The sequence below is a fragment of the Metabacillus halosaccharovorans genome, from assembly GCF_002019635.1.
GTDB classification, from domain to species: Bacteria; Bacillota; Bacilli; order Bacillales; family Bacillaceae; genus Metabacillus; species Metabacillus halosaccharovorans.
Window position 1 is genome coordinate 2,823,802 of record NZ_KV917371.1, and the last position, 57,671, is coordinate 2,881,472.

A 57,671-nucleotide genomic window follows, 5' to 3' on the forward strand; every position below is an offset into this window, starting at 1 on the left:
TAATGTTATCAGAGCATTCGAAACCGCCGCTAACGTCTGTTGATACATCTACTTATGAGCTGGGATACCATGCAGCAAATTGCTTAATTGAAAAAATTAAGGAACCAAGCATGCTGGCCAAAAGAATCACGATCCCAACTAAGTTTATTGAACGAAAATCTTGTGCGCAAAGAGGAACTCATAATATCTAAATTTTTATCTTGGTTGGTTTCGGGAAGATTATTGCACATGAGTAATATTATTACTCTATAGTGAAATGGAGCGGAAGACACTTGACTCCTGCGGGAAGTAGAGGAAAGGCTGAGACCCCGCAGGCGAAGCTGAGGAGACTCAGCTTCCTCCCCGGCGAATCTTGTGTCTGAAGCGCAATGGAACGAACTAAATTTTCAACTTTAATAGATTAAATAATAACAATGTATGCAAAGATAACTTTAATTTTTAAGTGATAATATTGAAATTTTATATATAAATTTGAAAAAGAGAGGTCAATCATCATGAAGAAACATTGGTGGAAAGAGGCAGTAGCATATCAAATATACCCAAGAAGCTTTATGGATACAAATGGAGATGGAATTGGTGATTTACAAGGAATTATCTCTAAGCTTGACTATATAAAGGACTTAGGAATCGATGTGATTTGGATCTGTCCGATGTACAAATCTCCTAATGATGACAATGGCTATGATATTAGTGATTATCAAGACATAATGGATGAATTTGGGACAATGGCTGATTTTGATCAATTATTAAAAGAAGTTCATAACAGAGGGATGAAACTGATTATCGACTTAGTAATAAATCATACAAGTGATGAACATCCCTGGTTTGTTGAGTCCCGCTCTTCTAAGGACAATCCAAAGCGTGATTGGTATATATGGAGAGATGGAAAAAACGGTAAAGAACCGAATAACTGGGAAAGTATTTTCAGCGGATCTGCATGGGAATTTGATGAGGAAACAAAGCAGTATTATATGCATATTTTCTCAACGAAACAACCTGATCTCAATTGGAAGAATCCAGAGGTCCGTCATGCATTATACGATATGATCAATTGGTGGCTTGATAAAGGTATTGATGGTTTCCGAGTTGATGCCATTAGTCATATTAATAAAGAAGATGGCCTAAAAGATATGCCCAATCCAAAAGGATTAAAATATGTACCGTCTTTCGATAAACATATGAATGTTGAAGGTATCCATACTTACTTAAAGGAATTAAAAGAAGAAACCTTTGCGAAGTACGATATTATGACAGTCGGTGAAGCAAATGGAGTCAAAGTAGAGAATGAGCAAGATTTAGAAGAATGGATTGGAGAAGAAAAAGGAAAGTTTAATATGGTATTCCAATTTGAGCATTTAAGTCTATGGAGTGCAGAAAAAAAGAAAAAGCTCGATATCGTGGGCTTAAAAACAGCCCTTACAAAATGGCAAAAGGCTCTTGAAAATAAAGGGTGGAATGCTTTGTTTATTGAAAACCATGATCAGCCTCGAAGGGTTTCGACTTGGGGAAATGATACAGAATATTGGTATGAAAGTGCAACAGCATTAGCAGCGATGTACTTTTTGATGCAGGGAACACCATTCATCTATCAAGGTCAGGAAATAGGAATGACGAATGTGAAATTTGCTTCTATTGATGAATATAACGATGTTGCAGATAAGAATATGTATCGCTATAAGCGTGAAGAAGGTATAGCACATGAAGACATCATGTCTATTATATGGGCGTCAAGTCGTGATAATTCAAGAACACCGATGCAATGGTCTTCAGCAGAAAATGCTGGTTTCACTTCAGGAACACCATGGCTTGGGTTAAATGATAATTATCAAAAAATCAATGTAGAAGATCAGCTGAAAGATAAAGGATCGATTTTAAATTTTTATAAGAACATGATAAAGCTTAAAAAGAGTCATGATGTTTTTACGTATGGGGTGTATGATTTGCTCTTAGAGAATCATCCTCAAATTTATGCTTATACTCGTACATTGGAGAATGAAAAGATAGTTATTATCTCAAATCTTACAGATGAAATGGCAGAATCAGGAGAGTTTCCAATCTCTGTTTCCAGTGAGAAATTACTGCTGTCAAACTATAAGGTTGAGAATCATGGGGATGTTGGCCAATTCTCGTTAAAGCCTTTTGAAGCGAGAGTATATCGAGCGTAATCTAATGAAATGAATGAAGGAAGGGAAAGGTTCAAGTCAGGAGAATGATGTTAAAGTACTTGTGCCTTTTCTTATTTTTAGGGAGAGATAGGTTGAGAAAGACAGGCATTTCCTAATTCATTCACTAAACGATATACTTGATTAGTAGAATTTTATTAGGAGGAATTTTCTTTGCAATTAAACCCTAAAGCCATATTTTTAGATATGGATGGAACGATATTAAATCATCAAAATAAAGTCAGTATTTTAACAAAAGAAATAATCGATAAATTAAGGGCGAAAGGAATATATGTTTTCATTGCAACCGGTAGAGCACATGATGAAATAGAGGAAATAGTTCCTGAAGGATTTAAAGTTGATGGTGTGATATCCTCGAATGGGATGGCGGGTTATATAGACGGTGAGGCAGTTTTTGAACATTCGTTATCCCGGGAGTTAGTTGATATTCTTATTGAAAGAGCCAGGGTTAACAAGGTATACTATGAGCTTTTTCCTTATCGGGCAGCGCGAATATCTTTAATGCAGGATCAACGATATATGCTTGATGAAATTCAAGATCCAAAGCCTGATAGTGTTGGGATTAATGAATGGTTATCTCGTAAAAAAGCGATTAAGGAAGAAATATCTTGGAAAACAGAAGTGTCGGGGGATAAGTTTTCAAAATTTTATTTTTTTGCTAGAACAAAGGAACATATTCATCATTGGAAAGAAGAGCTTGAACAATTAAAGCGAGAAATCGATTTTACCATGTCAGTTTCATCAGAGCATAATGTAGAAGTTATGGTAGCAAATGTGAATAAAGCAACTGGCATTCAACAGATGATAAAGTCTTTTAATGTAAAGATAGAAGAAGTAATGGCTATTGGTGACAGTGATAATGATATCCAAATGCTTCAATCTGTTGGCTATCCGGTAGCAATGAAAAATGCACCTGATCGGATAAAGAAGATGGTTAGTGATGTGACTGATTTCACTTGTGACGAAGATGGAGTTTATCATTATCTTTGTAAGTGTTTTCCATAATAATCTTTGGCCGGTAGCTTTTTTGCTGGCCCTTTTGTTTGATAAAAAATCAAATTCTTTAAAATATGTAAGTTTTTATTAAAAATTTATATAGATTGAAATCAAACTTTTCTATTATAATAATGGAAGATGAGTAAAGCGCTATCATTTATAAAAAATATTTCAAGATGACGTTTTAGTTGTAGGTCTTAATGATTATTATTTTATTTAAAGTAGAAAAGAAAATATTAATAATAGCCCCTTGACTTTTAAAGGAAAATAGGTAAAAATTAAGTAAAATATTTTACTAAATGAATCTATATCTCATTTTGGTTTTATATAGCATCTTGTTTGTTTTGAAGTGAAAAGGGGTGGTTGGAATGGCGAAAATAAAAGATATTGCTGAAGAAACAGGGTTTTCGATTTCTACAGTTTCCCGTGTGCTGAATAATGATCAAAGCCTTTCTGTACCGGATGAAACACGTGAAAAGATCTTTGAAGCAGCAGAGAAATTAAATTATCGTAAAAAAACAGTAAGACCAATAGTGAAAAATATTGCTTTTTTATACTGGTTAACAGATAAAGAAGAACTTGAAGATGTGTATTTTAAATCGATGAGGCTGGAAATAGAGAAGTATGCGAAAAAACATAATATTGAGCTAACTACTTACAAAATTACAGATGGAATTAATGCGATACCTGAAAATATAGAAGGTTTTCTAGCGGTTGGGACTTTTTCTGATAAAGAGCTGGCACATCTGAGAGGACTGACGCCGAATGGAGTCTTTATTGATACAACGCCGGACCCGAATCACTATGATTCTGTGAGACCTGACTTAGCTCAAATTACGATGAAAACAGTCGACTTCTTAATAGGAAAAGGTCATAAAAATATCGGTTTTGTAGGCGGTACTTACCATAACCCCAATACTGATAAAGATGAAATGGATATACGTGAAAAAACGTTCCGACAATATATGCAGGAAAAGGGTTTACTGCAGGAACATTATATCTATTGTCATCGAGGGTTTTCGGTTGAAAACGGCTATAATTTAATGAGTCAGGCAATTGAAAAACTTGATGGTAAGTTGCCGACGGCGTTTTTTGTTGCTGGTGATCCAATTGCTGTAGGTTGCTTGCAGGCATTGAATGAACAAGGGATTGCGATTCCAAATCGTGTAAGTGTTGTAAGTATTAATAATATTAGCGTTGCGAAGTATTTATCGCCTCCTTTAACTACGTTTGATATCGATATGAAGGAGATATGCAAGAATGCTATTGAGTTTCTATTAGAAAGAGTGTTGGAGAAACGGAAGATTGTAAAAACATTATATATTGGTTCAGAGTTAATCATTAGAAAAAGTACAAACTGATAATATGAAGTTTAAAGGGCAATCTACCATGTGAAAGTGGGGATTGCTCTTTTTGTACTTTTATAGCTTTCGACATTGTGGTTAGTAGAAAAGTAGTGGGTTTTGTTGTTTTCGTAAAATATTTTACCTATTAATAGTAAAATATTTATTTACATATTTTCTAAACGGTGATATATTTATCTTGTGAAACGCTTTCACCTAGAATGTTTGAAACTTACTTGAAAGGATGATTTTCAATGAAGAGTTATAAAAAATATGCTGGTATTTTTAGTACTATCGCACTAAGTTTAGCTTTAGTTGCTTGTGGACCTCAGGAAAGCAGTGAAGAAGGTTCAGGTTCAAACGAAGCAAATACAAACAAAGAATACGATTTACTAGTTTGGGAAGATATTGAAAAAGCAGGCGGGATTGAAGATGCTGTTGCGAAGTTCGAAGAAGAACATGATGTAACAGTAAAAGTTGTAGAAAAAGCATATGCTCAGCAAATCGAGGATCTACGTTTAGATGGTCCAGCCGGAACAGGTCCGGATGTTTTAACAATGCCTGGTGACCAAATTGGTACAGCTGTAACAGAAGGATTAATTAAAGAATTGGACGTTCCTGAGGATGTTCAATCTATTTATACAGAAGTTGCTATGCAATCACAAAAAGTAGACAACAAGGTATATGGATTACCGAAAGCAGTAGAAACAACAATGCTTTATTATAATAAAGATCTTGTATCAGAAGAAGAATTGCCAACAACTTTAGATGAGTGGTACGAGCTGTCTAAAGAAATGACAGATGGAGAAAAATACGGATTCCTGGCATTATTCGATCAAATTTATTATGCCCAGAGTGTTTTGAGCGGATATGGCGGATACATTTTTGGTACTGATGAAAACGGCGGATTTAATGGTTCTGATATTGGTTTAAATAATGAAGGATCTGTTGAAGGTGCTCAGTATATTCAGAAGTTCTACAAAGAAGGTTTATTCCCGGCAGGTATTATCGGTGAGCAGGGAATCAATGTGTTAGAGTCATTGTTTACAGAAGGTAAAGCAGCTGCGATTATCTCTGGTCCATGGAATATCGATCCATTCACAAAGGCTGGAGTAAACTTTGGTGTAGCGAAATTACCTGAGTTAGCAAACGGTGAAAACATGAGTTCATTTGTTGGAGTAAAAAGCTACAATGTAAGCAGTTATTCAAAGAATGCTGAGCTTGCTGAAGAATTTGTAGAGTTCGTTGCAAATGAAGAAAACTCTAAAACAAGATTTGAAGTAACAAAAGAAGTTCCAGCTGTACAAGCTTTAGCTGATGATCCAGTTGTAGCTGAAAGTGAAGCAGCTCAAGCTGTTGCAGAGCAGTCTCAATTTGCAGAATTAACACCAAACATCCCTGAAATGAATGAAGTTTGGACACCTGCAGATGCGGCATTACAAACAATTGCAACAGGCAAAGCTGAGCCAAAAGAAGCGTTAGACCAAGCGGTTGAAACGATTCAAGGACAAATCCAAGCCAAACATGGCGGTAAATAAGTAGAAATGAATAATGGTGTCAAACAATGCTTATGTTTGACACCATTTACTATAAGGACACAGTTTGGTAAAACCAGTTGATGTCCGGTCTTATAAAGAGGTGAAAATAGTGCAACATCGTAGAATAGCCTTACTATTATCAATCATTCCGGGCCTTGGCCAATTCTATAATAAGCAATGGATAAAAGGTCTTATGTTCCTTATTCTTGGGGTGTCGTTCTTTGTTGTATTCGGAGATCTGTTGAATATGGGATTTTGGGGCTTATTTACGTTAGGTAAAGAGGTGCCGCGTGATAACTCTGTGTTTCTTTTAGCAGAGGGGATTATCGCATTGATTGTTACATGCTTTGGTCTAGCTGTTTATTATCTTAACTTACGTGACGCGTTTAGAAATGGTAAATTACGTGATGAAAACAAAGGTTTAAGTTCTTTGAAAGAGCAGTACCATAATCTGATTTCACAAGGATATCCTTATGTGATTAGTGGTCCATCTTTGTTTATCTTAATCTTTGCGGTTATTTTCCCTATTCTATTTAGTTTTGCATTAGCATTTACAAACTACGACTTATATCACTCTCCACCTGCTAATCTAGCTGATTGGGTAGGCTTGCAAACCTTTGCTGAAATTTTCACAGTAGATATTTGGCGTGCAACGTTCTTTGATGTATTAGCTTGGACAGTTATTTGGACGCTGGTAGCTTCTACACTTCAGGTTAGCTTAGGTGTTTTCCTTGCAGTATTAGTGAATCAAAAAGAAATCCGTTTTAAAAGATTCTTCCGTACAATCTTAGTGTTGCCTTGGGCAGTACCTGGATTTGTAACCATCTTAATTTTTGCCGGTTTATTTAATGATAGCTTTGGTGCAGTGAATAACGACATTCTTGCTGCATTTGGAATCGATGCAATTCCATGGTTAACAGATGCAAACTGGTCAAGAGTAGCCCTTATCCTAATGCAGGGATGGTTGGGTTTCCCTTATATTTTTATAGTAACAACTGGCGTCCTTCAATCAATACCTGATGATTTATATGAGGCGGCAACAATTGATGGAGCATCAATGTTCGCGAAATTTAAAAATATTACATTGCCAATGATTTTAATCGCTATGGCACCAATTATTATTACGCAATATACCTTTAACTTTAATAACTTCAATATTATTTATCTATTCAATGGCGGAGGTCCTGCGGTTCCTGGATCAACAGCTGGTGGAACAGATATATTAGTTTCTTGGATTTACAAATTGACGATGCAGTCAAGTCAATATTCTTTAGCAGCAGCATTAACAATTCTTTTATCAGTCTTTGTCATTGCGATCGCACTATGGCAATTCAGAAGAACCAATTCATTTAAAGAGGGGGCTTAAGTGATGCTGACAAACATGAAGAGAAAAAAATCGATCAGTCTCCTAATTTCATATACAATTTTAGCATTTATGGCTGTTATCATCATTTATCCCTTACTTTGGACAATTGGTGCAAGCTTCAATCCTGGGAATAGTTTAATTAGTACATCAATCATACCGAAAAATCCGACTCTGGATCACTATAAAGAATTATTTGCAGGAAAAGAAAGCTTGCAATATGGACAGTGGTATTTAAATTCCTTGAAAATTAGTGTCTTTACAATGATTGGAACGATTCTAAGTGTTTCATTTACTGCATATGCCTTTTCTCGCTTCCGTTTTAAAGGAAGAAAAAATGCATTGACACTATTTTTATTGTTGCAAATGATTCCGCAATTTTCAGCTTTAATTGCGTTATTTGTCCTTGCGCAGATTTTAGGAATGATGAATAGCCATTGGTTATTAATTCTTCTATATATCGGTGGGCAAATCCCAATGAATACGTATTTGATGAAGGGCTATATGGATTCGATTCCAAGGGATTTAGATGAAAGTGCCATGATCGATGGGGCAAGCAATACAAGAATTTTCTGGCAAATTATTATGCCATTATCAAGACCAATGATAGCAGTAGTTGCGATGAATGGATTTACTGGCCCATTAGGAGATTTCGTTCTCTCTTCTACCATTTTGAGATCTCCCGAAGCTTATACATTACCGATCGGTTTATATAACTTAGTTAACGATGTAATGGGAGCAAGCTATACGACGTTTGCGGCAGGAGCAATTTTAATCAGTATTCCAATCGCCATTATCTTTATCCTTTTACAAAAGAACTTTGTATCAGGTTTAACAGCAGGTGGAACAAAAGGATAAGAAATTTCTTTTTAGAGGGAGAGAATTATGTCAAAGGTTGAAAAGACTTATACAACAAAAGCAAACTTTATGCTTCACGGCGGAGATTATAACCCTGATCAATGGTTAGATAGACCTGATATCTTAGCAGATGATATTGAGTTGATGAAGCTTTCACATACAAATACATTTTCTGTCGGTATCTTTGCATGGAGTGCACTCGAACCGGAAGAAGGAGTTTATAACTTTGAATGGTTAGACCAAATTTTTGAAAATATCCTTGGTATTGGAGGTCGGGTCATCTTAGCTACTCCAAGTGGTGCCCGTCCTGCTTGGATGTCTCAGAAATATCCTGAGGTTCTACGTGTGAATGGCAGCAGAGTGAAACAGCTTCATGGCGGAAGACATAATCACTGTTTTACGTCTGAAGTTTATCGTGAGAAAACCGGGCAAATGAATCGTCTGTTAGCTGAAAGGTACGGTAATCATCCAGGCTTGTTAATGTGGCATATCTCAAATGAATATGGTGGCGAATGTCATTGTCATAAGTGTCAACGTGCTTTTCGCAATTGGCTAAAAGAAAAATATAACAATGACCTTAAAGCATTAAACGATGCATGGTGGGGCCCCTTCTGGAGTCATACGTACAGTGATTGGTCACAAATTGAATCACCGTCTCCTATTGGTGAAAGTGCTGTGCATGGCTTGAATTTAGATTGGCGTCGATTTGTAACAGATCAAACAATCGATTTTTATAAAAATGAAATTGTGCCGTTAAGAGAGATCACACCACAAATTCCGATCACAACAAACTTTATGGCTGATACATTTGACCTGATTCCGTTTCAATCACTTGATTATAGTAAGTTTGCTAAACATCTGGATGTCATCAGCTGGGATGCCTATCCTGCTTGGCATAATGACTGGGAAAGCACAGCAGATTTAGCTATGAAAGTAGGCTTTATTAATGATTTATACAGAAGCCTAAAGCAACAGCCGTTCTTATTAATGGAATCAACGCCAAGTGGTGTAAACTGGCATGAAGTGAATAAAGCGAAACGTCCGGGAATGCATTTGCTCTCATCTATGCAAATGATTTCACATGGCTCGGATAGTATATTGTATTTCCAATGGAGAAAGTCACGCGGTTCATCCGAAAAATTCCACGGTGCTGTTGTTGATCATGACAATAGCTCAGAAAACCGTGTATTTAAAGAGGTAGCAAAGGTTGGGCAGACGTTAGAAAAGTTATCTGATATTGTTGGGACAAACCGTCCTGCAGATGTTGCCATTCTTTATGATTGGGAAAGCAATTGGGCTATCAACGATGCTCAAGGATATGGTTTAAAATCAAAGCAGTATCCACAAACATTACAGCAGCATTATCGTCCATTCTGGGAAAAGGATATCCCTGTGGATGTTATTACAAAGGAACAGGATTTTGCTGATTATAAATTGTTAATTGTTCCGATGCTCTATTTAGTAAGTGAAGAAACAATTTCTCGTTTGAAAACATTTGTACAAAATGGCGGAAAATTAGTCATGACCTATATTAGCGGTATTGTGAATGAGCATGATCTCACATACTTAGGTGGATGGCACAAAGACTTACAAGAGATATTCGGAATGAAGCCTGTTGAAACAGACACGCTATATCCAAAGGATCGTAACCGAGTCACATATCGTAATCAGTCATACGAGTTGAAGGATTATGCAACTGTCATTGATGTGAATACAGCAACTGTAGATGGAACATATAAAGATGATTTCTATGCAAAAACACCTGCTGTAACGAGCCACAACTTTGGTGAAGGTGAGTCCTACTATATTGGCGGACGATTAGACCATCAATTCCATCATGACTTTTACCAAGAGCTAATAGATGAGCTTCAGCTTAAACCTGTTCATACAGTAAAACATGGTAAAGGTGTATCTGTACAAGTAAGGCAGGCACCTGAAAGTGATTACCTGTTTGTGATGAACTTTACTGAGGAGAAACAACCTATCAGTCTTGATTATAAAGTTAAGGACTTGGTAAGTGGTGAAGAAGTCACAGGTGATCTGACACTTGATGTATATGAAGTTAGAATCCTGGAAAAATCAAAGTAAAACGAAATAAAACAACAAAAGAGAGCGAGAATGACTTGATCATTCTCGTCCTTCTCTATGCCTTAATTTCATCATTGTTGAGCACATTCAAGGAAGCGCTTACCATTAACTGATAGTTTACTAGGGAGATGAAAATGGATGAAAAGAAAAAGAATGTTGTTATCAATATTGTTAACCATTGTTATGATTGTAAGTACTTTACCCCTTCAAAATCAGAGAGGTTTTGCAGCAACAGAGGAACCAAATCTTTTATTAAATGGGGGATTTGAAACAGATATTTGGGATGGCGACTCATGGACTATAGATAATATAGATTGGGAGCAAGCTGAGGCTATCCATTTTCCGTATTCTGACGATCCCTACATCACTAGTCATGAAGGACAATACGCATTTAAATATTGGATCAAAGACACTGCAACAGGAGATCAAACATTTACAGTGAAACAATCCATTGACTCATTACCGGCAGGAAGTTACATGCTGACTGTTAGTGCGATGGGTGGTGATGGGACTGAAGCAGCCGATATTACATTATTCGCAGGAGAACAAAAGATGGAACCAGTTGCCACGAAAGGCTATAACAATTGGGACACAATTACATATTCTTTTGAATTAACCGAGGAAACAAAGAATGTAGCAATCGGTGCTACGATTAAAGGTGCACAGAATGCATGGGGGTACTTAGATCAATTCCAACTTAGCTCACAGGATGTTTCGAGCCAACCTGTTGAAGCGGATATCTTTGTGGAAAAAGTAGATGGATTAAGTGATGACTTCATAAAAGGAGTAGACATTTCCAGCATTATTTCATTAGAAGAAAGCGGCGTGACGTTCAAAAATGAAGCTGGTGAACAGCAGGACATTTTTCAAACGATGAATGAAGCTGGTGTGAACTATGTTCGTGTACGAATTTGGAATGATCCTTATGATTCTGAAAGCCGAGGTTATGGTGGAGGAAATAATGACTTAGAAAAAGCGATCGAAATTGGAAAAAGAGCGACAGCAAACGGAATGAAGCTGTTAGTTGATTTCCATTACTCTGATTTTTGGGCAGATCCTGCTAAGCAACAGGCACCAAAAGCATGGCAGAACTTAAGCTTTGAAGAGAAAAAGAATGCCGTTTATACCTATACGAAGGATAGTCTTCAGGCCTTACTAGACGCAGGCGTTGATGTTGGTATGGTTCAGGTTGGAAATGAAACAACCGGCGGGTTTGTTGGAGAAACAGATTGGACAAAGATGAGTGAATTGTTCAATCAAGGTAGCAAAGCGATTAGAGAAATTGATTCTAGTATTTTAGTAGCTTTACATTTTACGAATCCTGAGAGTGCAGGGAGATATTCTACGATTTCAAAAACACTTAATCAAAATAATGTGGATTATGATGTTTTCGCGAGTTCCTACTATCCGTTCTGGCATGGAACTTTAGATAATTTAACATCTGTCCTAAAAAACGTAGCAGATACGTATGGGAAAAAAGTGATGGTGGCCGAAACTTCGTATACGTACACAGCTGAAGATGGAGACGGTCATGGAAATACAGCACCAAAGGATTCAGGTCAGACATTAAATTATCCGATTACTGTTCAAGGACAAGCTACTGCTGTTCGGGATGTAATTGAGGCAGTTGCAAATGTAGGGGAAGCTGGTATTGGTGTTTTTTATTGGGAACCTGCTTGGATTCCTGTTGGTACAGATCTGGAAGAAAATAAAGTGAAATGGGAAAGAGATGGTTCAGGTTGGGCTACAAGTTTTGCGGCTGAATATGATCCGGAGGATGCAGGTCACTGGTATGGAGGCAGTGCAGTTGATAATCAGGCATTATTCGATTTCGAAGGAAAACCATTATCATCTTTAAACGTCTTTAAATACGTCAATACAGGAGCAAAAGCACCACTTGAAATCGATGTGATAAAAGACATTTCAGTCCATGCTGTTTTAGGGGAAGAGATTACTCTACCGGATCATGTCACTGTTACCTATAATGATGGAAGTGAAGGAACTGCAGCTGTTACGTGGGATATAACTGCATTAACACAAGCAATCAATAATGGAGTTGGCACATATGTAATAGAAGGTGAAGTAGAAGGGGGAGGAAAAGTAAAAGCGAATCTCCAAATCAACCCTAAAAACTTTGTGTTGAACCCAAGTTTTGAAGATGAGGATCGCAGTATGTGGAAGATTATTCATCAAGATGAATCTGCCCCACATGCTACTTATCAACAAAAAGCTTCAGATGCCAAATCCGGGGAATTCGCTGTTCATTTTTACTCAGATAATGCGGTAGATTTTAAAGTTGAGCAAACGATTACTGGTTTAGAGCCGGGCTACTATAACCTCTCTATGTTCTTACAGGGTGGAGATGCAAAAGAATCGAATATGTTTCTTTATGCTAAGACAAGCAGTGATGAGATAAAGGATGAGACAACGGTAAATGGCTGGGTGAACTGGAGTAATCCTGCGATTGAGGAGATTTTAGTTGTTGATGGAACACTAACAATCGGAGCAAATATTGAAGCAGGTCCAGGGGCATGGGGAACAGTGGATGATTTCTCCTTAACTAAAGTAAAAGATTATGAAGAAGATAAAGAAGAAGATCCTCTTCCAGAAGAAGAGAACTTAACTCCACCCCAACCTAAGCCAGTCGATGATTCTCATAAAGTATCAGAACCGAATCTTGATAAAAAAGAGTCTAAGGATAATAAAGATCTATCAGGTAGCCCTGTAGGTCAAACAGAAAAACAAACTGAAACAAATGAAAATGCTGGCAAGACATTGCCAAAAACAGCAACAAATACGTTTAACATGCTTTTAGCAGGTGTAGTATTGATTGGGGCAGGTGTATTGGCGATTGTATTAGTTAGAAGAAAAGTCTTAGAAAAATAAAAGTGAATATATAAAAGGGATTGTCTGTAAAGACTATCCCTTTTATACTTGTTTTTAATTTAGAGTATTGTGTTTAGCAGGTTTTTAACCCAGCAACAGCATTTTTTTTCTATAGATGAGGATATTGTATTGTATTGTATTGTGTATTTGGCCTAAAGAGTTGGTATGCTAATCATAGACACTTCTCTATATAAAGAAGGAGGTACGAAAAATTGTCATATTTACTGCTATTGTTGGGAATTGTCTTACTGATAAAAGGTGCTGATTACTTCGTTGATGGTGCATCCAGCATTGCACGGACCCTGCATGTTTCACCAATGTTAATTGGGTTAACCATTGTTGCGTTTGGAACTAGCTCACCTGAGGCAACTGTAAGTATAATTGCAGCTGTTGAGGGAAATGCGGGTGTTGCTATTGGAAATGTTGTAGGAAGTAATATATTCAACATTACCTTTGTTGTTGGAATAACAGCACTTTTGAATCCGTTAAAAGTAGAAAATGAAACGATTCGAAAGGAAATACCTTTTACTTTATTAGCAAGCGTGACCTTACTTGTATTAATAAGCGACATGACGCTTCAATTCTTTGTGGTGAATTCTATTACTAGAAGTGATGGTCTTGTTTTTCTACTCATCTTTGCTGTGTTTATGTATTACATTTTTGAGGTAGCTAAAAATAGCCGAGATAAAATCAAAGAAGAAAGTGGTACGGATGAGAGAGCTGTTTCAACTTCATGGATAAAAAAACTCATATTTACTGTGGGAGGATTGTTGGCTATTATATTTGGTGGTGATTTGGTTGTGGATAACGCAACTGTTATTGCCTATTCTTTTGGTATGAGTGAAACGTTAGTGGGACTAACGATAGTAGCTGTCGGTACATCACTCCCGGAGTTAATTACCTCCATAACTGCTGCAGTTAAAAAGGAAAGTGACATTGCCTTAGGAAATATTGTAGGAAGCAATATTTTTAATATATTATTTGTTTTAGGGGTATCTTCAGTTATTTCACCTTTAGCTGTTGATAGTAAGATATTTATTGACGTCATACTAATGATTATCCTTACAATCATTTTGCTCATTTTCTCAAGAACCAGCTTTCAAGTTGGAAGACGGGAAGGTAGCTTTTTAGTTGTTGCTTATCTCATATATATGGCATATATCATTGTGCGAAATTAATGAGTTTTTTTAATTATAGGAAGGCTGTCACAAAATGTGACAGCCTTTTAGTGCTTTTTACATTTAATAAAAAGAAGAAACCGCCAGCAATTTTTAACCTTTATATTTCTGAAAAGCACCTTTAAAAGATTAATAGATAGGTAGATACTCTCACATAGAGTTTATTAAATTTTTCCAATTGGGATATAATTCTAGTTCAAATATGCTATGATGAAAGAAAAATCTAGGTGAAGAGGATAACGGGATGAATCGATCAGGACAAATTATTCTGGTGTTAATATCGGTATTATTTACAGCCTATCAAACAGTTATGGAACAGGAACCATTTTTTACAGTGGATTTTTTTATTTTTACCATTATTGCATTTTTCGTAGGAAGACAGTATGACTTAGCTAGATTTTATGCAAAAAACGCAAAGCTAAAGGATGAAAGCTATAAAAAGCTAATTGATTCATTTCCGGAATCGATTATTATTCATGATAATTTTAAAATTTGTTATGTGAACTATGCAGCTGTGAAGATGATAGGGGCTGGAAGTAGAGAAGATTTGATTTATCGTTCAATCCTGGACTTTATTGTTCCAAAGTACATGGGACGTGCTGAAGAAAGAATTAAAATGATTAAAAAGAAGAATTCTCCATTGAGTTGCATTGAATATGAATTAATGCGAGGTGATGGAACAACATTTTTCTTTGAAGGTTCATCAATGAACATCTCGTACGGAAAAAGTGAAGCAATCTTAACAATTGGTAAGGATATTACAGAAAAGAGGGAACAAACAGAAAAGCTGCTGCTAAAGTCTGAAAAACTGGCGTTGTTAGGTCAAATGGCAGCTGGAATTGCCCATGAAATTCGAAATCCGCTTACATCCATAAAGGGATTTATTCAATTGTTTAAATCAAACCATCTACAAGAAGAATATTATAATATTGTGTTGTCAGAGCTTGATCGTATTAATGCAATAGTCGGGGAATTCCTTGTTCTTTCCAAACCAAGTGCCTCCATATTTGTTGAAAAGGATCTTAATGAGCTAATTAAAGATGTGATTACGTTAATGAGTACACAATCCATATTAAATAATGTGCAAATCTTTTCGGAGGTTGACTCGGATTTACCTATGATTTGTTGTGAGGAAGCACAATTAAAGCAAGTGTTTTTGAATCTGTTTAAAAATGCAATTGAAGCGATGCCTAATGGAGGAAATATCTATCTGAAGATGAAGGGAAATGAAAAGGGTACTATTGTTATTCAGGTAATTGATGAGGGGGTAGGTATTCCTCCTGAGCGAATTCCTACACTAGGTGAACCGTTTTATACCACGAAAGAAAAAGGAACCGGATTAGGACTCATGACCTGTTATAAGATCATTGAATCACATAAGGGACAGTTATCGATACATAGCGAAGTAAACAAAGGAACAACAATAGAAATCGTGATCCCTACAATGACACAACCGCTATTAAAAAGGGAATTTGTATAAAATAACCTCATAGATAAGAATCTATGAGGTTATTTTTGTATCTCCTTCAGTTTTTTAACTAACTCATGGAAAAGCTCTTCGTTTCGATCATCAAGTGCCTTATTAATTTGACTTTTTAGTAAAGCAATTTCAACAACAAGGTCGGTAGCTTTTGCGTCTTTTTCAGATTGCTCAAATTGTTTGATAGAATGAATGCGATGTGTTTCAACAAGTTGTGTATAACGATGATCAGAATGTTTCCCAAAATAGTGAAGAATAATAAATATCTTATCTGTCGGGTTATTCATTAATGATCCAAAAGCTCTTGAAACATCTTCAGTTTTGAAACCATTGGAATAGAAGTGGAAGCCGGGTTCATCAGAACTAATACTGGAGATCATGATGGTGCGTTCTTTAGGGTGTACTGACTCGGTAAAAGATAGGTTCTTGAGGAGATGATGATTCTTTTGAATATATTCTATAAGTCTCCGCGCTTCCTTGTTTTTTAATTGATGATGGTCTAAAAACCATTTTAGAAATTCACCTTTTTTAGTGGTTGATATCCAATTCATTATAGCCCACCTTACTATCAATCTTTTTTTTTAATACTTTAAGAAAGTTTAACTATATTAAAGGATTAAAGGATAAGAAAAGACATCGACTTCCGCCATTCTTAGCGGGAAGTCGTGTTTTTCTAATCATAACACACTGTTGCAAAGGAGAAAAACGAATGGCAGAAAAGACATATGACCGGTTACTTGATATTGATACAGATGATGAACAAAAGGGATTTCATAAATCCTTTCATTATCACCGGTATGAACCTACTCCATATCAAGGACTGGAACAATTATTTCAGCACTATAAGCTGACAGAAAGTGATCGCTTAGTTGATTTTGGTTGTGGCAAGGGGAGGTTGCCAATATTTGTCCATTACTTATTTCACACATCTGTTGTAGGAGTTGAAATGGATCACCTTTTTTATGAAAATGCTGTAAAGAACCGTACCAGTTATATCGCGAAAACAAAGAGGAATGGCAATCAGATCATTTTTCATCATTGTTTAGCAGAGGAATATCCAATAAACCAAGCAGACAATTGTTTTTATTTTTTTAATCCTTTTTCCGTTCAAATCTTTATGAAAGTAGTCCGTAACATTCTAAAATCGGTTGAAAAAAGAAACCGTAATGTCGAATTGATTTTATATTATGCAGCAGAAGACTATCTTTATTATTTGGACAACCAAACTTCTTTCGTATTAAAAGAAGAAGTGAAAATAAATGGACTATATGAGCATAACGCCAATGAGAGGTTTTTAATTTATCAATTGGAAAGGTATGAAGTCTAAGAAATGCCGGTACATGTTTACATATTTAATATGAAATACTAACAAAAAATTTTGTATTAGGGATGTGTTTTTGTGCCTGAATTACCTGAGATGGAAAATTATAAACGGATTTTTGAAAAAAAGCTTGTCGGAAAAACCATTCAGTCAGTAGAAGTGACGAGAGAGAAGTCGATTAATAAAGCGGTTCCTGCTTTTATAGATGAAGTAAAAGGGAGAAAGCTAGTTGCAATTGAGAGACGGGCAAAACATTTGGTGTTTAAATTGGATTCGGGTGGTCATTTATTGCTGCATCTTATGCTGGGAGGACTCATGTATATCGGAAATGAGCAAGACAGTCCTGATAGAACAAAACAGGTCACTCTCACCTTTGACGACTGCCAATTGTTTTTTATTGGGCTAAGATTAGGGTACCTTCATCTTCTTACTGCTCAAGAGGTAGAACAGGAATTTCTTGATTTAGGCCCTGAACCTCTCGATCCGGGCTTTCAATTATCAGAATTTGATGAACAGCTTAAAAAGAAACGCGGGACATTAAAATCGACTCTTGTTAATCAAAAGTTTATTGCTGGTATTGGTAATCATTACTCTGATGAAATCTGTTTTGAAGCAAAATTGTTACCTATGCGAATAGGAGATGAACTTTCATCCCGGGAAAGAGCTTCACTATTCCATGCGATCCAAACGATATTAAATAGAGGTTTGACATATGGTGGATATATTGAAATGCCTGTAATTAAGGGGGACGAGTTAACAGGAAAGTATAATGAATATTGTTATGTTTATGATCGGGAAGGTGAGCCTTGTCCTCGCTGCAAGAATACAATTATAAGAGAAGAGATTTCTTCAAAAAAATCATTCTTCTGTCCTCAATGTCAGATATGATGTAGTGCCAATCAACGTCCCCCTTTAGGATATAAACCATAGGAACCAAGACGGACATTTCCCAATATCCTATAAAGAGGGGGGAAATCCTATGAAAGAAAAGGAGTACCAATTTGCCACAAAGGCAATTCACGCAGGTTATGATCCAAATAAGCATCAAAATAGCTTAACCCCGCCAATCTACCAAACATCCACATTTACTTTTCCCACAGTGGAACATGGAGCAAACAGATTTGCAGGAATAGATGAAGGGTATATTTACTCCAGATTAGGTAATCCAACGGTGACAGTATTAGAAGAACGAATCGCACAATTGGAAGGCGGAGAAGCTGCACTGGCGTTTTCATCAGGAATGGCTGCTATTTCAGCTGTTCTCATCGGCATAACAAAAGCGAATGATCACATTATTTGTTCAAAAGGAATTTACGGCTGTACTTTCGGTTTATTACAGCTCTTAAAGGAAAAGTACAAAATTGACCATACATTTTCTGAGCTATGTTCAGAGGAAGATATTCTTGCACAGATGAAAGAAACGACAAGCTGCATATTTATTGAAACTCCTATGAACCCTACAATGAACTTAATTGATTTAGAAAAGGTTGTCTCGATTGCCAAGGAACGAAACATCAAGGTGGTTGTAGACAATACGTTTTGTTCTCCTTATTTACAAACACCAATTAAGCTGGGATGTGATCTGGTTATCCATAGTGGAACAAAATATATCGGTGGTCACGGAGATGTCATTGCGGGTCTGGTAGTAGGAGACAAAAATACGATTGATTCCTTTAAAAAAACTACACAAAAGGATATAGGTGGAGTTATCTCTCCATTTGATGCATGGTTACTACTTAGAGGTTTGAAAACATTGGCTGTTAGAATGGATCGTCATTGTGAGAATGCAGAAAAAATTGCGATGAAACTAAAAGAGCATCCAAAGGTTAAAGCCATTTATTATCCCAAGGATCCTGATCATTCCCAATATCAAATCATGAAAAAACAAATGAAAAATGGCGGAGGATTAATCTCATTTGAAGTAAAAGGCACATTTGAGGATGCTGTTAAATTTGTGAATCATTTAAAGTTAATACCCATTGCTGTAAGCTTAGGTGATGCAGAAACATTAATTCAACATCCTGCTTCAATGACACATGCTGTTGTTCCCGCACATATAAGGAAGGAAATGGGGATTTCAGATATGTTGATGCGTCTCTCTGTAGGTCTTGAAGCCTGGGAGGATATTTGGGAAGACATACAATCAGCATTAAATCATAAATAGCTAGTGGCATCATGCTACTAGTTTTTCTGGTTTATTAGAAAAAATCAAAAAGATAGAATAGGAAAGATTTTTAGGACTTATAGGTATATTCTTACTTATCCATAAGTAAATAGAAGGACAGGGTGGTTCTTGATTGACTCTTGCTCATAGAGGATCTGTCCTATAAATTAACTACATGACTTTAAAAGTAACTGTGTTTCTAGTATAAGTCTGTCTAATTCTTCGCTGTACTTAATCGTTTCAGGATTGTTCATTCCTTTTGCCTGGGCAGTAGCGATCATTAATCTTCTCACTAAATCTATTTTATGACCCAGATCTTGGTTCACATTATTCATCATTTTTCATTGCTCCCTATACTTAACAGATCGTATATACCTATTATTATTGATTTCTCTCCATTTTGGAATGCCTTCGACAATCATTCTATCAAATAGACAAATTTTTTATTGTTTTAGACATAATTTATCTGTATATGCACGGTCGTTTTGAGTGTTCAAAAATAAACACAGAAAGATTTTGGTTCTTTCATACTAAAAAAACCACATTTGTCCATAATAAACCATATATTAGAAGGAATTAGTTTGTTTTATCATTTCAAATATGGTTAAGGTGTGTAGCCAATGAGAGCTGTTATGTTTCTTACAATTTTTATCCTGCTTAGCTTATTGATTGCTCAGATTGATGCGTATCTTTATAGCAGTAATTTAATTAACCAATATAAAACACTTTTAGCGATGGATCCGGGATCTAATAAATGGATGATATACGTTTTTCTATTGTTTGGGTTTCTTTATTCTGTAGGGAAAAGTGTGAAAGAAAAATTACAAAAAATAAAAAACATAGGAAGTAAGTAGAGTAATGAAGCAACTTGTAGAGAAAATTTCACTCTGGCAGCTTTATATCCTAATTGTTTGTTTTCAAATTGGTAGCGCTGCTTTAGTAGGAATAGGAAATGAAGCAAAGCAGGATGCCTGGATTGCTGTCATCATCGGAACTTTTTTTGGAATGGCTATTATGCTGTATTATTTGTTTCTCCTCTCAAAAGTACCTGGTAAGAACTTATTTGAGCTATTTGTCTTTTGTTTTGGAAAGTGGATCGGTAAATTTTTTACACTATTATATGTTATCTACTTCTTTTATGTATCTGCCAGGGTGTTGCGGGATTTCTGTGAGCTCTTAGTTTCTACAATTTTTGAGATAACACCATTAGAGGTAATTTCTATCACGATGATGCTTGTAATCGTCTATATATTTCAGCATGGCTTAGAGGTACTGGGGAGAACAAGTGAGGTTTTCTTTCCGTATGTTGTAGCATTTATTGTTATGACAGGTTTAGGTATATGGTTCTCGGGTGAGTTTGAAATAAGTAATATCCAGCCGATCTTAGCTGATGGATTTAAACCTATTGTAAATGCACTTTTTCCACAGTTACTGACCTTTCCTTTCGGAGAAGCAGTGACCTTCATGGTGATAAGCGCCTATATTGGCACAAAGAAACATATAAAAAAGGTGAGTGCTGCGGGTGTTTTTACCAGTGGTGTTTTGCTTGCATATGGGGCTCTCATTCAAATTTCTACTTTAGGAGTTGATTTAAAGGAAAGAGCAAACTTTCCTTTATTAAGTGCTTCACGTGAAATATCCCTATTGAATTTTATCGAACGAGTAGATTTAATTATTGTGTTTTTCGTTATGTTCGGAATCATCGTAAAGGTGGGAATCTTTTTTTACGGAGGTTTAAAGGGTCTTGAACTAATTACGAATAAACCATATCGAAGTATGACACTTCCAATGGGATCACTCATTGCCTTTTTCTCAGCTGGTATTAGTCATAACTTTGTTGAACATCTTAAGGAAGGGTTAGTGTTCGTGCCATTCTTTATGCATATCCCTTTTCAATTCGGTATTCCTTTGCTTCTACTGCCCTTTATTTTATGGAAAACAAGGAAAAGAAAAAAGGAGTCTAGCTCATGAGTAGTTTTTCATCTTTGTTTACAAGAAGAAAAAACAAAAATAGGGGAAAAACCTCTGAAAAAGAGATATATGACCAAGAGGGGATACCAAAGCATTATGACAGAAAGCTGGATCGAAATTTATGTAGTATTCAAGAGTTATTTAAACAGACTACTGATTATGAAGAAATCCATATTAAAGTTGGAGATTTAAAAGGGTGTGTTTGTTATTTAGGAACGACATTAAATAAAAGCGAGCTAAATATGCAGGTTTTAGAACCGCTAAGAGAAGCGTTTAAGCAGCCGGAAACAGATGCACACAGAGATTTAGACTCTTTAAGAGAAGCCTTTTTCCCGGCGGTTTCTTATGAATATGCTGAAACACTGCATCAGCTTGTTTGGCAAATGTTAAACGGTTATGCTGTTGTCATGATTGATGAGCATAGTAAGGCCTTGGCGTTAAACATAGGAGGAACAGATAAACGTTCCATTTCAGAGCCTAGTACTCAAACAATTATTCGTGGTCCGAAAGAAGGATTTATAGAGGATATTAATACGAATATAGGTCTAATTAGAAAAAAAATAAAAAATCCCCGGCTGGTTTTTGAAGATTTTAGAGTTGGAAGTGACTCAAATACCAAACTATCGATTGGATATATGAAAGGAATTGTAAATGAAGATATCTTAAGTGAGGTCAAGCTAAGGATAAATAAAATTAATGCTTCAGGTATACTTGATACTGGTAATGTAGAGGAGTTTATTACAGATGAAACCTTTACCTTTTTCCCTCTTGTTTATAATAGTGAACGACCTGATAGCATTAGCGGAAATATTTTGGAGGGGAAAATCGCCATTCTCCTTGACGGTTCACCATTTGTGTTGATCGTTCCCTCTGTTTTTACAGATTTCTTTCAGTCTACAGAGGACTATTATCAACCATTTTTTATGACAAGCTTTATAAGAATTATCCGATATGTGTCATTTATGATTACTCTCACATTTCCCTCTCTATATGTGGCGATTACGACTTATCATCATGAGTTAATGCCAACACCGCTTTTAATAAATATACAAAGTCAGAGGGAAGGGGTACCATTTCCTGCCGTTATTGAAATATTAATGATGGAGCTTACCTTTGAAGTATTAAGGGAAGCGGGAGTTAGAATGCCGCGGGCTGTTGGCCAAACATTATCTATTGTTGGAGCGCTAGTTATCGGACAAGCTGCAGTTGAAGCCGGTTTGGTTTCTAATGTTTTAGTTGTCATTGTTGCATTTTCTGCCATTGCAAGCTTTGTGTCTCCTATTTATAATTTTTCCATTGCAGCAAGGTTGATTCGATTTATTTTGATTATTATGGCTGCATCATTAGGTTTATATGGAATTCTTTTATCACTTATTGTTATGGTTATTCACTTAGTAAGTCTACGAACATTTGGAATCCCATATTTAACTCCAGTTGCTCCGTTCAAGCTAAAAGATCAATCAGATGTGTTTGTCCGTGTCCCAATTTGGGGAGACCGGTATCGCCCTTCATATTTGATGACTAAAGCACCGGTGAAAAATAAAGATTCTTCTCGGCCATCTTCTCCAGATCAAAACACTGGGGGTAAGAAGGAAAATGACTAAAAAAATCCTATTGCCTTTTTTGGCACTACTATTATTCCTTACAGGGTGTTGGGACCGGGAAGAGCTTGATGAGATAGCGATTGTGGCGGGTATTGCAGTGGACAAAGGGGAAGAAAAAAAGTATCGAATGACAGTAGAGGTTGTTAACTCCGCAGAATTTGGAAAACAAAGTGCACAAGGAAATGCTCCTGTGAACATCTACACATTAGAAGGAAATTCTCTTTCGGAATTATCAAATAAAATGAATGTGGGGTTAACCCGTAAGCTCGTATTTTCACATACAAGGGTTCTTTATATTAGCGAAGAGGTGGCTAGAGAAGGAATTTTTGGATTTTTGGATTTTCTTGATCGAAGTGGACAGTTCCGAAATGACTTTAGTATTGTTATCACAAGTGGTTATCCTGCTTCAACTTTCACAAAAATCACCTATCCTGTGCAAAAAAGTCCTTCATTGAAGCTTAGTACTCAAATTGCGACGCTAACGGATGAGTGGGGTGGAAATCCCGATGTTCAGTTATATGATTTCATTACATCCCTTATTTCAAAAGGAATTAATCCTGTTGCCGGGATAATATCCATTCGAGGAGATCCTGAAAAAGGGCAATCTGTAGAAAATAATAAAGAAATTGATCCTGGTGCGTTGGTTCTTGCTGATGGGATGGCTGTGTTTAAAGGTGATAAAATGGTGGGGGAACTTTCACTAAATGAAACTAGGGGATACCTTTGGACGAAAGAGTTAAGAAGTACGAGTTTGAGTATTCCATGTGATTCAGAAGATGCTAATACGACAAATAAAAACGAGTTTTTTTTAGATGTTCGAGTCATAAGATCAAAAGTGAACTTAGAATCCAAATATAAAAATGATCGACCGAAGATCAAAGTGAAAATTAATGCGGAAGCTATGATACAAGGAACACAATGTCCTAAAGATTTGACAAAAATTGATGTTTATTCAGACCAAGAAAAACTAGTTGAAAAATTCGTGAAAGCAGAAATATCCCAGCTTATTAAAAAAGTCCAGAAGGAATACGAAGTAGACATCTTTGGATTTGGGGATGCACTTAATAGACAGAATCATAATAAGTACAAAGAAGTGGAGAACAGATGGGATGAAGAATTCGCAAAAGCTGACCTGGACGTTGAGGTTGATCTTCAGCTATTAAGAGCGGGAATAAAAAGCAAAAGCTTTAATGCAGATATAGAGGAATTAAGTGAGTAATAATTGCCAATCACACCGCCAATTCACAGATGTGAATTGGCTTTTTACTTGTAACAAACTAGTATAATCTACTATGATGGTAACGAATGAAGGAAGTGAAGGAGAATATCATGTATTTAACAGTGCAAGAAACAGCAGAATACCTGTCATTATCAGAAGAGCAAATTAAAAAACTAATCCTTGAAAAAAAGATCAGAGCACTCTTTGATGGAAATCAATATTTAATTAATAAGGAACAATTTAATACCCACCTAGAACAAATGGAAAAATATAAAAAGGTAGTGGAAGAGTATATGAAAGAACCAATTCCCGAGGATATCGATGTAAAAGACGAAGATTAATTTTTCTTACTTAAAAAATAATGACAATTCTCTGGAAAGATGTTATCATTATCAATAATGATAATAATTGAAAAGGGGATAAGTCTATGAGCACAATTCGTGAAGAAGAGGTTTCAATCATTCATGATATTACATTAAAGGGGACAATGGCTTTTCCATCTTTAGAATCGGAAAAACACCCTGCTATTATCTTAATTAATGGCTCAGGTAGTTCAGATCGGGATGGAAATATGAAGAAACCTGCCATTCAATCAGATTTATATAAAGAATTAGCTCATTTTTTAACGGGATTAGGCTTTATTACGCTAAGATATGATAAAAGATCTGTCGGGGAAAGTGAAGGCGATCCGATTAAATCCGGCATGCTCGATTTGGTCCGTGATGTGCAAGAAAATATTCAATATTTGAAGAATCATCCAAAAGTAGATCATGATAGGATTTTGCTATTAGGTCATAGTGAAGGATGTATTATTGGAACAATCGCACATCAACAAATACCGGTTGCCGGTTTGATATTACTTGCGGGGGCAGCAAGTAATATTGAAGAGCCAATGGCCTATCAAAATCAACAAGCTATAGAGGAAATAAAGCATTTAAAAGGCATTAAAGGAATGATCTTGAGAAATCTTGTTACAAAATCGAAGGTGGAAAAACAAGCCGCTAATCTAAAGCGGAAAGTAGAGCAATCACAAGGTGATACGATGAGGTATCAATTGAAAAAAATGCCAATAAGATGGTTTAGAGAACATTATTCTTTTTCGACAGAAATGATTATTAATATCCTTAAAGATGCCCAATGTCCTATATTGGCTATTACAGGTGATATGGATGTACAGGCAAATCCGGAAAATGTAAAAAGAATTGAGCAACTGGAAAAACCGAACACAACTGCAATTGTTATCGAAAACATGGATCATATGCTAAAGGAATTTCATGGAGAAAGAACAATCTTAAACCTTTTAAAACAATACAAAAAGGAAGCAAAAGATCCGATTCATTACAAACTTAAAGAAGAGTTGAAAGATTGGCTGATCATAAATTATCTATAATGTGTAAGGAACTCAGTGTGGATTAAGCACTGAGTTTGTTCTTTGTAGAGAACAAAAATTCTTATTTAGGCTTCCTGATGCAAATGCTATTTTGTTATGGAAATTTTAAAAAGATGGAAGATTTCTATGCTTGTCGAATAATGTAGATATTTCTCATAAATATATAGCATGTGGTTGGATTGTTCGCTATAATGATGTCAGATACTGTACAATCTTTAGGGAGAGAAAAGAATGAATCAACAATCGACACAACTTAGATTTATTGGGATAGTAGCAGTGATTGTTGGAATTATCTTTATTAGTATAATAGGATTTAAGATGAAAGATATCATCTCAGAAGCTGTTTCAACTGGAACCGATGGGAAAACAAAGGTGACAATCATAACATCAGATGTCATTGTAGATCAAAGTTGGGGGAGCTTGGCATATAAAGGAAAACTGAAAATGGAAGAGCTTTTTCCAGTTGACGTAATTTTATATAGTGAAATTAATACAGACAAACTAATAAAGAATACAATTGAAGAAGCGGTACGAAACCAATCACAAGTAATTATCGGTCATGGTCGTGAGTTTTCGGACGCGTTTACAGAATCGGCAAAAAAGTACTCAGATATTCATTTTATCACTCTGCATGGTACTTCAAAATATCCGAATCAATCTGTTTACACATTTGATCAAGGGGAAATCGAATACTTTGCTGCACTTGCTGCAGCGAAAGTGACTAAAACAAATAAAGTTGGCTTAATTGATTCTTATGAAGCAAGAATCAAAAATCCGGAGTTTGAAACAGGACTAGCCTATTATAAACCGGAAATAAAATTTTATTATCGTAATGTTAATAGTAGAGACGATGGTGAAAAAGCTTCCAAAATTCTTCAACAGTTAATAGATGAGGGAGTAGATGTTGTTTATAGTAAAGGAAACTCCTTCAATAGAGATGTCATAGATTTGGCAAAAAAGTCAGGAATATATGTCATCGGATATCTTGACGATCAGTCGTATATGGGGAAGGATCATGTTATTACGAGCGTGAAAAATGATGTATCACAAGCATATGTTGTCATGATGGAAGATTACTTTAGTAAGGATGGAATTCCACATGGGCAAGTGATGTTAAGTGCCGAGCATGGTGTGTATAGCTTAGCTCCGTTTGGACCGATGTTATCTGATAAAGATAAACAGTTTATAGAAAATGAAATGAATAAATTCGATAAAGGAGAGATTAGCTTTCCTTCATTAAAGTAAGGAGGATTACGTTGAGAAAATTATTGAAACATATGTCATTTCGGGCAAAAATTCTCTCAATCCTCCTCATTTTGACTTTTCTGTTAAGTGGTTTTTCCTTCATTTTGGTACAATCAATTGAAGCTGTTAAAGAAGTGAGTAACAAAATAGAGGAGAAGAACGTACCTGAGGTCTATTGGCTTACACAATGGGATAAAGATCTTGCCGTTAGAGAGCTGGTTGTAAAAGAGTACTTAGGAGAAAATTTATGCTGTGATTTCGTTGAAGTCTATCAGTCGTATCAATATGAAGAAGAAAATGAAACGTCTGATCAACCTCCTGCTGTTCCTTCTTCCCTAATTAGTATAAAAAAGGATATAGAATTACTAGACTTTATGGTCATAAATAATATTCAAGGATTATTAGCATACGAAGAGTATGATGAAGCCCGTACATTTATAAGTTCAGTGTACCTGCCACAACTTGAAGAATTACGGACAGAAATAAATGAAGCGAAGAAACTGGTCTTTACAAAGTTCACTGCACATTCGGACGAGTTTTCTAGTATTATCTCAAATGCACTTTGGCTACTCATTAGTATCACAATAGTGGCTATTTGTTTGTCTATTATTGCAGCGTATCGAATAAGTGCAAATTTGACAAAGCCTATTGAAACAATGGTTGATAAAGTTGACCTAATTGCCAGAGGCCAGTACGGGCTTACTCTGCCACCCCTGAAACAGGTTGAATTTGAAGAATTGGCGAATTCCATTAATCAAATGTCCAAGAGCCTGAAAGATTCATTTACAACTATTTTGAATGATAAAATGTATCGCGAGCAAATCGTGAATTCTTTGCCCATTGGTATTATAACAATAAATGATGAGTTGTCAGAGCTTAAAATTAATAGAGCAGCTGCTGATATTTTACAATATAACGAAGACATAATAAGTAAGTTTATGAATGAACAGATTTATGATGAAAATGAACAGTTTTGGAATATCTTAACTCTTGATTCAAACTTTCATCATAGAAAGATTACATATAAAATTGCAAAAGAAAACAAAGTCTTGCTCGTTTCTCAAACAGGAATGCACGATCATCAGTGCCAAATTATTGGAAGAATGATTAATTTTGTTGATATGACAGAAACCGAAGAACTAGAGAAAAGAATGTACCAATCTGAGAAATTAGCAATAGTTGGAGAAATAGCTGCAGGTGCTGCACATGAAATCAGGAATCCTTTGGCTGTTGTCCAAGGCTTCTTATCGCTGATGAATCAATCACTGGGGGATAAAGAGAAAAACCAATATCATATGGCTCTACTGATGAAGGAACTTGAACGGATTAACAGTATCATTGAGGAAATGTTGCTTTTATCAAAGCCTGGAGCACCAATTAAAAAAGAGGTATGTCTTCAAAGCGTATTGGAAGAGTTTTTACCGTTAATTATTGATTCCTCTGAAGATATTACCATTCATATCAACCTGATTCATAGAACTGTACCAATTGATTCAAAGCAAATGAAGCAGGTTTTTCATAATCTTGTTCGGAACAGTATTGAAGCAATGCGCGGCCAGGGAGAAATATGCATTTATTCACAAGTATCTGATAATTACTTTCAGATTTATGTAAAGGATAATGGTCCGGGAATACCATATGATTTAAAGGAAAAGATTTTTGACCCGTTCACAAGCTCAAAAGAAGATGGAACAGGCTTAGGGTTAATGATTGTAAAAAGAATTGTTGAAAACCATGATGGACATATTTCCGTCCACGAGACCTCTTCAGACGGTACAATTTTCTTAATAGAGCTTCCATTATAAAAAGAAGATGGCTTACGATTGCCATCTTCTTTTTATACTATCAGAGAGTATTTAAATTTTATGGATGAAAGTATAAGAAAAACTAAGGCTTTCGCCATTAGGACTTGGCGACAAGCTAAATTTTTCTAATAATGTCACTATTTTAATTTAAACGAACTTTTCAGAGACACGATCCGATTGAATACCGTTTTTTCTGCTGTTGTGTGCTTAGGATCCACATTAAAGTATCCATGGCGGAAGAATTGAAATTTGTCTTGTGGTTGAATATCCTTCATATTCGGTTCAATAAATCCTTGTAAAACTTCCAGTGAGTTTTCATTTATATAATCAAGGAACGTTTTTTCTTCTGAAGAATCAACTTCATCTTCACCTTCTTCGTCTTTTTGCTTATCAAGGATAAGTGGCTCATATAAACGAAATTCAGCAGGCAATGCATGTTTTGCATCAACCCAGTGTAATGTTCCTTTTACTTTACGACCAGTAAAGCCGGTACCACTCTTTGTTTCCGGATCGTAGGTACAATGAATCTCAATCACATTTCCATTTTCATCTTTAATCACTTCTTCGCACTTAATGAAATAGGCATGTTTTAATCTTACTTCATTTCCAGGGAACAGACGGAAATACTTTTTGGGAGGGTTTTCCATGAAGTCCTCCTGCTCAATATAAATTTCACGGGAGAATGGAATTTGTCTTGTTCCCATCTCAGGCACTTCAGGATTAATCTCTGCATCAAGCATTTCAACTTGATCTTCCGGATAATTGGTAATGACAACTTTCAAAGGCTTCAAGATTCCCATTGTGCGAGGAGCTTGAAGTTTTAAGTCTTCACGGACAAAATGCTCAAGCATTGCTTCATCTGCAGTAGCAAATCCTTTAGAAACACCTGTTTCTTTTACAAACTCACGAATAGCTTTTGGCGTATATCCTTTTCTACGTAGCCCGGAGATTGTTGGCATACGTGGATCATCCCATCCATCAACAACCTTTTCATCAACTAGTTGTTTTAATTTTCGCTTACTCATTACTGTATTAGTGATACCTAAACGACCAAATTCTATTTGCTGAGGTTTATGCTCCATTTCACATTCTTCAATGACCCAATTATAAAGAGGGCGTTGGTCCTCAAACTCTGTTGTACATAAGGAATGTGTAATGCCTTCGATTGCATCTTCAAGTGGATGAGCGAATGCATACATAGGATAGATACACCAAGTATCACCAGTATTATGATGAGTAGCATGTGAAACACGGTAGATAACAGGATCACGTAAATTTATATTTGGTGATGACATATCAATTTTTGCGCGGAGAACTTTTTCTCCATTGCCAAATTCCCCATTACGCATACGCTCAAATAAATCAAGGTTTTCCTCAATAGAGCGATTTCGATATGGACTTTCTTTACCAGGCTCGGTCAATGTACCACGATATTCTCTAATTTCATCCGCTGTTAAATCATCTACATAGGCTTTTCCTTTTTTGATAAGAAGAACAGCACGATTGTACATTTCTTCAAAATAATCGGATGCAAAGAATAAACCGTCCCAGTCGTAGCCTAACCAAGCTACATCTTCTTTAATGGATTCTACATATTCTGTATCTTCTTTTAATGGATTTGTATCATCAAATCGTAAATTTGTTTTTCCTTTAAATTCATCTGCTAATCCAAAGTTAATAACAATCGATTTTGCATGACCAATATGAAGATAACCATTTGGCTCCGGCGGGAAGCGAGTGTACACATAATCCCGTTTTCCTGTCTCAAGATCCTCTTTAATAATTGTTTTAATAAAGTTTGAGGAATTCTGTTCCAAATCAGATCAAACCTTTCTTTTATATGTAAGAATAAATTCTACCCTCCATTATACCAATAGATAATAAAAAGGTTAATTTACTTGCAGTATTTATTTGTAATAGTATATATAATTGCTACATGAATCAATGTGTATACAAGAATTGAAGAAAAGATAAGCTGTTTTCTGAAAGAATTTCATTTAGATCCTAGTTTGAATCTTGTGTCTGGAGCGAAATGGAACGAACTAAATATTACATGTAACTTTATTAAAAGACTATAGTACGCAAAAAAACGAAAGGGAAGTTAAGTGTATGCATCTTAACCAGTTGTGCAAAATAACAAAGTCTGGTAGGAGGTGAGAGTATGCCAAATAGAAACGATAATAAATTCAGAAAGATTGAATCTGAAAGTCAAAAACAAGGTAAATCTCAAGAAGAATATGCGGCAGAGTTAGCGAACAACAAAATGAAAGCACAGAAAAGAAAATAATAATTCAAATGGGCAAGCATAAATGCTTGTCTTTACTATTTAAAAAATGTAAGCATTTTATTATAAAAGTATAATAAATTCTGATAGTATAAATATTCAAATAATGGTTGACATTCATTCTATACCGGATTAAAGTATATGTATTGTTATTTTACTTAATCGCATAAAAACATCTCTTATCAAGAGTGGCAGAGGGACTGGCCCGATGATGCCCGGCAACCGTTCTATTTCCGAATAGAATTGGTGCTAAATCCTGCAAAGCTGTATGGCTTTGAAAGATAAGAGAGGAGACTCCTATTATTGTGGTGAAACCTCTCTGTCTTAGAGAGGTTTTTTGTGTTACCCGGACTTGTGAAATTAGAGAGAACAAGTTCAAGGCATGAGTAAATCATATTCTATTAATTGAGGGGAGCAATGCAGCTATGAAGAACAAACTATTTAACACATTATTTATTTTAACATTGGTATTAACCGTATTTGTTTCAGGGTGTTCATCTAGTAATGGCGGAACGAATGAGTCGACAAAATCAAAAGGAAATCCTGACGTGTCACTCGATAATGTGCCTGAAAGATTTAAAGATGGTGAAGAAGTAAAAATTAAAGTAATCCGCAAAATTGGCGGGGATGATCATACAGCTCAATTTCTAGCAGGAGCTAAAGAAGAAGGGGAAGCATTAGGCTTCCAAGTTGATGTGTTCACAGCAAATGGTGACACAGCTAAATTCCATGATGCCATCGCACAAGGACTTGAGGAAGATTATGATGGATTTATCATTTCTCATGGTGATGACGAAGCAACAATTAATGCTGTGCAAAAGTTGGTTGATGCAGGTAAAAGTGTTGTTACATTTGACTCAATTGATGGATTATCAAAAATTAATGGAGTGACATTAACTTCACAGGATGATGAAGCACTGGCTAAATTAGCTTTAGATCAATTAGTGAAAGAGACAAAAGGTGAAGCGAATATCGTATACCTTTGGGTTGACGGGTTCCCTCCAATGGTTAGAAGAAATGCTGTTTACCAAGATGTTTTAAAGAATAATCCGGGAATTAAAGAAGTAGAGCGCTTTGGTATTGCATCTGCAGATACATCTGTTCAAACGCAAAACGCTGTTGCTTCTATGCTTAATAAGCACCCGAAAGGTGAAATTGATGCGATTTTCGCAACATGGGATGCATTTGCGATCGGTGCAGCACGTGCCATTAAAGAAGCTGGAAGAGATGAAATTAAGATTTATGGTATTGATGTTTCGAATGCGGATCTACAAGAAATGCAAAATGAAGCAAGCTCATGGAAATACACGGCAGCTGTTGATCCCAAGCTTATCGGTGCAGTGGACATGAGAATTTTGGCTAAAAAACTTGCTGATGAAGAAACACCTGAAACATATAATCTTGAAGCATCACTTATTTCACAAGATGCGTTACTTCAATCGAATGAGCCTATTAATATGGTGAATTTAGCTGACACTGTGGAAGGTTGGGGTCAGTCAGATGCATTTGAAGAAGAATGGATGAAAACATTAAAAGAATATTATAAGAAATAATATCTCTAGCAGGGAACGGGTGGAAGTCGAGTTCATACTCTCGAAACACCCGTCTCTCCTTTTTTCCTCTATATAAACCTCCAATTAAGAATTCCAATAAAACCATAAACAGATCAATTAGGAAGGAGGAAGGACAATGAATACATCAGTATTAAATATGAGAGAAATTTCAATTGAGTTTCCTGGAGTAAAAGCACTTGACTCTGTTGATTTTACGATGAAAAGCGGTACGACTCATGCACTAATTGGAGCAAATGGTGCCGGAAAATCGACTCTAATGAAAGTTTTATCAGGTGCCTACAATCATTTCACAGGACAAATTCAAATAGACGGCAAAGAAGTGTTAATTAAAGACCCTAAGGATGCACAAGTACTAGGTATTCAAATTGTTCACCAGGAAGTGGATACAGCACTTATCCCATATTTAACAGTAGGAGAGAACATTATGCTCACCAAAACAGTGAGTGAAATGGGAAAGAGGCAATTCATTCGCTGGAAGCAAATCCATCAACAAGCAACTGAAATTTTAAATAGTTTAAATATAAAGGTGTCATCTAAAAAGCTGGTAAGTGAACTGACTCTTGCAGAAAAACAGATGGTACTGATTGCAAGAACAGTCTCGTCAAAATGTAAATACCTTATCCTCGATGAGCCAACTGCACCATTAAGTCATGCTGAGACAAAGGAATTATTCAGGATTGTTCGTGATTTAAAGGAGAAAAATGTCGGAATTATCTTTATTTCACACCGTCTTCCTGAAATATTTGAGATTTGTGATGAGATTACAATCATGAGAAACGGAATGCTTGTCACACATGAACGTATTCGTGAGACGACTCCTAATAAAGTAATAGAGAACATGCTTGGCAGAGAGCTAGAAGAGCAGTTTCCGGAGAGAACATTTCAAATTGGTGAAACGATCCTGGAGGTCAACCATCTACACGATGATGAAAAACTATCAGATGTTTCCCTGCATGTAAGACAAGGTGAGATTATTGGAATCGCGGGCTTAGTTGGAGCAGGTAAAACAGAGCTATGTAAAACCTTGTTTGGTGAAAAGAAACTTACATCAGGAGAAATAAAGCTGCATGGTAAAAAACTAAAAATGGCCAACCCCTATCAAGCAGTTAAACAGGGGATTGCCTTGGTTCCTGAAGAAAGACGAAAAGAAGGAATCCTGGTAGAAGAGTCTGTTGTAACGAATTTAACGGCTGCAAACCTGGGAGCTTTCACTAGTGCACTTAGCTTTGTTAAGCGTAAAGCTGAAAAGCAACAAGCTGTTGAGCTTATTAAAAGCCTTGGAATAAAAACACCATCAGATGAAACGAAAGTGAAAAATCTTTCTGGTGGAAATCAACAGAAAATTGCAATAGGAAAATGGCTTATTACAGATGCCGATGTTTATATTTTTGATGAACCTACAAAAGGAGTAGATGTAGGAGCGAAAAAGGATATTTTTGAACTCATATGTGAGTTGGCGAAAAGGGGAAAGGCTATTCTTTATGCCTCTTCAGAATTAGCCGAAATAATCGGGATTACAAATCGCTTATATGTTTTGTACGACGGTAAGGTTGTTAAAGAAGTAAATACAGATATAACGAACGAAGAAGACCTATTATTTTATTCAACAGGAGGCAACTAAGATGACTGAATTAAATCCTGTGCAAACCAATAAAGTGAAAAGATCATTTGATTTATTTCAATTTCTGTATAAATACGGAACAATTTTAACGATCTTTATTCTCATCATCGTGTTTGCAGTTTCTAATCCAACTTTTATTCAAGGAAATAATATTATTAATATATTACGCTCAATCTCTATTGTAACGATTATCGCAATCGGAATTACCATCTCTCTTTCTGTAAATGGATTCGACTTATCTGTAGGATCTGTTGCTTCATTATCTAATGCGATTGTCATTTCAATGTTTGTCTGGTTCTCACAGAACACACTCATTGCCATATTTTCAGCTATAATTGCTTCATTATTAGTTGGGGTACTAAATTCATTTATTATAGTGAAATTAAAAGTTCCCGATATGTTAATAACTCTTGCAACGATGTTTATTGTGCAGGGAATTGCTTTAACATATACGAAAGGTGCAACTGTATCACAAAATATGGTCATGCCTGACGGAACATTTGCAACAGGTCTTATAAGTCCGGTTTTTGAGCATATCGGACAAGTACCATGGATTATTGTCATTATGGTGGTCGTAGTGATTGCTGTTCATATCTTTTTAACGTACACAAAGCATGGGCGATATATGTATGTAATCGGAGGGAATATTGAAGCGGCAAGATTATCTGGAATTCCTGTTAATAAATATAAAGTAGCAGCTTATCTTTTATCTGCTCTTTTTGCATCAATCGGAGGAATTGTATTGGCATCAAGAGTCATGACAGCGGAGATCAACGCTGGAGCACCTTATCTTATGGATTCAGTTGCCGCTGCATTTATTGGATTTTCTGTACTTGGGGCAGGAAAGCCAAATGCTTTTGGAACATTTGTCGGTGCTGTTTTAATTGGTATATTACAGAATGGACTTGTTATGATGTCCGTACCTTATTATGCAATGGATATTGTGAAAGGAACGGTTCTGGCGTTTGCCCTTGCTCTTACTTACTACAAGCAAAAATAGCTGCTGATTGAATCAGCAGTTTTTTTTGTCGTCCAGGAAATTATAAAATTCTTGAACTGTGGATAAGTGCGCGACATCCAGCTCCAGCGCCTAGCCCCTCTAGGGTCTAGCCACAAAGGAATTGAAGACAAAGAACGTCTTCTATTCCTTTGTGGCTTATTTGCCCGAGGCTGATCAAGGCGCTTGCGCTTTTGTTCTGGAAAAATGTCGAATTCCACCGACAAATTATTCGTATATTTCCCAGGAAAGGAATTTTTCTGTGAATTTTAGACAAGCCTTGCGTTATAATTGGAAATAATTGAAATAGTTAGGGTGGAAGCTATGAATATATTATCAATTAGCGATTTAGAAAAGCATGAAGGCAATGCCGTTATCTTTCCGTCTTTCAGTTTGACAGTCGATGCGGGAAATGCTGTTGCCATTCATACGAATATGGATGTGCAGAAAATAGTAATGAATATGCTGTTAGGAGAGCTTCCGATCTTAGCAGGAGCAATAAAAGTGAATGATATAAGTATTGCTGCTTCAAAGAAGAAATATTTACAGCATATCGGAGTTTTATCCTTAAATGACGGCCTATATGAGAGGCTGACTGTAAAGGAGTATCTATCATTTTATCAAAAACTGTATGATTCTAAATCAACACTGGAACAAATTTTGCTAACTGTCCAACTGGAAGAACAGAAGAATACAAGAATTGGAAAGTTAAGTTTTTCGGAGAAAAAAAGAGTACATCTTGGTAATTTGCTGCTCAAACCGGTTTCTCTTTATGTATTAGAGGAACCTGACCAAAACACGGATCTGGAGACGAAAAGAGTCCTTAATATGGTCGTACAGGAGTTGATTAGCAAAGATAAAGCAGTTGTGATTCTAACCGGCAATATGGAGAGCGCATTGACCCTAACCGACAATATATATCGTTTAGATAGTTCTGGTCTTTCTAAGCTTGATGTAACGGCAGAAGAATCTGAACAGGAGACCGAGATGGAAGCTGTCATTCAGCCTGTGAGGTTTGAAAAAATTCCAACAAAGGTGAATGAAAAAATTGTTTTATTTGATCCGCCCGAAATTGATTATATTGAAAGCAGTGAAGGCCAGTCACAGCTTTATATTAAAGGGGAAATTTATCAAAGTATGTTCACGCTAAATGAGCTGGAGGAACGCCTGCAACCATTTGGATTTTTTCGCTGTCATCGTTCCTATATAGTTAATTTGCAAAAGGTGAGGGAAGTTGTAACATGGACGAGAAACAGCTTTACACTTATCTTAAATGACACTAGCAAATCCTCTGTTCCGCTTTCGAAAGCAAAAATGGCGGAATTAAAAGGGATGCTCGGCTTAAAATAGTGCTCCATTCACGGTGAATATGCGCCTCCTACATAGAATTTTGCTCCTTTTGCTAAGATTTTACTGCACCATTGTGACTCCTCGTATATGATGAAGTCAAATCACAAAGCAATGCAGGAGGATGACAATGGAAAAGATAATAGAAGTAAAGTCATTGGCAAAACTGTTCGGTAATCAGCGTGCACTTGAGGATGTTTCATTTGAAGTAAATAAAGGAGAAGTATTTGGTTTTCTCGGGCCGAGTGGTTCAGGGAAGACAACGACTATAAAAATCTTAACAGCCCAACTGTCACAAACAGATGGAGCTGCACTAGTGTTCGGAGAACCTGCTTTCCAATTAAAAAATCCGATTAACAGAAAAAAAATCGGGATTATTACTGACAATAGCGGCTTGTATGAACGCTTATCAATCTATGACAATTTAAAGCTATTTTGCGGGCTTTATGATGTGAGTATTTCACGAATAGATGAAGTACTGGAGATGGTTAATTTAAAGGATGAAAGTAAAAAGGTTGTTTCAAAGCTTTCAAGAGGGATGCTGCAAAGAGTGACGCTTGCGAGGGCATTTCTTCATAAACCGGAGCTGCTGTTTTTAGATGAGCCTACATCAGCTCTAGATCCAGTCAATTCCCGCCATATTTATCGCGGCTTACAGGAACTAAAGGATAATGGTACAACCATTTTTCTAACAACTCATGATATGAATGAAGCAGAATTACTGTGTGATCGTGTGGCATTTCTTCATAATGGCTCCATTCAGCTGATCGGACCGCCGAAGGAATTGCGCAAGAGCTATGCAGATAATACACTGACGGTCGAATTAACCGACGGCACAACAGAAGTCATTTCAAAAGGGGAAGATGGTGCGGAAAAGCTGTATCGCTTTATGTCAGAAAATAAAGTAGTGTCAGTCCATACAAACGAACCAACCTTAGGTGATATATTTGTTGAGATAACAGGGAGGAAATTATCATGACATTTTCAGTAAAAAGGACCTTAGCAATTTTTCAGAAAGATTATAAAGATATTTCAAAAAATATGTATGTATCCTTTACAGCTATTATCCCGTTATTTATGGCACTGCTTTACGGTTCACAGGGGGAAATGACGATTGATATGCAATATATTGTTATTAATATGACATTGTCTCTTGTTGCTGCGTTTATTCAATGCTCACTTATTGCTGAGGAAAAAGAAAAGAATACATTGCGGGGCTTAATGCTGTCACCTGCCAGTACGGTAGAAATCTTGGCTGGTAAAGGGTTGCTGACATTTATAACAACTATTTTTATTATTGCTGTTTCTTGCTTGTTAATTAAGTATGAGCCGGAAAATGTCATGGTCATCGCAATCGCCATTGTTTTATCTACATTGTTTTACATTGGTTTAGGAACCTTTCTCGGCTTGATGACAAAATCAGTCATGGAAGCCTCTGTTGTGATTATGCCTTTTTTCTTTCTATTTACTTTCAGTTCATATGCCTTACTGCTTGCTGAAAAATTCCCTATCTTAAGGGCTGTGGAATATATGCCAAACACACAGCTTGTCGAATTGGCCCGAGGAGTACAATCAGGTGCAGGCATTGTGGATGTATGGACCAACCTAATTGTCATTATGATTTGGATCATCGTGATTTTCGCTTTAGCTTATCGCATATTTAAGAAACGTATGATGGACTAATTTATCCCATTCTTAACGGCCAGTAAGACACCGACTTCAAGATTAGAGAGAAACAAAGATGATAAGTGGAAGATAACTGGCCGTAAAGATCGGATAAGTTTCGCTAACCATCATTGGGGGATGAAGAAAACCCCCATTGATGGAAGTCTCACTTTAATTGAAAAAAGCATAACAACTCTCTAAAATGAAACTAATAATAAGGAGGGATCATTATAATGAATTTGCTTGATTGGAACAAGAATGGTTTAACAAAAGAAGAGTATATAAATGGAATGAACGTGAACAAATCAGAAATGATGGGGATTTATGATAAATTTTCATTAAATGAAACACATAAAAGCCGTTTAGCTTCATTAAAAGATAAAGATCTAAAAGCGATTGTATTGACGGAAGACTGGTGTGGCGATGCAATGCTGAACAATCCTATTCTCCTGAAAATTGCTGAAGAAATCGGCATGGAAGTCCGCTTTGTACTTCGTGATTCAAATTTAGAGCTAATGGATCAGTATTTAACAAATGGTACATCTCGTGCGATTCCAATTTTTATTTTTCTAAATAGTGATGGTGAAGAAATAGCAGTATGGGGTCCCCGCGCAGCAAAAATGCAGGAGTTTGTAATGGAGGAACGAAGCAAATTACCATCTAAGGAAGATCCTGCGTTCTCTGAAAAGCAGACGGCAATGTACAAAAAAATAACTTCCGCTTATCAGGAAACTCCTGGTTATTGGGATGTAGTAGCAGAAAGTATTATTGAAAAATTAAATGGTTAATAATAAAAGCTGGCGAAGTTCTGCCGGCTTTTTGTCGTACTTTCAGGAAGTATAAGATTTTATTGATGATAGTATAAGAAAAACACCAGATCTGTCTCCTTTATAAGGACAATTGTACATCATATAAAGAAAACCCTTGATTATTTGAAGAAAACAGAGGATAATAGTGATTAAAATTTGACTGAAAATTTTAAATAGTAGGAGATGTAGAAATGAAAGTTGTAAAGTTCGGTGGTTCTTCTTTAGCTTCAGGTGAACAATTAAAAAAAGTTTTAAATATTGTTGTGTCAGATCCAACTCGTAAGGTTGTTGTTGTATCTGCACCGGGAAAACGATATTCAGATGATATAAAGGTAACTGATTTACTGATCGAATGTGCGGAGAAATATTTAGCAAATGAAAATGCTGATGGTGTCTTTCAAACAATTATTGAAAGGTATGAAAGTATTGTAAAGGAATTATCGATCCCTTTGGATATTGTAGAAACCATCTCAAATGACTTAAAGGCATTATTATCAGGAGACAAAAGTAAGCCTGAAAGCTACCTTGATGCAGTAAAAGCAAGTGGAGAGGATAATAATGCAAAGTTGATTGCGGCATTCTTCCGACATAGCGGGCTTAATGCCGAGTATGTTAATCCAAAAGATGCCGGTTTACTTGTTTCAGATGAGCCTGGTAACGCTCAAGTACTACCTGAATCGTATGAGAACTTATATAAACTTCGTGAAAAAGAAGGGATCGTTGTATTCCCGGGGTTTTTCGGCTATAACAAAAAAGGTGAGGTTCTAACATTTTCAAGAAGCGGATCAGACATTACAGGATCAATTTTAGCAAATGGTATTAAAGCCGACCTGTATGAAAACTTCACAGATGTTGATGCGGTATATTCAGTTAATCCAACGTTTGTTCAGAATCCTAAGGAGATTAGTGAGCTTACATATCGTGAAATGCGTGAGCTTTCATATGCAGGCTTTTCTGTATTCCATGATGAAGCATTAATTCCTGCATTTAGAGCAGGGATTCCTGTAAATGTGAAAAACACGAATAATCCTTCAGCACCGGGAACAAGAATTGTAAATGAGAGATCAAATTCTAACGGGCCTGTTATTGGTATCGCAAGTGATAAAGGTTTTTGCAGTATTTATGTTAGTAAATACTTAATGAACCGTGAAATTGGCTTTGGGCGTAAACTATTACAAATTTTAGAGGACTATGGTTTAACATATGAGCATGTACCATCAGGTATTGATGATGTAACAGTAATTTTGCGACAAGATCAGATGGATGAAGCACTTGAAGCACAAATAAAAGACCGCATTATGACAGAGCTGCATGCTGATGAAGTCATCGTTGAGCACGATCTTGTTTTAATTATGGTGGTTGGTGAAGGAATGCGCCATAATGTTGGAACAACAGCTCGTGCAGCAAAAGCTCTTGCGCACGCTGACGTAAACATTGAAATGATCAATCAAGGTTCCTCAGAGGTTAGCATGATGTTTGGAGTAAAAGAGCCTCAGGAAAAGAGAGCTGTTCAAGCGTTATATAATGAATTCTTTGTTGCAGTACCAGTCTGAAAAATATTCATAAGGGGATAGTCTGCCGGCACAAAAAATATGTGGGCGGGACTGTCCCTTTATGTTTGATAAAGATAAAATACTTTGAATCTATCTATTTTTTATAAAGGTAGATTGTGTATACTTATAAGTAGTTTACATAAATATGAGGTGAAGATGGTGGCCAGGTTATTTTCGATTGGAGAGGTATTAATTGATTTCATTCCAGCTCAAAAGGGAGTTGCTCTAAAAGAAGTAGTTTCATTTGAGCGGGCTCCAGGTGGTGCTCCGGCAAATGTTGCAGCAGCTGTTGCAAAGGCTGGAGGACAAGCATCAATGATTACGAAGTTGGGTGAGGATGCGTTCGGTGATTTCTTAATAGATACGTTGAACAATGTTGGTGTCAATACAGAGTATATTTTGAGAACAAAAAAAGCAAACACAGCTCTTGCTTTTGTCTCTCTCAAAGAAGATGGCGAGAGAGATTTTTCATTTTATCGTAATCCATCAGCAGATCTTTTGCTATCAGAGGATGAGGTAAGTGATAACTGGTTTAATGAAGGAGACATTCTTCATTTTTGTTCTGTTGACTTAGTCGAAAGCCCGATGAAACAGGCTCATGTAAAGGCAATAAAAGTGGCAAAAGAAAAAGGAGCTTTGATAAGCTTTGACCCTAATGTACGATTGCCATTATGGGAAAGTGCTGAAGAGTGTCAAGCAACGATACGAGAATTTCTTCCACAAGCGCATTTAGTAAAAATATCAGATGAAGAGCTGGAATTTATTACAGGAATCAAAGATGAAAGACAAGCAATACAATCTCTATTTACAGGTGATGTAAAAGCGGTCATTTATACAAAGGGTGCAGAAGGAGCTATCCTTTATGTAAATGAAGAAAGTTTCTCATCAACAGGTTATAAGGTTACTGTTCAGGATACAACAGGTGCAGGGGATGCGTTTATAGGTGGGTTTTTATATAAATTAATAGAAAAAAGTGCAACAATTTCTAATCTTGAATCACTATTAAAACAAGAGCATGAAGATATCTTATCTTATGCTAATGCAAGTGGAGCTCTTACGACGACTGGTAAAGGAGCAATTTCTGCTTTACCTTCAAAACAAGAAATTTATGACTTCATTGACAAACAAAAGTGATGACATACAGGACAGTCCAAAGGGATAGGGCTGTCCTTACGTATATTATTCACTAGTAGTAGCGATATTTTTACTTGATCTCCCCTTGAATTTACTTTGCCTATTTAATTTTAGATTTTGAGATCGTAACCGATTTGCTGGAATATTATTATTTGGCGCCGCTTGTTCGTTCCAATCACCCATATAGATTCATTCCTTTACTCTTCAATTTTCTTCCCTCTCATGATCTGTTCAAATGCAGCCATTGATGGATCCGGCTTGATTTCATGATCAAAAGGGTTTTTTTCTTGTGTAAATTCAGGGTCTGCATCCAGGCGAATTCCTATTTGTGAACCAGTTGTTGATAAGGAATCATTAATAATGGATTCTTGTTCCCCATCTTGATGAGGGGTTACCTCTGAATGTTGATTTCTTCGATCCATATGATCACCTCGGGTATGTTAATAAGTACAATCTTATGATTTCTCTAATGGCAGGAACTATACTAGTAGATAGCGGGTTAAATCTGTTGCGGAGTCTTTAGAATAATGTTACTATTTATAAGACTAATTTCTTGCTGTTATTAGTTAATTTCATAAATACAATCCAATCCAATTACAAATGAAACATAAATATAAAAAAACCTTAAATGGTAAATGGAAGAAACTATTTTAAAAAATAGCCCGTCTTTCCATGGCCTAACTTCTATATGGAGTTAGGCCTTTTTGTTTTTTACTGATTTAGATTTTAGGGGGAATATATGAATGAAAAATACAAATAGTTACTACCAGGAAGATCTTCTTCTGCTAAGTAGTACCTTAAGCAAGATTTTAAAACGAAGGTTTGGAAAAGGGCCTGAAATGTGTTTTGTCACTTTACATTCAAATAGAATTTTCGCGTTTATTCGTAAATATATCACTCCTGCTGAGGATGTATTACTTAAGAATGATAATGTAAATTTGGTCTATAAGTTCCGATCTGCAGTAATGAAGGATGTTATTGATGAATTCATTTGGGAAGTGAAAGACTCTCTGGGAATGAGTTTCGATTCTTATTTTGAGGATTGGAACTTTAACAGGAACACTGGGATGCTGATATTAGAAAATAGTCAATCCAGGAATTGGATTAATACGGATATTCACCCCGCATTAAAAGAAAAGCTGTTTGAAGGTATAAGTGTGGTAAACAATGAAATTTATAAAGCACCAACAAGTATGGAAATCATAAAGATCAATCAAAACATGTATGCTTTAGAATGCCGTGATACTTTAATACAAATGGAGAAAATCTTATATAACAAGGGATATTTCGGGCTATTACAAGAACGTTCGAATGATATTAAAAATTCCTATTTTTTACACAAGAAAAAATTCGAATTCATCTTTGAGACAAAAGTAGAGGATATATTTTTATTTTGGGATTACAAAAATGATAGAAGTTATATGATTTTCTATTTACTTTAAAACATCTATATACAATAATTTCAATTTTTAATATGATATATTAAACGATTTATTTATAAAAAATAATGATAGTACTTAAAGTCATTTAAATAATCTTGGTAGATATGCTTTAGAATAGTTAGCTAAACAAAAGCCAAAATAGCAAAAAGACAGATACTTTTTGCTATTTTGGCTTTTTATTTTTTGGGAGATATTAATGATTGGGTTCAGTAGGATGGTGAAATGAATGGAAAATTGTTATGAATATTCACAATCATTAAAGGTAATGACCAAAATGACGCCTGTAAAGTTGAGTGAAATTTGTAGTCTGCTAAAAGAAATAGCTGAGATCTTTCATTATTATAACGGTAAGGAGGGAAACAAACATATCATTGAAATAAAAAATAATCTCTCTGATCTACATAATTTAATGGAACAGAGCATGATTTTATTAAATGATGTCAGAATAGAAAAGCAGCTATTAATTAATATGGTTGTTTCTATTGTTGAGTTTCTTTGTAATATTATGGAAGAATTGGGTTCGTTACAAGGTAAGCTTGATGTCATACCGATATCTTATCAACTAAAATTGAAGTATCGAATAGCTTATTTACGTACGATCATAAAAGAAATATTAAAATAAGGAAAAGAGTGAAGTGAATGAATCAAGAAATACTAAATTCAATTAGTAGCTTTACAAGTAAAATCCTTAGAAAGAATTTTGGAAGGGGTCCTCAATTATGTCAATCGACTTTATCAGACCGATACCTGGTTGTTTACATTAGAGGTTTTATATCACCTATGGAGGAAGTACTCATTCAGCAAGGTTATAGGAATCAGGTTGATAAAGCTAGAACCGTTATTATTAACCATGCTATTGAGGAATTAAAAGGAGTAGTAGAAATATCATTAAATCGAGATGTTTTTGATCATTACCATGATTGGAATTTACCAAATAATACAGGAATTATGATGTTTGTTTTAGATGAAAGAGTAGGTAGTGAATGTATTCCGGAAGAACATGTTAATCTGAAGCTGTTGGAATCGGAATTGGCAAGGATTAGTCTGTTAGTAGAAAAAGTCCCAGATCAAATAAAAATATATCCATTATCTAAATCTCTTTATGTAATTGAAAGAAGAGGAATTTTGGTTCCTATTGAAAAATCTCTTATCCAAAAGGGGTATGCAGATGAATTGAAAGTGACGAAGGATGAGTTAGAGAAAAGTCACTTTCATCGAAATGGGAAATTTGATGACATTTTTCAGGCTAGTGTCAAAGATATTTTTATTGATTGGAATTTTAAAGAGGATAAATCTTATATGGCCTTTATCTTACATAATTAATCTAAAGTTGCTTGATATCAGCCCATTTTAAAAACAAAAGGATAGATAAGCCAGAAGGTTTTCTGGTTTATCTATCCTTTCGTTGCTGCCAAATCTAATCCAATATTTTAATTTTTACGGTTTTACGTCCCCACTGAAGGGCTTTTGCACTTGAAGGCATTAACACATCTATTTTATGTCCGATAATAGCTCCACCTGTGTCCCCTGCGATGGCAACTCCATATCCTTCTACCCAAACTTTCGAGCCAAGAGGAATGACACCTGGATCAACAGCAATAAGCTTCATATTCGGATTCTTTTTAATATTATAACCGAGATAAGTCACATCATTTTTCGTATCTTCATGACTGTAAGCAGTCGCTGATACATACAATTCTTTTCCTGATGAAGATGAAGTGCCACTGTCTTTTTTATTTGTTTGTTTATTAGTTTGTTCTTTTGACGCTGTTGGCGGTGGAGCAACTGTTTGTTGTACAACAGCTTCTTCCTTTGCCTTTTTAGCTTTAGCTAATTCGACAGCTCTGGCTTTTGCAGCTTCCTCTTCTTTTTTAATCTGATCTTGAATTGTGCTTATCTTTGATTGAATCGTTGACTTTTCTTTTTCTGCTAGAGTAATTTCAGCTGACAATGATTGATATTTATCTTGTAAGGCAACAAGTGCCTGATTTCTTTTTACACGTTTTTGCTCAAGCTCAACTCTTTTAGTTTCTAATTCAGCCTGTTGAGAAACTAAAAGTTGTTCTTGTTTATCGATTTCTTTCTTTTCTTCTTCAATTTGATTTATATCTGCTTGTTGTTGTTCAACGATATTTTGATCGGCATCCAAAATTGTGGCAACGGCCCCAACACGTTCAAAGAAATTACCGATGCTTTCAGAATTAATAAGTGTATCAATAACGATTGATGTACGATCACTATGCTGAAGAGCGACTAAACGCTTTTCCATAATATCTTCGCGTGCATATACCTTGTCCTGAAGAAGAACAATTTCTTCTTTCTTTTGTTCAATTAGTTTTTGGATCTCTGATATCTTTGTTTCAACATCAGCTAGGCTTTGTTCACTGCTTGAAATTTCCTGATCAAGAGCTTGTACATTTTGTTGAATAGTAGTCACTTCTTCATTTATGGCTTGCTGTTCTTTTTCCTTTTGAAGAATGGTTTGTTGATTCTGCTCTAGCTGTTCATTCGCACGATTTAACGTGTCATTTGTTGATTCTGCTTTTGCCACGTATGTAATAGGTAAGGATAATAGAAGTATTCCAATTGTGGCAATTGTTTGTTTCAAAGCTCGCATAAAGCAACCCCTTTCTCATCTATCTAGTTATAACACAGAAAAATGTCTCGTAGGTTACAAATAGATTAAAAGTTATGGTAGTTTATGTAAGTTACTCTATTATTTTCAAATAAAAGAAGGACAAATTCCATATTTTATGGAATTTGTCCTTCAATATTTTTTCTAATTAGTTTGCTTGTTGCCATTCAGTTACTTTGCGATCAGTTGGCAGTAAAAATGCCAAAATACCAAGTAATGGTAGTAAAGCAACACCAATCATGGTTGTTGTTAAGCCGATCCAATCGATTAAGGCACCTAAGGCAACTGAACCGATTGCTCCCATGCCAAATGCCAACCCAACTGTTAACCCTGACATTAATCCGATCTTACCAGGAACAAGCTCCTGGGCATAGACAACGGTAACAGAAAAACTGGACATCAAGATAATCCCTATTAGTGCAAGAATAATAATAGATAGAGTTGAACCTACAAAGGGCAATAATAATGATAGAGGCGCTGTTGCTAGCAAAGAAATCAGGATAACTGTACGTTTGCCAAAACGATCAGCTAACGGCCCGCCAAGAAACGTTCCAACAGCTCCCATTAGTAAAAAGGTAAAAATATAAATCTGGGAACTGGCAATCGTGAGTTCATATTTATCAATCGCAAAAAAAGCATAGAAGCCTGAGATGGCACTCACATACCATGAACGAGCAAAGATCAAAAAGATAATAATAATGACTGCGTTACGTATGGACTTTGATAAAGCTTTTGTATCGGTATTTTTTACTTTTATTTTTTTAGTAGCTTTGATCTCTTTTAGTTTACGAGTATACCAGCTTGCAATATAAACTAAAAACCCAACTGCCAAGGCAGCAACAACTGTGAACCAAATGGCTCCAAACTGCCCGAGAGGAACAAGTATTAAAGCTGTAATTAATGGAGCCAATGCTTGACCGCTATTACCACCAACCTGATATATCGATTGGGCTAAACCTCTCCGATTTCCGGCAGCCATATAAGCAACACGTGAACCTTCAGGATGGAAAATCGCAGAGCCTAACCCGATAAAAATAACGGATAAAAGGATTGTTAAGAATGATGGGGCGAAGGCTAAACCCAGTACACCTAACATGCTGCTCGTTAATCCGATCGGTAAGGCGTAAGGCATCGGCTTTTTATCTGTGTATAAGCCGACAACAGGCTGCATGACTGAAGAAACCATGTTCAATGCAAACGCAATAAGTCCAAGCTGTGTAAACGAAAGACCCATTGATTCCTCTAAAATGGGAAACATTGCGGGAATAACTGACTGAATACTGTCATTTAAAAGGTGACACAGACCGATAATAAATAAAATGTTATACATTGTACCTGATTCTTGTTGAAGGGAAGCAGGTTTTTTTTGGATTGATGCGGTTGCCATGAATTTATCTCCCTTATGTAAAATTGTTTCGATGCACGAAATAGATCTAATATTCATATTATTGTCATCACTTGGAAAAAATTCAAGTAAAATATGAACTTCATGCTCAGAAAAATATATGAATTAGCTTCCTGTACTTAGTTTGCAGATTTTCTGAACGATCCCTCTGATGGAAATAGCTAATAAAATATAGATAGGAAATGAATAAAGATTAGACCAAATTAATGGTTTGTAAATTCCTAAATACATGGCAACCGGTTCAAAAACAAAGGCGAATATTCCGGATAAAAAAATAGAAGCAAAAATAAACGTTTTCCATTTTACAAAAAATTGATACAACATCATGAAGAAGAGGGCAATCATTACATCAATACATATAACTCTTGGACCCCAAGGTAACACCATTTTCGGATATTCCCAAAGTTGCAATTCTCCACCGAACGTATCAAGAACGGTAGCAATGTTAAACGTAAGTAGCCCGTATAATAAAATAGGGAATATTCTGCTATGATCAAGGATTCGGATCCAGACAAAAATAAGAATGATAAGAAATATGAGCATAAACCACCATTGCGGAGTAAAAACAATTTCATCACGCCAATAGTACCAGCGTAAAGTAGAAATTTTTTCTTGAGCATTCATAATATCTTGCAGGGAAGGATTCATTGGATACCTCTTTGGAAGTTTTATTCTAAGTTTTATTATGGTCGATATACGTTGTCGCTATTAAGTTTTTTTGATATTAAAGCAAGTTAATACATAAAATCAATAGTACATTCTACTCGGCAAGTGATGGAATAATTGATAAACTATTTTTATACTCATTTTTCACTATATACCTTTTTAAGAAAGCAGTTTTTCGTAAAGATTGTTGCTATTCAATATTTTTTAATTGATAGTGGAATGGAGCGGAAGACACTTGACTCCTGCGGGAAGTAGAGGAAAGGCTGAGACCCCACAGGCGAAGCCGAGGAGGCTCAGCTTCCTCCCCGGCGAATCTTGTGTCTGGAGCGCAATGGAACGAACAACTTTTACACTAAATCTTATACTATATACAGTTTATTTTTATAATTTATAGATTACATAGCTTCAAAAAAATGAAAGCCCTTTCCATATAGAATAGTATTTAAGAGTCTGGAGGATAGATGCAGTATGATAAAATTACGATCAATTTTACAGCCATATCGAATATCCGTGATGATCGCATTATCATTAATGCTTATCGAACTAACTGTGGAGCTTTTGCACCCATTATTAATGGCAAAAATTATTGATGATGGAATTTTAAAAGAAGATATGGATGTTGTCATGGTTTGGGGAGCAATCATGGTTGGAATATCACTGCTTGCTTTTGCCTCAGGAATGATTAACTCTTTTTATGCCGCACATGTAAGCCAAGGCTTTGGATTTGACTTGAGAAAACAGATTTTTGTAAAAGTGCAATCCTTCACCTTTGAAAAATTAGGTAAATTCCCCGCAGCCTCACTTGTTACACGAATGACAAATGATATTACCCAACTTCAAAATACCTTATTTATGGGTCTGCGAATTATGTTACGAGCACCGCTCCTTATTATTGGCTCTGTAATCATGTCCTTTTTTGTGAATGCACAAATTGCGATGATTTTTGCCATAGTGATTCCGTTGGTCATAGTTGTACTCGTTTGGATTATGAAGAAAGGGAGCAAGATGTTCCATTATGTCCAATCAAAATTAGATCAAGTAAATGATGTGTTACGTGAAAATTTAATCGGGATGAGACTGATTAAAGCTTATGTTCGCAGGGAACATGAAGTGGATCGTTTTAAAGAAGCCTCCTCGTCACTAAAAGATAACACTGTGAAAGCCTTACGAATGATTGAAACCTCTATGCCTATATTGTTACTGATCATGAATTTGGGTATCTTGTTGATTCTATGGATAGGTCAAGCACAAGTTACAGGAGGAGATGTTCAGGTAGGTGAAGTTGTTGCCATTGTCAATTATGGACTAAGAGTTACATCGGCTTTATCAATGTTTTCTTTTATTATTATGTTTTTGTCAAGGTCACGTGCATCTGCTTCAAGAATTTTGGAAGTACTTGATGTAGAGGAAGAAGTAAAACATGAGGGGGAGGTATCAGGGATTTCGGATGGGAAAGTGATTTTTGATGATGTGTCGTTTTCTTATCCGGGAACAGAGGAAACTGTGCTTAGAGAAATTTCCTTTACAGCAAATGCTGGGGAAACAATTGCTGTGATGGGAGGAACAGGTTCAGGGAAATCTACTCTTTTTCAGCTTATTCCAAGACTTTATGAAGTGAATTCAGGCACGATCTATATAGATGATCAACCAATAAACAATTTGGATATGGATTTTTTACGTAATCAAATTGGTCTAGTTCCACAGGAAGCAGTTCTTTTTTCTGGAGAAATAGAGAATAATATCGCTTGGGGAAACAGTCATGCTAAAGATGAACAAATAATTAGTGCAGCTAAAGCAGCCCAAATACATGAAACGATTGAAAAGCTTCCGAAAAAGTATAAAACAAAAATTGGACAAAAGGGAGTGAATCTCTCTGGAGGACAAAAACAGCGTTTGTCTGTGGCAAGAGCATTAGTACGAAAACCGAAAATACTTCTATTGGATGATAGTACAAGTGCACTTGATGTGAAAACAGAAAAGAAATTGTTGGATGCCCTTGAAAGCTACTCCTGTACGACAATGCTGATCACTCAAAAAATCAGCACAGCAAAACTGGCAGATAAAATTCTGTTATTAGATGAAGGAAGGTTAATTGCTGAAGGGTCCCATCAGGATTTATTAAAAAACTCTCCACTCTATCAAAAAATCTCTCAATCACAAATGAAAGGAGAGATGGCAAGTGTTAAAACAGCTAACTAGTCTGTTTAAATATAAAAGGATTGAACTAAATACAAGTGTTCAAAACAGCAAACGAAAGCAAAGAGTGGGACTAAAAGAAGGTCTTTATACAATTTTAAAACTCTGGAGGTATTTATCTAAAAAGAAGGGGCAGTTTCTTTTAGTGTTGATAATGGTTTTGATTAGCTCTGCATTAGCATTATTAGGGCCTTATTTAATCGGAAAAACCATTGACGATTATATTGTGTCACAGAAGAGCGATGGGCTAGGGATTTTACTTGCAGGGATGGTGCTTGTTTTTGTCTTTCATTCACTTTCTTTATTTTTACAAAATTTCTGGATGATTGGAATTTCTCAATATACTGTGAATGAAATGAGGTCAGATTTAGTTCAACATCTTCATCGATTACCGATTTCTTTTTTTGACAAGAAACAACATGGTGAATTAATGAGCAGGGTCACAAATGATATTGAAAATGTTAGTTCAACATTGAACAGCTCGGTCATTCAAGTGTTCTCCAGTCTTTTAACTCTCATAGGCACAGTGACAGTCATGCTTTTGCTAAGTCCGATGCTTACGGCTATTACCTTATTAATCATTCCTTTAATGGTTTTGGGAATGAAATGGATTACGAAAAGAACAGGGCGGTTATTTAAATATCAGCAACAGAATTTAGGGGAACTTAACGGGTATATAGAAGAAGTGATATCTGGCCAAAAAATGGTTAAGGCCTATTCACAGGAAGAGCGTGTCATAAAAGAATTTATTGTTAAAGGAGAGCAATTAAGGAATTCAGGCTTCTGGGCTCAAACTATTTCAGGTTTTATTCCGAAAGTTATGAATATGTTAAACAACTTAAGTTTTGCCGTTATTGCCGGTATTGGTGGTTTGTTTGCTTTAAACGGTCTGATTACAATTGGGGTAATTGTAATTTTTGCAGAGTATGCACGACAATTTACCCGCCCGTTAAACGATCTTGCTAATCAATTTAATACATTGTTATCTGCTATTGCAGGAGCAGAACGGGTCTTTGATATTCTTGATGAGGAGATTGAAAAGGATGATCAATCAAATGGGGAATACTTTGACATTCAAGGTGAGGTCACTTTTGAAAATGTATCTTTTGCATATGAAGAAGGAGAAGATCAACAAACGATCCATTCTGTTTCTTTTCAAGCTTCACCTGGTGAAGTAATTGCCTTGGTTGGTCCTACTGGAGCTGGAAAAACAACGTTAATTAATCTTATTACTCGTTTTTATGATCCAGATGAGGGAAGAATACTAATTGACGGAGTAAATATAGACATGATTGGACGAAGTGCCTTACGAAAGCAGATGGCATTCGTTTTACAGGATACGTTTTTATTTCAGGGAACAGTTATGGATAATATCCGTTATGGGAGATTGGATGCCACAGATGAAGAAATTATCGAAGCTGCAAAACTGGCAAACGCAGATTCATTTATTCAAAAGCTGCCAGATGGATATCATACGCAAATTAAACATGATGGAAATGGAATTAGTCATGGACAAAAGCAGTTATTAGCCATTGCCAGGGCAATGCTTGCAAATCCGATGATTCTGCTGTTAGATGAAGCAACGAGCAGTATTGATACAATAACGGAATTGCGTATTCAAGAAGCTCTCTCCAGATTAATGAAGGGAAGAACAACGTTTGTCATTGCACATCGATTAAATACGATTAAGCATGCTGATCAAATTATCGTCTTAAAAGATGGAGAAATCATTGAAAAAGGAACACATCATGAATTACTAGAGAAACAAAAGTTTTATTACGAAATGCAGACACAACATTATGCAGTTAACTGAGAAGATTATAGATATAGTCTTCTTTTTTATATTTACAATAAATTTAAATTAAATTAACAAATATATACAAATTCTTCATTCTACCTTTATATTCCGTTGGTAAGATAATGCTGTGAAGACATGTGGGCAGCCGCAACAATGGAGAGGAGAAGCCATAAAAAGAAATAGGTGAATTACGACTGCGTAAACCCTGTGTTTTTTTATGGTTTTTTATTATGCCTACCAGTATTTACAAGAGGTTATCGGGTACTAATGTTATCAGGAGGTTAAATTTATGAAGCGAGTTGAGCTAAGGAATGTGTCCAAATCCTATGACGGGAAGTCTCATGTGTTAAAGGGAATTGATGTCACGATCAACCCAGGAGAGTTTTTCGTTTTAGTTGGGCCATCGGGATGTGGTAAAAGCACAATGCTGCGGATGATAGCAGGTCTTGAGGAAATTTCTGGTGGAGACCTGTATATTGGAGATGCTTATTCCAATCATAGTCCGCCAAGTAAAAGAAATCTATCAATGGTCTTTCAAAATTATGCTCTTTATCCTCATTTAACAGTAGAGCAAAATATTTTGTTTGGATTACATACAAAGAAAATTACAAAAACAGAGCAAAAGAAACGGTGTAACGAAACAGCTGAAATGCTAGGTCTTTCAGAGTTGCTAAAACGCAAGCCCCGGCAGCTATCAGGTGGGCAGAGGCAGAGGGTGGCGTTAGCAAGGTCCATTGTTACACAAGCTCCGATTTGTTTAATGGACGAGCCCCTTTCAAATTTAGATGCAAAACTGCGTTCAAAGATGAGATCAGAAATAAGACAAATTCAAAAAAGACTTGGAATTACTATGATCTATGTGACTCATGATCAAACAGAGGCAATGACGATGGCTGACAGAATGATGATCTTACATCATGGACAAGTTCAACAAGTTGGCCGTCCCATAGACATTTACAATTTTCCTTTAAATACGTTTGTTGCCTCATTCATTGGAGCACCGCCTATGAATCTATCACAAGTAAGTTTCAGAGACCGTGAAATTGTTCTTGATGATCATCGATCCATTTCTATTAGTGAAGAAATGGCCCGTTCAATTCCTATTGAGGAGAGGATCATAGCAGGGATCCGCTCAGAACATATTAAGCTTGCAAAAGGTGGAAAAGTTAGCTTTTATGCGGAAGCGGTAAATGTGGAAGTACTGGGAACAGAGACTTTAATTACGTTTATCACTGGAAACAAGCAGTGGATCGCGAAGTGGAGTGGGCAATGGAATATTTCAGTTGGTGAAAAGCTGCCATTATATATTGATTGCGCTGATTTATATTTATTTAAGCAGGAGACAGGTGAATGCATTTGGCACCAGTCTAATCGTCATGATCAATATTCTCTTAAGGAGGCGATCTTTTGAGTAGCCTGCCAAATCTCTCACCATCAACAATTGAGGTGAAAAAGGAGAAGGCAATCTATAGAAAAAGAGAAGGATCCAATCTATTCATGGGATTACTCTATTTAGCGCCTTCTATTATCCTATTTGGGTTATTTCTTTTTTATCCAATGATTCGAACATTATATTTAAGCTTTTTTTTGACAGATGGTCAAGGTGTACCGGTTTCCTTTGTTGGCTTTGAAAATTTTACATATCTCTTTCAGTCTGCAAGTTTTCAAAAAAGTATTACAGCAACCATATTATTTGTTTTATATACAGTTCCACTAGGAGTTATTTTAGCTCTATTTCTTGCTATTATCGCCAATGAGAAAGTTAGAGGAATTGGATTCTTCAGAACGATGTTTTCTTCGACTATGGGCATGAGTGTAGCTGCTTCATCTGTTATTTGGATGTTTATGTACAACCCTGCAATCGGAATCTTTAATAAGCTGGTTGTTGCGTTGGGTGGTTCAGAAGTGCAATGGTTGCTTGATCCAAAGTTTGCCTTACTTTCTGTTGCCGTTTCAACCATCTGGATGAATACCGGCTTTTCGTTTCTCATCTTATTAGGCGGCTTGCAAAATATAGATGAGCATCTCTATGAAAATGCGGACATTGCAGGAGTGAGTTATTGGTATAAGCTTAGAAAAATAACAGTTCCTTTGTTATCACCGACTTTGTTTTTTATAGTGACAGTGTCCTTAATCAATTCATTTCAAACTTTCGGCCAAATTGATATTTTAACAAAAGGCGGTCCGATCGAATCAACAAATGTCATCGTCTATTCAATTTATAAGGATGCCTTCGTAAACTACAATGTCGGTTCAGCAAGTGCTCAGGCAACGATTCTATTCTTTTGTATTTTATTTATTACGATTCTTCAATTTAAGCTTGGAGAACGGAAGGTGCATTATCAATGAGTATTACTAGAAAAATTGTTTTATATAGTCTGTTAATCATTTCAGTCATATTTATGATGTTTCCGATTTTTTATGCATTTATGATCAGCTTTATGCAAGGTGGAGAGATATTAAGAGGAAATCTTATTCCCGATTCTTTCACATTTGCTAATTATCAATCAGCTTTTGAAAAGGTTCCTCTTTTTCAGTATCTATGGAATAGTTTTTATGTTTCAGCCGTTGTTATGATAGGGCAGTTAATTGTTTCAAGTCTGGCGGCATATGCATTTGTATTTATGACCTTTAAAGGGAGAGATTTTATTTTCTTTGTTTTTATCTCAACAATGATGATCCCTTGGGAAGCAACGATGGTCCCGAATTTTATTACGGTGCAAAAGCTTGGATGGCTTAATTCTTATTCAAGTTTGACGATTCCATTCTTTGCCTTAGCATTCGGGACGTTCTTACTAAGGCAACAGTTCAAAACGATTCCTAAGGAATTATTTGAAGCTTCGCAAGTGGCAGGGATAAGTCGTTTTCGCTTTTTTTGGAATGTTGTACTGCCTGTATCCAAGACAAGCTTAATAACATTAGGAATTTATAGTTTTTTAACAACATGGAATATGTATTTGTGGCCGCTGCTTGTTACCAATAATGAAAGTGTCCGGACGGTGCAAATTGGTCTTAAACAGCTCCAATCACAGGAAATTTCAACTGAATGGGGGGTGGTTATGGCAGCAGTAGTAGTCGTTATACTCCCAACTCTGATTCTTTTATTTATTGGACAAAAACGTCTTCAAAATGGATTGACTCAAGGTGCAATTAAGTAGACAGAACCTTAAAATGAGGAGGAATGAATTATGCAAAAGAAAATACTTATTGTCTTATCTGCTTTATTTTTAATGCTATTAGGTGCTTGTTCGAGCTCAAATTCTTCTACAACTGGTTCCCAAACTGAAGGTGAAAGTACAAGTGGTGCAGGAGCAGAAGAAACATCTGGAAAGCAGGAAGTTGTGTTCTGGCATGCAATGAGCGGTGAACTGGAGACGGTGTTAAATGATATTGCGGCTGACTTTAATGAGTCACAGGATAATATTGAAGTAAAGCCAATTTTCCAAGGAACGTATGAAGAGGCATTAACGAAATTTAATACAGTTGCCGGTACGGAGGATGCACCAACGATCATGCAGGTTTTTGAAGTTGGGACAAAGTATATGATTGATAGCGGACATATCCAACCTGTTCAGAAGTTCATTGATGAAGATAATTATGATACATCACAATGGGAAAAAAATATTTCAAATTACTATACAGTTGATGGAGAACAGTATTCAATGCCGTTTAACTCTTCAACACCTGTTTTAATTTATAATAAAGACGCATTTGAAGCAGCCGGACTTGATCCTGAAAAGGCACCGATGACTTATAGTGAATTAAAGGATGCTGCAAAAAAACTAACAAAAGCTGAAGGTGGAGAAACAAGTCAATATGGATTCTCAATCTTAAACTATGGATGGTTCTTTGAGGAATTATTGGCAGAACAGGGTGGTCATTATGTGGATAATGAAAATGGCCGTGCAGGTAATGCAACCAAAGCAACATTTAATGATGATTTAGGGTTAAATGTTTTTCAATTGATTTCAGATATGCACAAGGAAGGTACATATTATAATGTTGGTCAAAACTGGGATGATATGCGTGCTGCATTTCAATCAGGTAAAATGGCTATGTACTTAGATTCTTCTGCAGGTGTAAAAGCAATTGTTGATAATGCAGACTTTGAGGTTGGTGTTTCATATCTTCCAATTCCGGATGATTCAGAAAGAAATGGTGTTATCATCGGTGGTGCTTCCGTATGGATGTCAAGTGGAATTGCTGAAGAAAAGCAAAAAGCTGCATGGGAGTTTATGAAATACTTAACAACTCCTGAGGTACAAGCAGAATGGCATGTGAAAACAGGGTATTTTGCTATTAACCCTGCTGCTTATGATCAAGATCTTGTCACGCAAGAATGGGAAAAATACCCACAGTTAAAAGTAACAGTTGATCAATTACGTGATACCAAAACTAATACAGCAACACAAGGTGCCTTAATATCAGTGTTCCCGGAATCAAGGCAAAAAGTAGTAACAGCAATGGAGAGTTTGTACCAAGGAATGGATCCTAAAGAAGCATTGGATCAAGCAGCTGAAGAGACAAATCGTGCCCTGGAAGTAGCAAACAAAAAACAGGGCAACTAAAAGGAGCACAGTAATTTAATATATTGACCCTGGAGGGATTTCAGCTTCCGGGGTCTTTTTGCTTATCGGGAAAAAGAAGAATATGTCCCAAAAATTGATAGAGTCGACAATTTGATTGCACAATCTATTATTTCCATAATAACAATTAAGTAAAGGTTAACAATTAAGAGTTTATCCAATTTAGGCAATGAACAACTTCACCGCGTTAAAAAAACCATGTACAACAGTTGTCAGGACTGATTATTCAAAAAATGTTTTCTTCAGCAAATTAAATTTTTATTATTTTTTTAGAGCAGGTAATTTATTTTATTACAATAAAATTAAAATGTGAGATCCTCTGACATTTCTATTGTTTTCTTTGGGCGCATTGATTATAATCTCCTTAGAAAGAAAATTCTGTATTTTCAAAAAGGGGGTAATGCAATTGGAGGAATTTGTTACTGCATTAAACGGCATTTTATGGAGTACACCTGTTATTTATATTTTACTTGGTGTTGGTCTTTTGTTTTCGATCTTAACTCGTTTCCTGCAAGTAAGGCATATTAAAGAAATGGTAACGCTTATGTTTAAAGGTAAGAGCTCTGAAGCTGGAGTTTCTTCTTTCCAAGCATTAGCGATGGCTCTTTCTGGACGTGTAGGAACAGGAAATATCGCAGGGGTAGCAACTGCAATTGCCTTTGGGGGGCCCGGGGCAGTATTCTGGATGTGGACAATTGCTTTTATAGGTGCTTCCAGTGCGTTCATTGAGTCTACTCTTGCTCAGATTTATAAGGTTAAACAAGATGGGCAATATCGTGGAGGTCCAGCTTATTTTATTGAAAAAGGAATTGGATGGAAATGGTTTGCTGTTCTTTTTGCATTTGCAGCACTCATTGCCATGGCGATTTTAATGCCGGGAGTTCAATCGAATTCCATTGCGGTCGGGATGGAAAATGCATTTGGAATTCCAAAAGCAGCAACTGGCTTAGTTGTCATTTTATTATTAGCATTTATTATTTTCGGCGGGGTTAAACGAATTGCTTCAACAGCACAGCTGATTGTGCCGTTCATGGCATTAGGGTATATTGCTTTATCACTAGTTATTATTTTAATGAATATTACAGAATTACCTGGAGTTATTTCTCTTATTTTCCGCAGTGCATTTGCATTGGATTCAGCTTTTGGTGGTTTAATCGGTATGGCCATTTCTTGGGGTGTAAAGAGGGGGATTTACTCAAATGAAGCCGGTCAAGGTACTGGTCCGCATATGGCTGCAGCAGCAGAGGTTTCACACCCTGCCAAGCAAGGTTTAGTTCAAGCTTTCTCTGTTTATATTGATACATTATTTGTTTGCTCAGCAACAGCA

General features: G+C 36.1%; 49 protein-coding genes and 1 riboswitch (2 of these 50 only partly in view). Of the genes, 42 read left to right on the top strand and 7 right to left on the bottom strand.

Annotated elements, in window-relative coordinates; all coding sequences use genetic code 11:
- The 11 genes from BK577_RS13630 to BK577_RS13680 all read left to right on the top strand — a co-directional run.
- On the top strand, window positions 1-191 hold the final stretch of the coding sequence (locus BK577_RS13630) for a LacI family DNA-binding transcriptional regulator (RefSeq protein WP_078433287.1). Its footprint begins 841 nt before the window's first position; only the last 191 of its 1,032 coding nucleotides appear in the window; its start codon lies beyond the left edge, outside the window; its stop codon occupies window positions 189-191.
- Window positions 192-494: 303 nt separating this feature from the next.
- Complete coding sequence (locus tag BK577_RS13635) at window positions 495-2,165, top strand: glycoside hydrolase family 13 protein (RefSeq protein ID WP_078433288.1); 1,671 nt, start codon at window positions 495-497, stop codon at window positions 2,163-2,165.
- Between the two features lie 171 nt (window positions 2,166-2,336).
- Entirely contained in the window at window positions 2,337-3,188 is an 852-nt protein-coding gene (locus BK577_RS13640; RefSeq protein ID WP_078433289.1) for an HAD family hydrolase, read from the top strand.
- A 359-nt stretch (window positions 3,189-3,547) separates the two neighbouring features.
- Window positions 3,548-4,540 (top strand): galactan degradation operon transcriptional regulator GanR, encoded by a 993-nt coding sequence (locus BK577_RS13645; RefSeq protein ID WP_078433290.1) that lies wholly within the window; start codon window positions 3,548-3,550, stop codon window positions 4,538-4,540.
- Between the two features lie 236 nt (window positions 4,541-4,776).
- Entirely contained in the window at window positions 4,777-6,060 is a 1,284-nt protein-coding gene (ganS, locus tag BK577_RS13650; RefSeq protein ID WP_078433291.1) for an arabinogalactan oligomer ABC transporter substrate-binding protein GanS, read from the top strand.
- Between the two features lie 109 nt (window positions 6,061-6,169).
- Window positions 6,170-7,426: a galactooligosaccharide ABC transporter permease GanP gene (gene ganP / locus BK577_RS13655; RefSeq protein ID WP_078433292.1), complete on the top strand. Its 1,257-nt coding sequence runs from the start codon at window positions 6,170-6,172 to the stop codon at window positions 7,424-7,426.
- A 3-nt stretch (window positions 7,427-7,429) separates the two neighbouring features.
- Window positions 7,430-8,281 carry a galactooligosaccharide ABC transporter permease GanQ gene (gene ganQ / locus BK577_RS13660; protein ID WP_139367306.1) on the top strand — a complete coding sequence of 284 codons (852 nt, stop codon included), beginning with the start codon at window positions 7,430-7,432 and terminating at the stop codon, window positions 8,279-8,281.
- A 24-nt stretch (window positions 8,282-8,305) separates the two neighbouring features.
- Window positions 8,306-10,369 carry a beta-galactosidase GanA gene (locus BK577_RS13665; protein ID WP_139367307.1) on the top strand — a complete coding sequence of 688 codons (2,064 nt, stop codon included), beginning with the start codon at window positions 8,306-8,308 and terminating at the stop codon, window positions 10,367-10,369.
- A gap of 138 nt (window positions 10,370-10,507) precedes the next feature.
- Window positions 10,508-13,255, top strand: a complete 2,748-nt coding sequence (locus BK577_RS13670) for a glycosyl hydrolase 53 family protein (protein WP_078433294.1) — start codon at window positions 10,508-10,510, stop codon at window positions 13,253-13,255.
- A 212-nt stretch (window positions 13,256-13,467) separates the two neighbouring features.
- Window positions 13,468-14,433, top strand: coding sequence for a calcium/sodium antiporter (locus BK577_RS13675; RefSeq protein ID WP_078433295.1), 966 nt, complete (start codon window positions 13,468-13,470; stop codon window positions 14,431-14,433).
- A 244-nt stretch (window positions 14,434-14,677) separates the two neighbouring features.
- Complete coding sequence (locus BK577_RS13680; RefSeq protein ID WP_078433296.1) at window positions 14,678-15,913, top strand: ATP-binding protein; 1,236 nt, start codon at window positions 14,678-14,680, stop codon at window positions 15,911-15,913.
- Window positions 15,914-15,942: 29 nt separating this feature from the next.
- Here the strand turns inward: BK577_RS13680 and BK577_RS13685 are convergent, their stop codons facing one another.
- Complete coding sequence (locus tag BK577_RS13685) at window positions 15,943-16,464, bottom strand: YpiB family protein (RefSeq protein ID WP_078433577.1); 522 nt, start codon at window positions 16,462-16,464, stop codon at window positions 15,943-15,945.
- Window positions 16,465-16,622: 158 nt separating this feature from the next.
- On the opposite strand from BK577_RS13685, the gene BK577_RS13690 reads away from it, so the two are divergent.
- The 3 genes from BK577_RS13690 to megL all read left to right on the top strand — a co-directional run bounded on the left by BK577_RS13690 (window position 16,623) and on the right by megL (window position 19,398).
- Window positions 16,623-17,240 (top strand): class I SAM-dependent methyltransferase, encoded by a 618-nt coding sequence (locus BK577_RS13690; protein WP_078433297.1) that lies wholly within the window; start codon window positions 16,623-16,625, stop codon window positions 17,238-17,240.
- Window positions 17,241-17,312: 72 nt separating this feature from the next.
- Window positions 17,313-18,122, top strand: a complete 810-nt coding sequence (locus BK577_RS13695) for an Fpg/Nei family DNA glycosylase (RefSeq protein WP_078433298.1) — start codon at window positions 17,313-17,315, stop codon at window positions 18,120-18,122.
- Window positions 18,123-18,213: 91 nt separating this feature from the next.
- The gene (gene megL, locus BK577_RS13700; RefSeq protein ID WP_078433299.1) at window positions 18,214-19,398 is read left to right on the top strand and encodes a methionine gamma-lyase; all 1,185 of its coding nucleotides are present in this window, start codon (window positions 18,214-18,216) and stop codon (window positions 19,396-19,398) included.
- A gap of 167 nt (window positions 19,399-19,565) precedes the next feature.
- On the opposite strand, the gene BK577_RS13705 is transcribed toward megL, so the two are convergent.
- Window positions 19,566-19,736: an aspartyl-phosphate phosphatase Spo0E family protein gene (locus BK577_RS13705; RefSeq protein ID WP_226528630.1), complete on the bottom strand. Its 171-nt coding sequence runs from the start codon at window positions 19,734-19,736 to the stop codon at window positions 19,566-19,568.
- 282 nt (window positions 19,737-20,018) lie between these two features.
- Here BK577_RS13705 and BK577_RS13710 point away from each other — a divergent pair, with 282 nt between their 5' ends.
- The 8 genes from BK577_RS13710 to BK577_RS13745 all read left to right on the top strand — a co-directional run bounded on the left by BK577_RS13710 (window position 20,019) and on the right by BK577_RS13745 (window position 28,632).
- Entirely contained in the window at window positions 20,019-20,252 is a 234-nt protein-coding gene (locus BK577_RS13710) for a hypothetical protein (RefSeq protein ID WP_078433300.1), read from the top strand.
- Between the two features lie 4 nt (window positions 20,253-20,256).
- Entirely contained in the window at window positions 20,257-21,369 is a 1,113-nt protein-coding gene (locus tag BK577_RS13715; RefSeq protein WP_078433301.1) for a GerAB/ArcD/ProY family transporter, read from the top strand.
- Entirely contained in the window at window positions 21,366-22,973 is a 1,608-nt protein-coding gene (locus BK577_RS13720; protein WP_078433302.1) for a spore germination protein, read from the top strand. Before BK577_RS13715 ends, BK577_RS13720 begins: the two co-directional genes overlap by 4 nt.
- Window positions 22,966-24,192 (top strand): Ger(x)C family spore germination protein, encoded by a 1,227-nt coding sequence (locus BK577_RS13725; RefSeq protein ID WP_078433303.1) that lies wholly within the window; start codon window positions 22,966-22,968, stop codon window positions 24,190-24,192. The genes BK577_RS13720 and BK577_RS13725 overlap by 8 nt, the downstream gene beginning before the upstream one ends.
- A 110-nt stretch (window positions 24,193-24,302) precedes the next feature.
- The gene (locus BK577_RS13730; RefSeq protein ID WP_078433304.1) at window positions 24,303-24,533 is read left to right on the top strand and encodes an excisionase family DNA-binding protein; all 231 of its coding nucleotides are present in this window, start codon (window positions 24,303-24,305) and stop codon (window positions 24,531-24,533) included.
- Between the two features lie 86 nt (window positions 24,534-24,619).
- Complete coding sequence (locus tag BK577_RS13735; protein WP_078433305.1) at window positions 24,620-25,582, top strand: alpha/beta hydrolase family protein; 963 nt, start codon at window positions 24,620-24,622, stop codon at window positions 25,580-25,582.
- A gap of 231 nt (window positions 25,583-25,813) precedes the next feature.
- A complete protein-coding gene (locus BK577_RS13740) occupies window positions 25,814-26,827 on the top strand; it encodes a BMP family ABC transporter substrate-binding protein (RefSeq protein ID WP_078433306.1) in 1,014 nt (337 codons plus the stop codon).
- Window positions 26,828-26,838: 11 nt separating this feature from the next.
- Window positions 26,839-28,632, top strand: coding sequence for a sensor histidine kinase (locus BK577_RS13745; RefSeq protein WP_078433307.1), 1,794 nt, complete (start codon window positions 26,839-26,841; stop codon window positions 28,630-28,632).
- 137 nt (window positions 28,633-28,769) lie between these two features.
- Here BK577_RS13745 and BK577_RS13750 read toward each other — a convergent pair whose 3' ends face one another.
- Window positions 28,770-30,449, bottom strand: a complete 1,680-nt coding sequence (locus BK577_RS13750; protein WP_078433308.1) for a glutamine--tRNA ligase/YqeY domain fusion protein — start codon at window positions 30,447-30,449, stop codon at window positions 28,770-28,772.
- 344 nt (window positions 30,450-30,793) lie between these two features.
- Between BK577_RS13750 and BK577_RS26615 the strand changes: the two genes are divergently transcribed.
- The 10 genes from BK577_RS26615 (at window position 30,794) to BK577_RS13795 (ending at window position 41,616) form a co-directional block, all read left to right on the top strand.
- Window positions 30,794-30,919 carry a hypothetical protein gene (locus BK577_RS26615; RefSeq protein ID WP_275955422.1) on the top strand — a complete coding sequence of 42 codons (126 nt, stop codon included), beginning with the start codon at window positions 30,794-30,796 and terminating at the stop codon, window positions 30,917-30,919.
- A gap of 173 nt (window positions 30,920-31,092) precedes the next feature.
- Window positions 31,093-31,204, top strand: a riboswitch (SAM riboswitch).
- A gap of 137 nt (window positions 31,205-31,341) precedes the next feature.
- Window positions 31,342-32,469 carry a sugar ABC transporter substrate-binding protein gene (locus tag BK577_RS13755; protein WP_078433309.1) on the top strand — a complete coding sequence of 376 codons (1,128 nt, stop codon included), beginning with the start codon at window positions 31,342-31,344 and terminating at the stop codon, window positions 32,467-32,469.
- 136 nt (window positions 32,470-32,605) lie between these two features.
- Window positions 32,606-34,111 (top strand): sugar ABC transporter ATP-binding protein, encoded by a 1,506-nt coding sequence (locus tag BK577_RS13760; protein WP_078433310.1) that lies wholly within the window; start codon window positions 32,606-32,608, stop codon window positions 34,109-34,111.
- A 1-nt stretch (window position 34,112) separates the two neighbouring features.
- Window positions 34,113-35,111, top strand: coding sequence for an ABC transporter permease (locus BK577_RS13765; RefSeq protein WP_078433311.1), 999 nt, complete (start codon window positions 34,113-34,115; stop codon window positions 35,109-35,111).
- A 321-nt stretch (window positions 35,112-35,432) separates the two neighbouring features.
- Window positions 35,433-36,458, top strand: coding sequence for a LytTR family transcriptional regulator DNA-binding domain-containing protein (locus tag BK577_RS13770; RefSeq protein WP_078433312.1), 1,026 nt, complete (start codon window positions 35,433-35,435; stop codon window positions 36,456-36,458).
- A gap of 127 nt (window positions 36,459-36,585) precedes the next feature.
- Window positions 36,586-37,434 carry an ABC transporter ATP-binding protein gene (locus BK577_RS13775; protein WP_078433313.1) on the top strand — a complete coding sequence of 283 codons (849 nt, stop codon included), beginning with the start codon at window positions 36,586-36,588 and terminating at the stop codon, window positions 37,432-37,434.
- Window positions 37,431-38,138: an ABC transporter permease gene (locus tag BK577_RS13780; protein WP_078433314.1), complete on the top strand. Its 708-nt coding sequence runs from the start codon at window positions 37,431-37,433 to the stop codon at window positions 38,136-38,138. Before BK577_RS13775 ends, BK577_RS13780 begins: the two co-directional genes overlap by 4 nt.
- Before the next feature lie 215 nt (window positions 38,139-38,353).
- Window positions 38,354-38,908, top strand: a complete 555-nt coding sequence (locus BK577_RS13785; protein ID WP_078433315.1) for a thioredoxin family protein — start codon at window positions 38,354-38,356, stop codon at window positions 38,906-38,908.
- Window positions 38,909-39,120: 212 nt separating this feature from the next.
- Entirely contained in the window at window positions 39,121-40,482 is a 1,362-nt protein-coding gene (locus BK577_RS13790) for an aspartate kinase (RefSeq protein WP_078433316.1), read from the top strand.
- Window positions 40,483-40,641: 159 nt separating this feature from the next.
- Window positions 40,642-41,616 carry a carbohydrate kinase family protein gene (locus BK577_RS13795; protein WP_078433579.1) on the top strand — a complete coding sequence of 325 codons (975 nt, stop codon included), beginning with the start codon at window positions 40,642-40,644 and terminating at the stop codon, window positions 41,614-41,616.
- A 197-nt stretch (window positions 41,617-41,813) separates the two neighbouring features.
- On the opposite strand, the gene BK577_RS13800 is transcribed toward BK577_RS13795, so the two are convergent.
- Entirely contained in the window at window positions 41,814-42,038 is a 225-nt protein-coding gene (locus BK577_RS13800) for a hypothetical protein (RefSeq protein ID WP_078433317.1), read from the bottom strand.
- 321 nt (window positions 42,039-42,359) lie between these two features.
- Here BK577_RS13800 and BK577_RS13805 point away from each other — a divergent pair, with 321 nt between their 5' ends.
- From BK577_RS13805 to BK577_RS13815, 3 genes are all read left to right on the top strand, one after another.
- Window positions 42,360-43,058, top strand: coding sequence for a Na-translocating system protein MpsC family protein (locus tag BK577_RS13805; protein WP_078433318.1), 699 nt, complete (start codon window positions 42,360-42,362; stop codon window positions 43,056-43,058).
- 226 nt (window positions 43,059-43,284) lie between these two features.
- Window positions 43,285-43,680, top strand: a complete 396-nt coding sequence (locus tag BK577_RS13810; RefSeq protein WP_078433319.1) for a hypothetical protein — start codon at window positions 43,285-43,287, stop codon at window positions 43,678-43,680.
- Window positions 43,681-43,697: 17 nt separating this feature from the next.
- Window positions 43,698-44,381, top strand: coding sequence for a Na-translocating system protein MpsC family protein (locus tag BK577_RS13815; protein ID WP_078433320.1), 684 nt, complete (start codon window positions 43,698-43,700; stop codon window positions 44,379-44,381).
- A 94-nt stretch (window positions 44,382-44,475) separates the two neighbouring features.
- On the opposite strand, the gene BK577_RS26620 is transcribed toward BK577_RS13815, so the two are convergent.
- From BK577_RS26620 to BK577_RS13830, 3 genes are all read right to left on the bottom strand, one after another.
- Complete coding sequence (locus tag BK577_RS26620) at window positions 44,476-45,675, bottom strand: 3D domain-containing protein (protein ID WP_078433321.1); 1,200 nt, start codon at window positions 45,673-45,675, stop codon at window positions 44,476-44,478.
- 166 nt (window positions 45,676-45,841) lie between these two features.
- Window positions 45,842-47,080 carry an MFS transporter gene (locus BK577_RS13825; RefSeq protein ID WP_078433322.1) on the bottom strand — a complete coding sequence of 413 codons (1,239 nt, stop codon included), beginning with the start codon at window positions 47,078-47,080 and terminating at the stop codon, window positions 45,842-45,844.
- A gap of 123 nt (window positions 47,081-47,203) precedes the next feature.
- Complete coding sequence (locus tag BK577_RS13830) at window positions 47,204-47,746, bottom strand: CBO0543 family protein (protein WP_078433323.1); 543 nt, start codon at window positions 47,744-47,746, stop codon at window positions 47,204-47,206.
- A 486-nt stretch (window positions 47,747-48,232) separates the two neighbouring features.
- On the opposite strand from BK577_RS13830, the gene BK577_RS13835 reads away from it, so the two are divergent.
- The 7 genes from BK577_RS13835 to BK577_RS13865 form a co-directional block, all read left to right on the top strand.
- Window positions 48,233-49,963: an ABC transporter ATP-binding protein gene (locus BK577_RS13835; protein ID WP_078433324.1), complete on the top strand. Its 1,731-nt coding sequence runs from the start codon at window positions 48,233-48,235 to the stop codon at window positions 49,961-49,963.
- Window positions 49,944-51,773: an ABC transporter ATP-binding protein gene (locus BK577_RS13840; RefSeq protein ID WP_078433325.1), complete on the top strand. Its 1,830-nt coding sequence runs from the start codon at window positions 49,944-49,946 to the stop codon at window positions 51,771-51,773. The genes BK577_RS13835 and BK577_RS13840 overlap by 20 nt, the downstream gene beginning before the upstream one ends.
- Window positions 51,774-52,047: 274 nt before the next feature.
- Window positions 52,048-53,169 (top strand): ABC transporter ATP-binding protein, encoded by a 1,122-nt coding sequence (locus tag BK577_RS13845; RefSeq protein ID WP_078433326.1) that lies wholly within the window; start codon window positions 52,048-52,050, stop codon window positions 53,167-53,169.
- 86 nt (window positions 53,170-53,255) lie between these two features.
- Complete coding sequence (locus BK577_RS13850) at window positions 53,256-54,107, top strand: carbohydrate ABC transporter permease (protein WP_078433580.1); 852 nt, start codon at window positions 53,256-53,258, stop codon at window positions 54,105-54,107.
- Entirely contained in the window at window positions 54,104-54,916 is an 813-nt protein-coding gene (locus tag BK577_RS13855) for a carbohydrate ABC transporter permease (protein ID WP_078433327.1), read from the top strand. Before BK577_RS13850 ends, BK577_RS13855 begins: the two co-directional genes overlap by 4 nt.
- 30 nt (window positions 54,917-54,946) lie before the next feature.
- Window positions 54,947-56,326: an ABC transporter substrate-binding protein gene (locus BK577_RS13860; RefSeq protein ID WP_078433328.1), complete on the top strand. Its 1,380-nt coding sequence runs from the start codon at window positions 54,947-54,949 to the stop codon at window positions 56,324-56,326.
- A 418-nt stretch (window positions 56,327-56,744) separates the two neighbouring features.
- Window positions 56,745-57,671, top strand: partial view of an alanine/glycine:cation symporter family protein gene (locus tag BK577_RS13865; protein WP_372496307.1) — the 5' portion only. It continues 534 nt past the right edge of the window; only the first 927 of its 1,461 coding nucleotides appear in the window; its start codon is at window positions 56,745-56,747; the stop codon falls past the right edge of the window.

Bases quoted from the DNA above. Each gene is read 5' to 3' on its own strand.
- BK577_RS13800 (WP_078433317.1), bottom strand. From the start codon at position 42,038: ATGGATCGAAGAAATCAACATTCAGAGGTAACCCCTCATCAAGATGGG.
- BK577_RS13845 (WP_078433326.1), top strand. From the start codon at position 52,048: ATGAAGCGAGTTGAGCTAAGGAATGTGTCCAAATCCTATGACGGGAAG.
- BK577_RS13775 (WP_078433313.1), top strand. From the start codon at position 36,586: ATGGAAAAGATAATAGAAGTAAAGTCATTGGCAAAACTGTTCGGTAAT.
- BK577_RS13685 (WP_078433577.1), bottom strand. From the start codon at position 16,464: ATGAATTGGATATCAACCACTAAAAAAGGTGAATTTCTAAAATGGTTT.
- BK577_RS13835 (WP_078433324.1), top strand. From the start codon at position 48,233: ATGATAAAATTACGATCAATTTTACAGCCATATCGAATATCCGTGATG.
- BK577_RS13760 (WP_078433310.1), top strand. From the start codon at position 32,606: ATGAATACATCAGTATTAAATATGAGAGAAATTTCAATTGAGTTTCCT.
- BK577_RS13790 (WP_078433316.1), top strand. From the start codon at position 39,121: ATGAAAGTTGTAAAGTTCGGTGGTTCTTCTTTAGCTTCAGGTGAACAA.
- BK577_RS13725 (WP_078433303.1), top strand. From the start codon at position 22,966: ATGACTAAAAAAATCCTATTGCCTTTTTTGGCACTACTATTATTCCTT.
- BK577_RS13690 (WP_078433297.1), top strand. From the start codon at position 16,623: ATGGCAGAAAAGACATATGACCGGTTACTTGATATTGATACAGATGAT.
- BK577_RS13635 (WP_078433288.1), top strand. From the start codon at position 495: ATGAAGAAACATTGGTGGAAAGAGGCAGTAGCATATCAAATATACCCA.
- BK577_RS26615 (WP_275955422.1), top strand. From the start codon at position 30,794: ATGCCAAATAGAAACGATAATAAATTCAGAAAGATTGAATCTGAAAGT.
- BK577_RS13720 (WP_078433302.1), top strand. From the start codon at position 21,366: ATGAGTAGTTTTTCATCTTTGTTTACAAGAAGAAAAAACAAAAATAGG.
- BK577_RS13645 (WP_078433290.1), top strand. From the start codon at position 3,548: ATGGCGAAAATAAAAGATATTGCTGAAGAAACAGGGTTTTCGATTTCT.
- BK577_RS13755 (WP_078433309.1), top strand. From the start codon at position 31,342: ATGAAGAACAAACTATTTAACACATTATTTATTTTAACATTGGTATTA.
- BK577_RS13765 (WP_078433311.1), top strand. From the start codon at position 34,113: ATGACTGAATTAAATCCTGTGCAAACCAATAAAGTGAAAAGATCATTT.
- BK577_RS13705 (WP_226528630.1), bottom strand. From the start codon at position 19,736: ATGATGAATAATGTGAACCAAGATCTGGGTCATAAAATAGATTTAGTG.
- ganS (WP_078433291.1), top strand. From the start codon at position 4,777: ATGAAGAGTTATAAAAAATATGCTGGTATTTTTAGTACTATCGCACTA.
- BK577_RS26620 (WP_078433321.1), bottom strand. From the start codon at position 45,675: ATGCGAGCTTTGAAACAAACAATTGCCACAATTGGAATACTTCTATTA.
- BK577_RS13830 (WP_078433323.1), bottom strand. From the start codon at position 47,746: ATGAATCCTTCCCTGCAAGATATTATGAATGCTCAAGAAAAAATTTCT.
- BK577_RS13785 (WP_078433315.1), top strand. From the start codon at position 38,354: ATGAATTTGCTTGATTGGAACAAGAATGGTTTAACAAAAGAAGAGTAT.
- BK577_RS13815 (WP_078433320.1), top strand. From the start codon at position 43,698: ATGAATCAAGAAATACTAAATTCAATTAGTAGCTTTACAAGTAAAATC.
- BK577_RS13805 (WP_078433318.1), top strand. From the start codon at position 42,360: ATGAAAAATACAAATAGTTACTACCAGGAAGATCTTCTTCTGCTAAGT.
- BK577_RS13730 (WP_078433304.1), top strand. From the start codon at position 24,303: ATGTATTTAACAGTGCAAGAAACAGCAGAATACCTGTCATTATCAGAA.
- BK577_RS13850 (WP_078433580.1), top strand. From the start codon at position 53,256: ATGGGATTACTCTATTTAGCGCCTTCTATTATCCTATTTGGGTTATTT.
- BK577_RS13715 (WP_078433301.1), top strand. From the start codon at position 20,257: ATGAAGCAACTTGTAGAGAAAATTTCACTCTGGCAGCTTTATATCCTA.
- megL (WP_078433299.1), top strand. From the start codon at position 18,214: ATGAAAGAAAAGGAGTACCAATTTGCCACAAAGGCAATTCACGCAGGT.
- BK577_RS13735 (WP_078433305.1), top strand. From the start codon at position 24,620: ATGAGCACAATTCGTGAAGAAGAGGTTTCAATCATTCATGATATTACA.
- BK577_RS13670 (WP_078433294.1), top strand. From the start codon at position 10,508: ATGAAAAGAAAAAGAATGTTGTTATCAATATTGTTAACCATTGTTATG.
- BK577_RS13860 (WP_078433328.1), top strand. From the start codon at position 54,947: ATGCAAAAGAAAATACTTATTGTCTTATCTGCTTTATTTTTAATGCTA.
- BK577_RS13680 (WP_078433296.1), top strand. From the start codon at position 14,678: ATGAATCGATCAGGACAAATTATTCTGGTGTTAATATCGGTATTATTT.
- BK577_RS13740 (WP_078433306.1), top strand. From the start codon at position 25,814: ATGAATCAACAATCGACACAACTTAGATTTATTGGGATAGTAGCAGTG.
- BK577_RS13855 (WP_078433327.1), top strand. From the start codon at position 54,104: ATGAGTATTACTAGAAAAATTGTTTTATATAGTCTGTTAATCATTTCA.
- BK577_RS13825 (WP_078433322.1), bottom strand. From the start codon at position 47,080: ATGGCAACCGCATCAATCCAAAAAAAACCTGCTTCCCTTCAACAAGAA.
- ganQ (WP_139367306.1), top strand. From the start codon at position 7,430: ATGCTGACAAACATGAAGAGAAAAAAATCGATCAGTCTCCTAATTTCA.
- BK577_RS13780 (WP_078433314.1), top strand. From the start codon at position 37,431: ATGACATTTTCAGTAAAAAGGACCTTAGCAATTTTTCAGAAAGATTAT.
- BK577_RS13810 (WP_078433319.1), top strand. From the start codon at position 43,285: ATGGAAAATTGTTATGAATATTCACAATCATTAAAGGTAATGACCAAA.
- BK577_RS13710 (WP_078433300.1), top strand. From the start codon at position 20,019: ATGAGAGCTGTTATGTTTCTTACAATTTTTATCCTGCTTAGCTTATTG.
- BK577_RS13770 (WP_078433312.1), top strand. From the start codon at position 35,433: ATGAATATATTATCAATTAGCGATTTAGAAAAGCATGAAGGCAATGCC.